At 42.2% G+C, this 55724-nt stretch carries 55 protein-coding genes and 2 pseudogenes; 24 read left to right on the forward strand and 33 right to left on the reverse strand.

Features of this window, described 5'->3' with window-relative positions:
• Both ACYTXL_RS08880 and ACYTXL_RS08885 read right to left on the reverse strand, forming a co-directional pair.
• Window positions 1–555 (reverse strand): TenA family protein (locus ACYTXL_RS08880; protein ID WP_461924400.1); only part of this gene is annotated, 555 nt, incomplete at its 3' end.
• 50 nt (window positions 556–605) lie between these two features.
• A complete protein-coding gene (locus ACYTXL_RS08885; RefSeq protein WP_461924401.1) occupies window positions 606–1376 on the reverse strand; it encodes a pentapeptide repeat-containing protein in 771 nt (256 codons plus the stop codon).
• A gap of 694 nt (window positions 1377–2070) precedes the next feature.
• Between ACYTXL_RS08885 and ACYTXL_RS08890 the strand changes: the two genes are divergently transcribed.
• The 5 genes from ACYTXL_RS08890 (at window position 2071) to ACYTXL_RS08910 (ending at window position 7241) form a co-directional block, all read left to right on the forward strand.
• Window positions 2071–2337, forward strand: coding sequence for a type II toxin-antitoxin system HicA family toxin (locus tag ACYTXL_RS08890; protein ID WP_334791720.1), 267 nt, complete (start codon window positions 2071–2073; stop codon window positions 2335–2337).
• On the forward strand, window positions 2321–2533 hold the full coding sequence (locus ACYTXL_RS08895; protein ID WP_461924402.1) for a type II toxin-antitoxin system HicB family antitoxin: 213 nt from the start codon (window positions 2321–2323) through the stop codon (window positions 2531–2533). Before ACYTXL_RS08890 ends, ACYTXL_RS08895 begins: the two co-directional genes overlap by 17 nt.
• Before the next feature lie 445 nt (window positions 2534–2978).
• Window positions 2979–4772 carry an ABC transporter ATP-binding protein gene (locus ACYTXL_RS08900; RefSeq protein WP_461924403.1) on the forward strand — a complete coding sequence of 598 codons (1794 nt, stop codon included), beginning with the start codon at window positions 2979–2981 and terminating at the stop codon, window positions 4770–4772.
• Window positions 4773–5012: 240 nt separating this feature from the next.
• Complete coding sequence (locus ACYTXL_RS08905) at window positions 5013–6803, forward strand: ABC transporter ATP-binding protein (RefSeq protein WP_461924404.1); 1791 nt, start codon at window positions 5013–5015, stop codon at window positions 6801–6803.
• A 102-nt stretch (window positions 6804–6905) separates the two neighbouring features.
• Complete coding sequence (locus tag ACYTXL_RS08910) at window positions 6906–7241, forward strand: hypothetical protein (protein ID WP_461924405.1); 336 nt, start codon at window positions 6906–6908, stop codon at window positions 7239–7241.
• 99 nt (window positions 7242–7340) lie between these two features.
• On the opposite strand, the gene ACYTXL_RS08915 is transcribed toward ACYTXL_RS08910, so the two are convergent.
• On the reverse strand, window positions 7341–7568 hold the full coding sequence (locus tag ACYTXL_RS08915; protein WP_461924406.1) for a hypothetical protein: 228 nt from the start codon (window positions 7566–7568) through the stop codon (window positions 7341–7343).
• An 80-nt stretch (window positions 7569–7648) separates the two neighbouring features.
• On the opposite strand from ACYTXL_RS08915, the gene ACYTXL_RS08920 reads away from it, so the two are divergent.
• Both ACYTXL_RS08920 and ACYTXL_RS08925 read left to right on the forward strand, forming a co-directional pair.
• On the forward strand, window positions 7649–7903 hold the full coding sequence (locus ACYTXL_RS08920; RefSeq protein WP_461924407.1) for a TIGR03643 family protein: 255 nt from the start codon (window positions 7649–7651) through the stop codon (window positions 7901–7903).
• A 252-nt stretch (window positions 7904–8155) separates the two neighbouring features.
• Window positions 8156–8689, forward strand: a complete 534-nt coding sequence (locus tag ACYTXL_RS08925) for a dihydrofolate reductase family protein (protein WP_461924408.1) — start codon at window positions 8156–8158, stop codon at window positions 8687–8689.
• A 306-nt stretch (window positions 8690–8995) separates the two neighbouring features.
• On the opposite strand, the gene trxA is transcribed toward ACYTXL_RS08925, so the two are convergent.
• Together trxA and ACYTXL_RS08935 are read right to left on the reverse strand one after the other, a co-directional pair.
• The gene (gene trxA, locus ACYTXL_RS08930) at window positions 8996–9334 is read right to left on the reverse strand and encodes a thioredoxin (RefSeq protein ID WP_461924409.1); all 339 of its coding nucleotides are present in this window, start codon (window positions 9332–9334) and stop codon (window positions 8996–8998) included.
• Window positions 9335–9593: 259 nt separating this feature from the next.
• A complete protein-coding gene (locus ACYTXL_RS08935; protein ID WP_461924410.1) occupies window positions 9594–9905 on the reverse strand; it encodes a hypothetical protein in 312 nt (103 codons plus the stop codon).
• 261 nt (window positions 9906–10166) lie between these two features.
• Between ACYTXL_RS08935 and ACYTXL_RS08940 the strand changes: the two genes are divergently transcribed.
• Entirely contained in the window at window positions 10167–10376 is a 210-nt protein-coding gene (locus tag ACYTXL_RS08940) for a hypothetical protein (RefSeq protein ID WP_461924411.1), read from the forward strand.
• A gap of 283 nt (window positions 10377–10659) precedes the next feature.
• Here the strand turns inward: ACYTXL_RS08940 and ACYTXL_RS08945 are convergent, their stop codons facing one another.
• Entirely contained in the window at window positions 10660–10968 is a 309-nt protein-coding gene (locus ACYTXL_RS08945) for a hypothetical protein (RefSeq protein ID WP_461924412.1), read from the reverse strand.
• A 483-nt stretch (window positions 10969–11451) separates the two neighbouring features.
• Between ACYTXL_RS08945 and ACYTXL_RS08950 the strand changes: the two genes are divergently transcribed.
• Entirely contained in the window at window positions 11452–13122 is a 1671-nt protein-coding gene (locus tag ACYTXL_RS08950) for a dipeptide ABC transporter ATP-binding protein (protein WP_461924413.1), read from the forward strand.
• 67 nt (window positions 13123–13189) lie between these two features.
• On the opposite strand, the gene ACYTXL_RS08955 is transcribed toward ACYTXL_RS08950, so the two are convergent.
• The gene (locus ACYTXL_RS08955; protein ID WP_461924414.1) at window positions 13190–14125 is read right to left on the reverse strand and encodes a hypothetical protein; all 936 of its coding nucleotides are present in this window, start codon (window positions 14123–14125) and stop codon (window positions 13190–13192) included.
• A gap of 604 nt (window positions 14126–14729) precedes the next feature.
• Between ACYTXL_RS08955 and ACYTXL_RS08960 the strand changes: the two genes are divergently transcribed.
• The 4 genes from ACYTXL_RS08960 to ACYTXL_RS08975 all read left to right on the forward strand — a co-directional run bounded on the left by ACYTXL_RS08960 (window position 14730) and on the right by ACYTXL_RS08975 (window position 17995).
• Window positions 14730–15308, forward strand: coding sequence for a hemerythrin HHE cation-binding protein (locus ACYTXL_RS08960; protein ID WP_461924415.1), 579 nt, complete (start codon window positions 14730–14732; stop codon window positions 15306–15308).
• A 190-nt stretch (window positions 15309–15498) separates the two neighbouring features.
• Window positions 15499–17313: an FAD-dependent oxidoreductase gene (locus tag ACYTXL_RS08965; protein WP_461924416.1), complete on the forward strand. Its 1815-nt coding sequence runs from the start codon at window positions 15499–15501 to the stop codon at window positions 17311–17313.
• Between the two features lie 113 nt (window positions 17314–17426).
• The gene (gene patX, locus ACYTXL_RS08970) at window positions 17427–17654 is read left to right on the forward strand and encodes a heterocyst-inhibiting protein PatX (protein WP_461924417.1); all 228 of its coding nucleotides are present in this window, start codon (window positions 17427–17429) and stop codon (window positions 17652–17654) included.
• A 59-nt stretch (window positions 17655–17713) separates the two neighbouring features.
• Window positions 17714–17995 carry a hypothetical protein gene (locus ACYTXL_RS08975; RefSeq protein WP_461924418.1) on the forward strand — a complete coding sequence of 94 codons (282 nt, stop codon included), beginning with the start codon at window positions 17714–17716 and terminating at the stop codon, window positions 17993–17995.
• A 350-nt stretch (window positions 17996–18345) separates the two neighbouring features.
• On the opposite strand, the gene ACYTXL_RS08980 is transcribed toward ACYTXL_RS08975, so the two are convergent.
• Window positions 18346–19242: a ferritin-like domain-containing protein gene (locus tag ACYTXL_RS08980; protein WP_461924419.1), complete on the reverse strand. Its 897-nt coding sequence runs from the start codon at window positions 19240–19242 to the stop codon at window positions 18346–18348.
• Between the two features lie 594 nt (window positions 19243–19836).
• Between ACYTXL_RS08980 and gifA the strand changes: the two genes are divergently transcribed.
• Window positions 19837–20037, forward strand: a complete 201-nt coding sequence (gene gifA / locus ACYTXL_RS08985; protein ID WP_461924420.1) for a glutamine synthetase inactivation factor IF7A — start codon at window positions 19837–19839, stop codon at window positions 20035–20037.
• A gap of 241 nt (window positions 20038–20278) precedes the next feature.
• Here gifA and glnA read toward each other — a convergent pair whose 3' ends face one another.
• Window positions 20279–21703, reverse strand: a complete 1425-nt coding sequence (gene glnA, locus ACYTXL_RS08990) for a type I glutamate--ammonia ligase (protein WP_461924421.1) — start codon at window positions 21701–21703, stop codon at window positions 20279–20281.
• 359 nt (window positions 21704–22062) lie between these two features.
• On the opposite strand from glnA, the gene apcB reads away from it, so the two are divergent.
• The 3 genes and pseudogenes from apcB (at window position 22063) to ACYTXL_RS09005 (ending at window position 24104) form a co-directional block, all read left to right on the forward strand.
• Window positions 22063–22572, forward strand: a complete 510-nt coding sequence (gene apcB / locus ACYTXL_RS08995) for an allophycocyanin subunit beta (RefSeq protein ID WP_461924422.1) — start codon at window positions 22063–22065, stop codon at window positions 22570–22572.
• Window positions 22573–22934: 362 nt separating this feature from the next.
• Window positions 22935–23285: pseudogene (locus tag ACYTXL_RS09000) on the forward strand (DUF29 family protein).
• Window positions 23286–24104: a TlyA family RNA methyltransferase gene (locus ACYTXL_RS09005; protein WP_461924423.1), complete on the forward strand. Its 819-nt coding sequence runs from the start codon at window positions 23286–23288 to the stop codon at window positions 24102–24104. It begins immediately after the preceding pseudogene.
• A gap of 18 nt (window positions 24105–24122) precedes the next feature.
• On the opposite strand, the gene ACYTXL_RS09010 is transcribed toward ACYTXL_RS09005, so the two are convergent.
• From ACYTXL_RS09010 to ACYTXL_RS09020, 3 genes are all read right to left on the reverse strand, one after another.
• Window positions 24123–24644 (reverse strand): hypothetical protein, encoded by a 522-nt coding sequence (locus tag ACYTXL_RS09010; RefSeq protein WP_461924424.1) that lies wholly within the window; start codon window positions 24642–24644, stop codon window positions 24123–24125.
• Window positions 24645–24652: 8 nt separating this feature from the next.
• A complete protein-coding gene (locus ACYTXL_RS09015) occupies window positions 24653–25885 on the reverse strand; it encodes an AAA family ATPase (RefSeq protein WP_461924425.1) in 1233 nt (410 codons plus the stop codon).
• A gap of 168 nt (window positions 25886–26053) precedes the next feature.
• Window positions 26054–27655: an alkaline phosphatase D family protein gene (locus ACYTXL_RS09020; protein WP_461924426.1), complete on the reverse strand. Its 1602-nt coding sequence runs from the start codon at window positions 27653–27655 to the stop codon at window positions 26054–26056.
• Window positions 27656–27935: 280 nt separating this feature from the next.
• Between ACYTXL_RS09020 and ACYTXL_RS09025 the strand changes: the two genes are divergently transcribed.
• A complete protein-coding gene (locus tag ACYTXL_RS09025; protein ID WP_461924450.1) occupies window positions 27936–29405 on the forward strand; it encodes an ATP-binding protein in 1470 nt (489 codons plus the stop codon).
• A gap of 52 nt (window positions 29406–29457) precedes the next feature.
• On the opposite strand, the gene ACYTXL_RS09030 is transcribed toward ACYTXL_RS09025, so the two are convergent.
• The 5 genes from ACYTXL_RS09030 to ACYTXL_RS09050 form a co-directional block, all read right to left on the reverse strand.
• A complete protein-coding gene (locus ACYTXL_RS09030) occupies window positions 29458–30561 on the reverse strand; it encodes an AI-2E family transporter (protein WP_461924427.1) in 1104 nt (367 codons plus the stop codon).
• A 28-nt stretch (window positions 30562–30589) separates the two neighbouring features.
• A complete protein-coding gene (locus ACYTXL_RS09035) occupies window positions 30590–30811 on the reverse strand; it encodes a hypothetical protein (RefSeq protein WP_461924428.1) in 222 nt (73 codons plus the stop codon).
• 5 nt (window positions 30812–30816) lie between these two features.
• Window positions 30817–30987 carry a hypothetical protein gene (locus ACYTXL_RS09040; protein WP_461924429.1) on the reverse strand — a complete coding sequence of 57 codons (171 nt, stop codon included), beginning with the start codon at window positions 30985–30987 and terminating at the stop codon, window positions 30817–30819.
• A gap of 94 nt (window positions 30988–31081) precedes the next feature.
• The gene (locus tag ACYTXL_RS09045) at window positions 31082–31519 is read right to left on the reverse strand and encodes an NUDIX hydrolase (RefSeq protein WP_461924430.1); all 438 of its coding nucleotides are present in this window, start codon (window positions 31517–31519) and stop codon (window positions 31082–31084) included.
• A 13-nt stretch (window positions 31520–31532) separates the two neighbouring features.
• On the reverse strand, window positions 31533–32150 hold the full coding sequence (locus tag ACYTXL_RS09050; RefSeq protein WP_461924431.1) for a hypothetical protein: 618 nt from the start codon (window positions 32148–32150) through the stop codon (window positions 31533–31535).
• 299 nt (window positions 32151–32449) lie between these two features.
• Here ACYTXL_RS09050 and folD point away from each other — a divergent pair, with 299 nt between their 5' ends.
• The 3 genes from folD (at window position 32450) to ACYTXL_RS09065 (ending at window position 35716) form a co-directional block, all read left to right on the forward strand.
• The gene (folD, locus tag ACYTXL_RS09055) at window positions 32450–33358 is read left to right on the forward strand and encodes a bifunctional methylenetetrahydrofolate dehydrogenase/methenyltetrahydrofolate cyclohydrolase FolD (RefSeq protein ID WP_461924432.1); all 909 of its coding nucleotides are present in this window, start codon (window positions 32450–32452) and stop codon (window positions 33356–33358) included.
• A 182-nt stretch (window positions 33359–33540) separates the two neighbouring features.
• Window positions 33541–34473, forward strand: coding sequence for a geranylgeranyl diphosphate synthase CrtE (gene crtE / locus ACYTXL_RS09060; RefSeq protein ID WP_292794076.1), 933 nt, complete (start codon window positions 33541–33543; stop codon window positions 34471–34473).
• 787 nt (window positions 34474–35260) lie between these two features.
• Complete coding sequence (locus tag ACYTXL_RS09065; RefSeq protein WP_461924433.1) at window positions 35261–35716, forward strand: divergent PAP2 family protein; 456 nt, start codon at window positions 35261–35263, stop codon at window positions 35714–35716.
• A 689-nt stretch (window positions 35717–36405) separates the two neighbouring features.
• Here the strand turns inward: ACYTXL_RS09065 and ACYTXL_RS09070 are convergent.
• The 4 genes from ACYTXL_RS09070 to ACYTXL_RS09085 all read right to left on the reverse strand — a co-directional run bounded on the left by ACYTXL_RS09070 (window position 36406) and on the right by ACYTXL_RS09085 (window position 39316).
• The gene (locus tag ACYTXL_RS09070; RefSeq protein WP_461924434.1) at window positions 36406–37035 is read right to left on the reverse strand and encodes a hypothetical protein; all 630 of its coding nucleotides are present in this window, start codon (window positions 37033–37035) and stop codon (window positions 36406–36408) included.
• A 213-nt stretch (window positions 37036–37248) separates the two neighbouring features.
• Entirely contained in the window at window positions 37249–37578 is a 330-nt protein-coding gene (locus tag ACYTXL_RS09075; protein ID WP_461924435.1) for an MgPME-cyclase complex family protein, read from the reverse strand.
• Window positions 37579–37641: 63 nt separating this feature from the next.
• Window positions 37642–38361 carry a SnoaL-like polyketide cyclase gene (locus tag ACYTXL_RS09080; protein WP_461924436.1) on the reverse strand — a complete coding sequence of 240 codons (720 nt, stop codon included), beginning with the start codon at window positions 38359–38361 and terminating at the stop codon, window positions 37642–37644.
• A 229-nt stretch (window positions 38362–38590) separates the two neighbouring features.
• Complete coding sequence (locus ACYTXL_RS09085) at window positions 38591–39316, reverse strand: pyridoxine 5'-phosphate synthase (RefSeq protein WP_461924437.1); 726 nt, start codon at window positions 39314–39316, stop codon at window positions 38591–38593.
• Between the two features lie 118 nt (window positions 39317–39434).
• Here ACYTXL_RS09085 and ACYTXL_RS09090 point away from each other — a divergent pair, with 118 nt between their 5' ends.
• Window positions 39435–39563, forward strand: a complete 129-nt coding sequence (locus tag ACYTXL_RS09090; protein ID WP_461924438.1) for a hypothetical protein — start codon at window positions 39435–39437, stop codon at window positions 39561–39563.
• Window positions 39564–39813: 250 nt separating this feature from the next.
• Here ACYTXL_RS09090 and ACYTXL_RS09095 read toward each other — a convergent pair whose 3' ends face one another.
• The 4 genes from ACYTXL_RS09095 to fraC form a co-directional block, all read right to left on the reverse strand.
• Window positions 39814–40470, reverse strand: a complete 657-nt coding sequence (locus tag ACYTXL_RS09095; protein WP_461924439.1) for a pentapeptide repeat-containing protein — start codon at window positions 40468–40470, stop codon at window positions 39814–39816.
• A gap of 264 nt (window positions 40471–40734) precedes the next feature.
• Window positions 40735–41514, reverse strand: coding sequence for an ABC transporter permease (locus ACYTXL_RS09100; RefSeq protein ID WP_461924440.1), 780 nt, complete (start codon window positions 41512–41514; stop codon window positions 40735–40737).
• 173 nt (window positions 41515–41687) lie between these two features.
• Window positions 41688–42695 carry a septal junction protein FraD gene (gene fraD, locus ACYTXL_RS09105; RefSeq protein ID WP_461924441.1) on the reverse strand — a complete coding sequence of 336 codons (1008 nt, stop codon included), beginning with the start codon at window positions 42693–42695 and terminating at the stop codon, window positions 41688–41690.
• Window positions 42696–42759: 64 nt separating this feature from the next.
• A complete protein-coding gene (fraC, locus tag ACYTXL_RS09110) occupies window positions 42760–43299 on the reverse strand; it encodes a filament integrity protein FraC (protein ID WP_461924442.1) in 540 nt (179 codons plus the stop codon).
• A 223-nt stretch (window positions 43300–43522) separates the two neighbouring features.
• Between fraC and ACYTXL_RS09115 the strand changes: the two genes are divergently transcribed.
• A complete protein-coding gene (locus ACYTXL_RS09115) occupies window positions 43523–44659 on the forward strand; it encodes a cob(I)yrinic acid a,c-diamide adenosyltransferase (protein WP_334788102.1) in 1137 nt (378 codons plus the stop codon).
• 216 nt (window positions 44660–44875) lie between these two features.
• Window positions 44876–44965: pseudogene (locus ACYTXL_RS09120) on the forward strand (ABC transporter ATP-binding protein); the annotation flags it as partial.
• 112 nt (window positions 44966–45077) lie between these two features.
• Here the strand turns inward: ACYTXL_RS09120 and ACYTXL_RS09125 are convergent.
• The 8 genes from ACYTXL_RS09125 to ACYTXL_RS09160 form a co-directional block, all read right to left on the reverse strand.
• Window positions 45078–46082 carry a transaldolase gene (locus tag ACYTXL_RS09125; protein WP_461924443.1) on the reverse strand — a complete coding sequence of 335 codons (1005 nt, stop codon included), beginning with the start codon at window positions 46080–46082 and terminating at the stop codon, window positions 45078–45080.
• A gap of 149 nt (window positions 46083–46231) precedes the next feature.
• Window positions 46232–47662: a pyruvate kinase gene (gene pyk, locus ACYTXL_RS09130; protein WP_461924444.1), complete on the reverse strand. Its 1431-nt coding sequence runs from the start codon at window positions 47660–47662 to the stop codon at window positions 46232–46234.
• Between the two features lie 761 nt (window positions 47663–48423).
• Entirely contained in the window at window positions 48424–49467 is a 1044-nt protein-coding gene (gene gap / locus ACYTXL_RS09135; protein WP_461924445.1) for a type I glyceraldehyde-3-phosphate dehydrogenase, read from the reverse strand.
• A 114-nt stretch (window positions 49468–49581) separates the two neighbouring features.
• Complete coding sequence (locus ACYTXL_RS09140) at window positions 49582–49743, reverse strand: hypothetical protein (RefSeq protein ID WP_461924446.1); 162 nt, start codon at window positions 49741–49743, stop codon at window positions 49582–49584.
• Between the two features lie 379 nt (window positions 49744–50122).
• Entirely contained in the window at window positions 50123–51166 is a 1044-nt protein-coding gene (locus ACYTXL_RS09145) for a DUF2891 domain-containing protein (protein WP_461924447.1), read from the reverse strand.
• Window positions 51167–51915: 749 nt separating this feature from the next.
• Window positions 51916–53514 (reverse strand): B12-binding domain-containing radical SAM protein, encoded by a 1599-nt coding sequence (locus tag ACYTXL_RS09150; RefSeq protein WP_461924448.1) that lies wholly within the window; start codon window positions 53512–53514, stop codon window positions 51916–51918.
• A gap of 463 nt (window positions 53515–53977) precedes the next feature.
• Window positions 53978–54961 carry a CHAD domain-containing protein gene (locus tag ACYTXL_RS09155; protein WP_461924449.1) on the reverse strand — a complete coding sequence of 328 codons (984 nt, stop codon included), beginning with the start codon at window positions 54959–54961 and terminating at the stop codon, window positions 53978–53980.
• A gap of 239 nt (window positions 54962–55200) precedes the next feature.
• The gene (locus ACYTXL_RS09160) at window positions 55201–55605 is read right to left on the reverse strand and encodes an NIL domain-containing protein (protein ID WP_461924451.1); all 405 of its coding nucleotides are present in this window, start codon (window positions 55603–55605) and stop codon (window positions 55201–55203) included.
• Between the last annotated feature and the right edge of the window lie 119 nt (window positions 55606–55724).

The following is a 55724-nucleotide window of genomic DNA, read 5'->3' on the forward strand; positions in this document are numbered from 1 at the left end:
TACAACAGCATTAGTAGTGGCATAATTGTCAACTAAACTTTCTAATTGTTTTGTTAATGGTTGAAAATCTGCGCTGCTGTAAGTACGAATCCAGTCTGCATATTGATGATTAGGAATACCGTTACGAGCCAACTGTTCTCCTAAAAAGGCATACAAACGCATACAGGGAGACATCGCCGCCGCAGTTAAACCCACATCTCCACCCCAAGCAGTTGCTAACAAAAAGTCAGTATAACGGCGGGTAGCTGTTCCTGGTTCTACAGAATGCAAATTGACTCCCCACTCAGAAGCATAGCCACTATGTAGCCGCAGTTCTTCTAAAACTCCACTAGCTAAGTTATGAAATGTGGTGAAACCTAACCAGTCTGGTGCTTTAGCTGCGGCGATACTATACGCACGGGCAAAAGCTTCTAAGAAAAAAGCATCTTGTCCTACGTAGTAAGCAAATTTCACCTTCTCAAGAGTACCATCGCCAATGCCTTTAACAAAAGGATGCTCTAGGCAAGCTTGGGCTAAGTCTTGATTAGTTGTCCATAATTTGTTAGATAAAGTCATCTGTTATTATCCGTCTGTTCTTTCAACTCTTCCCCTGAAAAAAGAAGCACTCAAAAAGGTAAGAACTGGAGCAAGACTGAGCCAAGACTTCCCAAAAAGTCAACGAAACTGGGGCTACCAGTGCTTACCTTATCATTTACGGGTGCTTGCAGTTCTTTAATAAAAGCTTGGGCTGTTTGCGTTCCCAGGCTGTTGCTTTGGGATGTAAACAACTTTTCAGCAACTTGGGCATCTTGGAATGCACCTGGCCTATCTAGTATTTGGTAACGGGCGACACCACGAGCTAAATAAGCACCAGCATATTCTGGTTTAATAGCGATCGCTTGATTAAAATAACTGATTGCTTGCTGTTCGTTGCCTTTTTGCCCTTCTGCTACACCCCAAGCATAAAATTCTTCTGGTGAAGCAATTTGTAATGGTATACCAACTGCACCCTGGAAGTCAGCGCCATTCAAGTTTGCACCAGTCAGTTCTGCATTTGCTAAATAAGTATTTCTCAAATCAGCACCCGTCAAATTTGCCCCACCAAATTTAGCTTGGCTCAGGTTAACACCAAATAAACTAGCGCCACTCAAGTTTGCACCCCGCAAATCTGCGCCGCTCAAGTTTGCACGGCTGAGGTTAGCACCTGTGAGATTAGCACCGCTCAAATTGGCTCCAGATAAGTCAGCCATCACTAAACCTGCACTAGTCAAATCACAATTTTGACATTGTTTGGTTGCCAATAACTGTTTGATATGTTCAGAATTTGCGGCTTGTACGCTTGTTGTCAAAATAATCGTTGTTAAAAATGTGGCTGCGCTGAAAATTTGGTTTTTCATATTTACGTAATATTTCTTACTCAATATTTAACATTAACTAAGAAGGATTTATACCTCAGCCTATGATATGAGCAATCTCAACATTTTGCCCTCTCTAGTTGCCTATATCACTTATAAATTTGAGTATAGCGGTTCTCGGTTGGGTTGAATACTCCCGTTGATTGGGGAGTCAAGAGAACTCTAGATTATAGTTCCTGGCTTTAATTGAAGTCAGGTGTTTTTATTCATCTAAGAATCGCTCTAAACACTTGCTGGTTGTGCAAATTTACTTCTTCAGTCTTCTGCCTTGGAGAAGATAAACTTAATTTTGTAAATAAGCTCAGGGTGAATGTTAAAATAACTGCTGTCAAACTGCTAATTATTTATACTGAGGTTAACCCTTGATCGGCGTACTTTTGCCTCTGGAGGCTAAGTACAACATTTCATGAAGTCGTAGTAAATTCTCTGCGTGCCTCTGCGCGACGGCAGTCGCTACAACGGGGAGCCACCCCCTTGCGGAGGTTTCCTCCGTTGGGGGGAGTGGCGTGGGAACCCCCCTTCGGGTTCGGCAGTTCCTCATGGGGGAAACCCCCAAGACCGGACTGCCTCACCGCAATGCGCTGCCTCCCCTATGGGTTTAAATTTCAACCCAGAATTCGCCACGATTTTACGGCTCCACGATAGTCAAAACAAACATTAAGATAGTCAAAAAAACGTGAGTCAGCAAGATAAACTCTTAGAAAAAATTCTCTCTGGGACTTCTGATACAGATATCCCTTTCGCCCAACTGTGGCAACTTTTATATAGACTAGGCTTTGATGAGCGGATTCGTGGCGATCATCGGATTTTTGTCAAAGCCGATGTTGAGGAGATATTGAACCTGCAACATAAGAAAGGAAAAGCCAAAAGCTATCAAATTAAACAAGTTCGTGCAGTAATTATCAAGTATAAGCTAGGAACGAAGAATGATGTTTCGCTATGAAATTATTCTCTACTGGAGTGAATTAGAGCAAGCCTTTATTGCTGAAGTGCCAGAGTTATTAGGTTGTGCTGCTGATGGCGATAATTATCAAGAAGCCCTGCATAATGTAGAATTAGTTATGCAGGAATGGATAGAAACAGCTAAGGATTTAGGGCGTCCAATTCCTGAACCTAGACCGCGTTTAATGTACATTTAATTCATACACAAACCAAGTCCAAACAAACCTTGGTATTTTAGGTCAAATTCAATTCCAGCAAAATTTCTCTCTCCAGTAGCATATCTTCTCAACAACTCTTCAGCATTCATACCTTAACTCCCAAATCAATAACTACTTGGAATGGCGATTTTAAGGCTATTTCGTTTTAGACAGAAACCGTCCAGAACTGAAGTTCAGAGGCTCATAGCTAAAGTCCGTTAAAACGGACTATAACCTTTTCTTAGGAACGTGGATTAAATAAAATGCAAAACTTCATCCTGTATCTAGCTTCCCTCTCCTTTATAAGGAGAGGGATTGAGGGTGAGGTAAGCCAGGGACATAAAATCCCGATCTGATTCACTTCCCCAGCTTCGCTAATTGGTTTTTTACAATTATTACAATCAAAGTAGGAGATAATTTTCCAAAGATACAGGGGTAAATACCATTGGTTCAGCAAGCAGAACTCCAGGAAACTTCGTCGATCCAGTCAACCGGGCGCGTGCTTAAAAGTTTGAGTACTTACCGATGGACTTCGCTGGGAGCCTTAGCCAGCCTGTTGCTGTTGACGATCGCCAACGCAATTACCCCGCAACTATTTCGCTGGGGAATTGATCAGGGCATTATCAAACAAAACATCCAAATTGTGCTATATAGCGCCGCCTGGATGGTAGTCGCCGCGATCGCTCGTGGTATATTTAACTTTGGACAAAGCTATTTAGCAGAAGCAGTGTCTCAGGGTGTAGCTTATGACCTGCGAAACAAAATTTTCAGCCAGATTCAAAATCTCAGTTTCAGCTATCATGACCAAGCGCAGACTTCCCAACTACTAACCCGTGTCACCAGCGATATTGAGCAGATCCGTACCTTTGTTGCCACCAGCTTAATTCAAGTCATTGGTGGAATTGTGACATTGGTAACTGTTTCGGTGATTTTGCTGCTGATGAACTGGAAACTGGCACTGATTACGCTAACGGTAATACCCCTAGCTGCATCGTTGATGGCGCGATTTATCAACGGAAATAACAAACTTTTTCGGCAAGTACAAGAACAACTGAGCGACCTAAATGCAGTATTACAAGAGAACTTATTAGGAATCCGAGTAGTGAAAGCCTTTGTGCGGGAGTCAACCGAAAGGTCGCGTTACACGACCATGAATGATGCCCTACTCAAGGCAAACATGAAGACCATTAGCGCGATTCGTGATACCTTGCCGTTGATATTTTTGCTGAGTAATTTGGTAACACTGGCAGTTTTCGCCTACGGGGGAGCGCAGGTGATTGGGCGGAGATTCTCCATTGGCGAACTCGTGGCGTTTAACTCCTACGTAGCGTTGATTCTCCAACCAATTTTGTTGATTGGATTTGCTGCACCGGCGATCGCTCAATCAGCTGCTTCCGCCGAACGAGTCTATGAAGTTGTAGATGCAGAGGTAGAAATTCGCGATCGCCCCGGTGCTGTCCCATTTGACACCTGCGGAGGTAGAATTACCTTTGAAAATGTTTCCTTTCGCTATCCCGGAGCGACAACCGAAACTCTCAAAGAAGTTTCCTTTGAAACGAAACCCAACGAACTGATCGCGGTTCTAGGGATGACTGGCTCAGGAAAAAGCACAATTATGAACTTAATTCCCCGCTTTTACGATGTTACAGGGGGAGCAGTTCGTATTGACGGACGAGATGTAACAAGTTTCACACTAAAAAGCCTGCGATCGCGTATTGGAATTGTATTTCAGGAAACTACCCTCTTCTCTGGCACAATCCGCGAAAACATTGCCTACGCAAAACCCGATGCAACGTTAAAGCAGGTGATTGAGGTTGCAAAAACCGCACAAATGCACGATTTTATTATCAGTCTACCCGATGGCTACGAGACGATTGTGGGAGAACGGGGCGTGGGCTTATCTGGTGGACAAAAACAAAGAATTGCGATCGCTCGTACCTTACTAACCGATTACAGTATTTTAATTTTGGACGATAGTACCTCGGCTGTGGATGCCAAAACTGCTGCCCAAATACAAGCCAAACTAGATGACTTAATGCGCCAAAAAGCTTGTACAACTTTTGTAGTAGCTCAACGCATCAGTACCGTCAAGAATGCCGATCGGATTTTTCTGATGGATAAAGGACGATTGGTGGCACAAGGCACCCACGAGGAATTAATGCAAAGCAGCCCACTCTACGGTGTAATTTTGGAATCTCAGGTAAAGCCGAAGCAAAAAAATGATCTCAAGTTAGGATAATTACTCTATAGCGCTTCTCGTTTGTATGCAATACACTTTGACCTCTCTCCTAAAAGGAGAAAGGCTTTGAATCTTACTCCCCAACGCTAGTAGGGAAGGGGCTGGAGGTTAGGTCTGTGCTATAGCTGGAAATTGTAATAAAGACTTTTAATCTCTTCGAGTTCAGCAGTCGCTCATGGGGGAAACCCCCTGTTCCCGCGTTGCTTCACCAAAATCCCAAATCTAAAATCCCAAATTTTTATGAGAGGCACAGTTCCCGTTGTTGTATCTGAGCAGGCGAGTCAGCAACTTTCTACCCTGCGGCGCTTTTTGCAATACCTGCAACTCTATCGCAAAGAAATTCCCATCGCCCTGACATTAGTATTTATTGGTGCCGTAACCCAAGCAATTGGCCCATTCTTTCTTGGCTGGTCGATTGATCACCTAATTGCACAAGGGAATTTGCAAGGACTACTGCTATTATTAGGGCTATTAGCGCTCAACTACGGACTTGGTATTTTAGCAATCCGGGGTCAAATTCTTCGAGTCGGCTGGATTATGCAGCGATTGCTAGGTCAACTGAGGCAAGACATTTTCACTAAAATTCAAAGTCTGCCACTCAGCTTTTTCGATCGCAGCGAAGCAGGCGATTTAATGAGCCGCTTGCTGAATGATGTCAATACAGTAAATCAGGCATTTGGACTGACGATCGCCCAAATGTTGGGCAACACTTTCAGTTTAGTCGGTATTGTCATTGCTATGCTCTCAATCAACCTGAAACTTGGCTTGTTGAGCAACTTAGTTGTGCCACTGATGATTTTTACCACAAGCTTATTTGCACGTTGGGCAAGAGTCAAGTTTCGCGTTACCCGACAGACGATTGGGGAGCTTTCTGCCAAGTTGGAAGAAGATATTGGCAGTGTGCGAGAAGCACAGGCATTTAATCGTGTACAGATGAACATCGCAAAATTTGACATTCTCAACGCTGCTAATCGTGATGCCAATGTGGAAGCTGTGGTAATTACTTCAGCCTTTTTACCCTCGATTGATTTTCTCAACACCCTAGCAACCGCAGGTGTGCTAGCCTATGGCGGCTATCTCGCGGTAACAGGAGCTGCAACAGTGGGTGTGGTGACAGCCTTTTTACTTTACGTCCAGCTATTCTTCCGCCCTATCCAGATTCTCAGCCAGTTTTACACCCAAGCTCAATCTGCATTCGCCGGATTAGAGCGAATCTTTCTATTACTAGATGAACCATCAGAACTCAAAGACGCACCCGATGCAATAGAAATGTTGCCCATTCAAGGCGAGGTGACATTCGAGAATGTCAAGTTTGGCTACAACCCAGATCAATTGGTTCTCAAAGGGGTGAATTTGCACGCTTATCCTGGGCAGATGGTTGCGTTAGTCGGGCCGACCGGTTCGGGGAAAAGTACAATCATTAACTTGATTTCGCGCTTCTATGATGTATCTGGCGGTGTAGTGAAAATTGATAATATTGATGTGCGTAGCGTTACTCAAGCAAGTCTGCGGCATCAAATTGGCATCGTTCTGCAAGACAATATTCTGTTTAGCGGCACCGTCGCCGAAAACATTGCCTTTGGCGCTCCCGATACTACCCAAGCTGATATCGAAACGGCTGCACAGATGGCAAATGTGCATGAGTTCATTACCTCGCTGCCACAGGGTTATACAACTCAATTGGGTGAACGGGGCGCACCCCTGAGCCAAGGACAGCGACAACTGATCAGTATTGCGCGTGCGGTGTTGATCAACCCCCGAATTCTGATTCTAGATGAAGCCACCAGCAGCATTGATACCCGCACAGAAGCGCTAGTACAAACTGCGATCGCCCGCTTGCTGCAAGGTCGTACCAGTTTCGTAATTGCCCACCGCCTCAGTACAGTTACTCAGGCAGATCAGGTATTAGTAATTCAGCAGGGACAAATTGTCGAGCAGGGTACTCACGCCGAACTGATTAATCAGCAAGGTGTCTATGCAAACCTCTATGCCTTGCAACTGGGTGCAGCAGACACAATGGAAGTAAGATAACTGGGGTTAAGTTAGCTGGTGTGATTAGCCAGACGGTAGCCAACAGCGTTAGTTGATGATAGTAACACAGAACAAGTTCACCTGAGTAAAACGACATAACCAATGAACACCCAAGGTAACAACACTGGTTCCGCCTACAATCCTCCTAATGTCGAACTTATGTTAGAAAGCGAACGTGTTTACAAAGCCTTTTGTCGAGCTATCCAAGTGAACACAGGGCTAAAAGGAACTGCTCTGAAACAAAGGCTTGTAGAATGCCACAATGCTACTTATAAACTCTTGTTTGGAACTGAGAGCGTTAATAAACAAGCGCTAAACACAATGGAACAAGTTTTTCTGAATAAGCAGCTTTGGTTAACTGTTGTGATTATTGCAGAGACTAAAGGCATGAGTATAAAAGAACTACTAGAAGGCTTGGAACTACCATTGTTTCCGTGAACTGACACTAACCTTTCTGGTCGTCTGTTGTGCCCCCTAGGGTGAGGATAACTAGAAGAGGGTACGTGTTTAGGTGCGCCCTCTTTATTTAGCTACAGATTACTTTTGTGTATGTTCTACAGTTTGAGGTAGTATCTTATCCCAATGCTGTATAGCTTTTGGCGCAAGCCTGACAAATGTAAAAGTTAGGAAAGACAAGATAAAAGCAACGACCTGAGCGTGGGTTGGGTTTATAATGGTTGCTAAGTTTTCTTTTGCGCGGTTAGATAATAGACCTTCTTTTGGCTTACCGTGTTTACTTTCGTAATAGCGTTGGTAGTTATTCATATATCAATTTATATAGAATATAATTTAGTATTTACCGTTGTTCACCTTGCGTCAGTGATTTGTATCACCACAGCAAAAGAATGAAGCTACCTAACCTCGATTCACAAACCATCGATCGCATCATTGAAATGGCATGGGAAGACAGAACATCTTTTGATGCCATTGAGGCTCAGTTTGGGCTGCTGGAAAAACAGGTAATTGCCCTAATGAGGCGCGAAATGAAAGAATCTAGTTTCAAAATGTGGCGAGAGCGAGTCACCAAACGCGATACAAAACATTTATCTAAGCGAGAATTTATTGCCGGTCGGTTTAAATCACACAATCAAAAAATCTAAGTAATCGGATGAGCGTAGGCGTAGCCCGCACTTCTCTACGAGACGCTGCGCGTAGCTTGCTTCCACGAAGTGGTACGGCAAGCTACCTCGGCTGCGCTGGGCACAAGTCAGTGACCATCGTAGACATCGCTATAATGTAATGTGTTTAATCAAAATATCGCATAACCATCAGAGGCTAAAATACTTGAGAAGAAATAAGCCTGCGATCGCGCTTCCCCTAATTGAGTGAAAACTACCAAATTCAGAAGCACAATGACAAAAGTTACCCTTTACATCGCAGCTAGTTTCGATGGGTACATTGCTCGCAGTGATGGTGAAATTGATTGGCTATCAATCCTTGATACAGAAGGGGAAGACTACGGTTACACTGCTTTCTACGAATCGATTGATGCTATTGTCTTGGGCAGCAAGACGTATGAAATTGGACTTAGTTTTGATGAATGGCCATATCCAGAAAAAAAATCCTTCGTTTTCACCCAACGTCATCTCAAAACTGACTGCGAAGACATTGTGTTTGTTTCTGACACAGTGAACCACGTCTTAGAAAATATACAGGCTCAAGGCTTGGAAAACATCTGGCTAGTTGGTGGCGGAGCATTAATCAATTCATTTCTTCAACACAGCTTGATTGATGAATATATTATTTCAACTATTCCAATTATCTTAGGTGGTGGTATACACCTTTTCCCACCGTCTAGCGCTGAAGAAAAATTGGAGATGATTAACTCAAAACAATATCCTAGTGGTTTACTGCAATCACATTACAGGCGAAAAGTAAATGTTTAAAAATTGATAATTCATAATTATACTTCAAGTGGTGAGAAGTCCGAGCCTCGCAAGCTGATCCTCGGACTTCCGGGAATTTAAACTCCACCTGAAACGTTACTGCCGTTATTAGGCAGGAGAATCAAACCCTTGTTAATTACGAATTACGTTAGCGCAGCGTTAGCGAGTCATCGAGCGTCATTACGAATTACGAATTACGAATTATAGCTGTAGACAGACAGCTTAGGACATTCTCAAACCCTAAGAGAGCGGCTGTCACAGCTATCCATAGCAGACTTGTCCTAACCATTATGGCAGCCGCTATAGCTAAAGAAGCTTCTGAACAGCGTTACTGAAGTCTTCGTAAGGAGAAACTCCCACAATAGTTTCAGCTAAAACACCATCTTTAAAAATTAAAACTGCTGGAATACTGCGAAGACCGAATTTTTTGAAAATCGGCTTGTTGCTGTCAACGTCTATCTTAACGACTTTAGCGCGACCTTTGTATTCCTGGGCGAGTTGCTCCATTAACGGACTGATCAAGCGACAGGGACCACACCAAGTAGCAGTAAAGTCAACAACAACGACTTTCTCTTCACTTTCAGTTAAAATAGCATCAAATTCACTTTCTTGAACGTAAGCAACGATGTGAGTATCAGTGGACATTTTTTAATTCCTTAGTGCTAAACTAAAATTTCAGTAAAAAGCTAACTATACAAACTATACTCCCTTCTGCCTGTCAGATTTACCTGTAACCGACATCGGGAAACCCCCGCAACTAACTTTTGATTAGCAGCCTGGATTTAGATCCCCGACTTCTTGAAGAAGTCGGGGATCTGGGCAGCAACTTTTGCTTAAGTAAGTACCATTCCACCGTAGCAACCTACCTAATCCCAACATTTCACACCTTCAAGACGGAGAAGCCTTAATGGTCATTCTCTTGAGAGAACAGTTCTAACAACCCAATTGTGCCTACAAAAAAAGTATAAATAGCATACTTTATTGGCATCTTTTTTCTTGAGGTTGCATAAAAAGCTGCTATAATGCTTTCGATGAAATGGCTCGTCATCGCCAAACGCTCAATCCCAAAAATTAGATTCAGGCTGCTTGGTAGATTACTATTAGTTATTACTGCATAAATATTCCACGATTCTAATCCAATTGCGCTTGTTATAAGTATTGTAGATAGAACTTTTACAAATGTAAAAATGTTTCTGGAATTAAACTTTAAGTTCATAACTGTTCACAAAAAAACGTTTAACATATCCACAAGATTCGGTGAAAATAGACCAAAATGCCATTGAGCGTCCGGTTCAATGCCTAAAAGACCCTAAAAAACAGAAACTAAACTACTCAGACAAGAAGAAGCGCCATAGCCGTAAACACAGCAAGTAATCAAGATTAAATCACCAGATATTTAAAAAATAATAAAACTGTGGAATAATACATAGATGGTAAATTTAATTGCACTCTAGAGATTGATACAAAATGTAAAGCTATGATTGCTCAACATTACAATTCAATTCATGTTGAAAACAACTTACTTAAACAAATCAAAATTAAAGAAAATCAGCTAAAAATTGCCCAAGAATCTAATATGCTCTATGTAGCAAAAGGATTACAGAATGAACTATTAAAGTTACAGGGGCAATTATCAGAGGTGCAAGATGTTGAAATTCAGGCGTTGATGAGTTTGCTAGACGATTAAAATTGTAAATTTATGTTGCAAAGTTTATTGAAAACACAAAAACTCTGCTATTAGGAAACACAGTATAGTGATTGTGATAGTAGCGATCGCTTAAGGGACTGACAACAAATAAATTACTACTATTTGTGGGGTGGGCAGCGTTCGACTGACTTGTAGTGAGCGTTAGCCTGGCCTGAGCTTTGCCGAAGGGTCGAACCCTCACGCCGAAGTCTTGCCCGCCTTGGTCCTAATTATAAGGTGTCATAGAAGGATGATGATTGTTAGTTAGATAAGATGTTAGATGTTAGGATTTTTGCTGGGTACGTGGTATTTTTATCTGCGGTACTGAATCAATCTTAAGAACAGGTTTAATTGAGCGCAGTTGCCTTTGCCTAAGAATTTGAATTTCTCTCTCAATCGAATCTTTTCCTTGGCTAAAAAAATCTTGAGAATTATATGGAATCAAGTCACGGGATAAATGTTGAGCTTGTGTTGGAGTCAAACTAGAGAAGGCTTGTTGAGCATTGGCAGAAGTCTGTAAAGTCAGGAAAAAAGCTGTTAAAACCACCAAGGGTTTTATTTTTATATATCCGGTGAATATCAGGTTTAGCATGATTGATACATTTATTACGTGAATGCTGCTTAAAACCATTTTGTGTTGGTCGGATTATAAACAAAGTACACTTATTCACTTGTTAATTACCTCCCACAAATGGGTGAATTAATCAGCTAAACACCTAGTACAGCACGGCGTAAATCCAGCTACCATCTCAATTAACTAGACATACAGCACTTTGCAGGTAAATTAAGTACACATCTTAATATGATAAATCTTGTGGGGTGGGCATCCTGCCTGCCCTTGTGTACCTCATTCAGATGAAATGTGCTGTAAAGGTAGCCAAACTTCCGCATCTCCTACATGAACGGATAAAACTTCAGACAAGCGGTATAAATTAGTATGATAGAACATTGGCGGATCTCGTTGCGATCGCTAAGACAATAAAGATGTTCACCCAACTAAGGTCTAATACGAATCTGATAGACTATCTTAAATTTAAAATTATAAAAGCTGGTAGCTCAGGGCTGATAACTAACTATGAGTGAAGCCTTATTCTGTATCGAAAATCTGCAAGTTGCCTATCCTCGACGGAGTGGAGAAGAAGCAAGCTGGGCGGTTGATGATGTATCTTTCATCTTGCAACCAGGTGAAAGAATGGGATTGGTGGGAGAATCGGGTTGTGGTAAGTCAACTATCGGACGGGCAGTAATGCGTTTACTACCAGCGTCTAGTCGTGTTGAGGGACGGGTGATATTTCAAGGACAATCGGTGTTTGACTTGATGCCTAACCAGTTGCGGAAGTTTCGCGGAGAAGCGATCGCATTAGTTTTTCAAGATCCGATGACACGCCTCGATCCGCTAATGACGATTGGTAAGCATTGTATCGAAACCCTTCAGGCGCACTCACCAGAATTATCAACGCGAGAAGCCAAAGAAAAAGCACTTGCTACCTTGGCAAAGGTGAATATTCCCGCTAGTCGTTGGAATCAGTATCCTCATGAGTTTAGCGGTGGAATGCGCCAACGGGTAGCGATCGCCTTAGCTTTACTCCTGAACCCCAAGTTGATTGTTGCTGATGAACCTACCACTAGTTTAGATGTCACCGTTTCCGCGCAGATATTGCAAGAATTAACTCGCCTGTGCGGTGAAGAAAACATGGGATTGCTGCTGATTTCTCACGATTTAGCAATGGTGGCTGAGTATTGCGATCGCATTGGCGTTATGTACAACGGCAAGATAGTCGAAATGGGTTCTACAGAAACCGTATTTAAAAACCCTCAACATGAATACACGCGATCGCTTTTAAAAGCAGCTTTACACATTCAAGCAGTAAAAGATAATGGAGAATTGATAATTGCCAATGACGCAGAAAAGCAATTACCGATTATTAATCAGCAATCCCCAATTTTGAGTGTTACAGAACTCAAGCAATACTACACCATAGAACCTAACTTTATCGAACGACTGTTTAACACACAAGCGCAGACAATTAAAGCAGTAGATGGTATTAACCTGGATCTTTATCCAGGAGAAATTCTCGGCTTAGTTGGGGAATCAGGTTGTGGTAAAAGTACGCTATCACGAACAATTTTGCAACTAATTCGTCCCACTAGTGGCAAAGTTGAGTTTTTAGGACAGGATTTAACTAAACTCTCGCGTCAAGAAATTCGCTCCTCACGGCGACAAATACAAATGGTTTTTCAAGACCCTCATGCTTGTCTTAATCCAGCGATGACAGTGGGAGAAAGTATCACTGACCCTTTATTTATCCACAATCTTGCCAATCCCATTAAGGCAAAAGAACAGGTTTTGTGGATGCTAGAAAAAGTTGGGTTAACACCGCCAGAAGTCTATTATGAGCGTTATCCATCAGATTTGTCTGGAGGACAACAGCAACGAGTTGCGATCGCTCGTGCTTTGATTACTCACCCTAAACTTCTCATTTGCGATGAACCCGTGAGTATGTTAGATGCCAGCGTGCAGTCGCAAGTGCTGGATTTGATGTTGCAATTAAAGGAAGAGTTTGAGTTAACTTATCTGTTCATCACTCATGATCTTTGGTTAGCGAGATTTTTGTGCGATCGTATTGCCGTGATGAATGGCGGTAAAATTGTCGAACTCGGTCTGACAAAAACTATTTTTGCTAATCCTCAGCACCCATATACCAAAACCTTACTAGCTGCTGCTCCATTACTAGCACGAGCCTAACTCAATAAAATCAAGAGTTATGAGTTTAAAATTCCCAACTCCTGTACAGACGCGATTAATCGCATCTCTACTCCCTTCCTTCAAGTAATTTAGTTGTTTCTCCACTCGAACCATATAACTCAACGAATCTTTTAAACAGCAACGCACTCTCATGATTTGAAGTCCTATTTAAGTTGAATAAACGCTCTATATTTTTCTCAGCCAAAGCACTTAGATAGGGCAAATCTTCAAAGAGTGTCAAACAAGAAGCAAAATGCAATATTATTTGTAATAATGGCTTTGGCCACTCTAGGTCACTATAAATATCTATAAATAGGTGATGCTCTGAGTCATTTAAGGGGAAAGCATAAAATATAACAAATATTCTTTTCTGATTGTAGACTGGAATACTCAGTTCAATAGTGTAGGGAGTATGTAAGATTAAATCCACTTCCACAGTCGGCTGTCGCCAAATTCTCAGAGGATTAGCTGGCGAATCTAATCTTGTTTGAAATTTGATTATCCCACCGTTGTTTGTGGTCTGAAAGTGGCTAATATTCAGAATTTTAAGATTAGTAAGGCTAAACCGATGAACTGTTTCTAAATGTTTTAAGTTCAATAGATGGTAAATTTGGCAAATATAAGGAAACGGTAAAATATACTCCTGACTAATCATGTGGAGCTTTTTTAATTGAAGCTTGTTAGCTTGAGTACGATCAAGATATTCTTGATATTGGCTGGGGACTAAATCATTGCTATTGAAGCTTTCCTCCGGCTTGAGATATAGCCAACTCACAAAAAGGAAAGAGGCTGTAAATAACTGAGATATTTCTATAGCAGATAGATGACCATCAGCAAATGCAGCTATGCTTCTATCGGTTATTCCAAAAAGCCAAGATAGAATACCAAATTGCCAGATATTACTTTTGATTTGATCTATAAACAGTGCTATCTCAACATTTGAGACATGGCTAGCCTTATTTAAACTTAATTTATAATTCTTTTTCAAACAATTAATCAACATAAGACTTTGATATTACTTAAATAGTAGTAATCCATAGAGTTTAGATTTATGTTAAGTTTAAATACAAATATTTAGTCAAAACCTCTATCTTTAGGTGTATATACAAGTTGGACTAATTAATATCCACTTAGAAAAAGTTCTGATCAGCCAGACTAAATAATACAAGTCATTCTTAGATTACATATAATCCTAAATCCTATGCCTATCCACCCAGAATAAAATTCTTTATAAGTTTTGCTATTAAAGGATTCGACATTATATTTTCTGATGTATAAATTCAAAGTAACAACTTTGCTAAAATATTTCTGCTAGCTGAGTACAAAAATTTAAATCATCTCAATTTGACAAAAGCGTTATATAGATATTTAGATAAAATTCCAATGAAGCAGGTTTCTGCAATTTTATTGAGTTTTCTGTTGATGGCTTGTGGGAGCTTAAACGCCATTGTTTTGGAACCAGAGGCATTGTAAAGATGGCGATCGCTTCTGGTATTGTTTAGTGCGACTTTAAGTATTAGATGAGAATATATCTCACGAAGGATGCGCCGAGTCAAACAATTGTGAGAGGTTAATCGTGTTCTAAATTATTTCAGGAAAGTCTAGAAATGGTTGTAGCTTTAGATGATACCAAGCGTAGCGCGATCGCTACAGAACTAGCAGATTTGAAAGCTATACAAGAGTTGTTAATTGCTAATGAACAAAAAGTACTACCTGCGGTAAGGAACGATCAAGAAATTAGCAAGCGACTAAACGACTTTCTCAAAGATGATCAAGAAAATCTCAGAGTAATCGAGGAAGTCATCTCTAAATTTGGTGGTGGCTCAGTTCAGCCTAGAGATACCATCGGGCAGTACGTTGAGCAAGTAAACCGTATAATAGATGGGGATGAGCTGACACTATATCAAAAGGTTTCTATTCACGAAAGGATTAAGCACCAAGCCGTAATGACTGGTTTAATTATCCATAAAGCTTCTCAGGTGGTTGGTGATGATGTCAAAGAAGCTATTGGGCCACTCAATCAAGTAAACTTTGAGAATCGCGCTCATCAAGAACAATTGAAAGGTGTGCTAGAAGTGTTGGGTACAAGAGAACTTACAGGTCAAGACCCAGATCAAGGTGTTTGGGCGCGGACTCAAGATGCTGTTGCAGCTTTGAGAGGTGTGTTTGATGGTCTAACAAAGTAGAAAAGTAGGCTGCTAATATAATGCAACACTCCCTTAACTTTTAGTTGAGTAAGTGTTAATTAATAAATAATCCTAATAATTCCTTGTGATTTAAGGAAACTAACAGCGATCGCACTCAGTTTGAGATAAAAACTGAAATGCGATCGCTTTTTTTAGGAGAATATGTCGGAAACTCCAGTGAGGTTAGCAGATGGTTCATCAGACATACACAGCTGATGTCTTAGTTGTCGGTGGGGGAACCGGAGGCACTGCGGCTGCTATCCAAGCGGCGCGACGAGGAGCCAAAACGATTCTGGTGAGTGAATTTCCTTGGTTGGGGGGGATGCTGACTTCGGCAGGAGTATCTGTACCCGATGGCAACGAATTAGAAGCCTTTCAAACGGGATTATGGGGTGCCTTTTTGCAGGAATTGCGACAACGACAACCGGGAGGATTAGATAACAGCTGGGTAAGCTTTTTTAGTTACGATCCTCGAATTGGGGCAGAGATTTTTGCAGATTGGGTGCAGGAATTGCCAAATCTCCACTGGATTTCTGGACAAGTGCCTTTAGAAGTATTCCGGGAGAGTGATTCTATTACTGGTGTCCGCTTTGCTGATTTTGCTGTCACAGCCAAAATTATTCTCGACGCTACAGAATTAGGAGATTTATTAGCTTTAGCTGAGATACCTTACCGATGGGGCTGGGAATTGCAATCTGAGTGGGGAGAACCTAGCGCACCAGTGACTTTTAACTCTTTAACCCAGAGATATCCTGTCCAAGCGCCCACTTCAGTAGTGATTATGCAAGACTTTGGTGAAGCCGTTGCTCCAGAAATTCCGCCCGTCCCTAATTATAATCCATCCCAGTTTACAGGTGCTTGGGATGGCTATGGAGCAGAAACATTTTTAAATTATGGACGCTTGCCTGGGGGTCTATTTATGATTAATTGGCCAATTTGTGGCAACGACTACGGCCAAGAAGTAGACCGACTGATAAAGTCAGAGCTATCCAGAGGTGAATTTATCCAAGAATCTCGCTGGCACAGCCAAAATTTTGCCCATTTTATCCAAAAACAGCTTGGTCGTCGCTATGGTTTAGCAAAAAAACTATTTCCTCATACTCCTACAGCTTTTGCACTGCATCCTTATTACCGCGAAAGCCGTCGCTTGGTGGGGCTAACTACTGTCCGAGAACAGGATATTTTGCCCGTTGCTGGAGGTAGAGTTGCATCTATATTTAATGATGCGAGTTTTTGCGTAGGCGTAGCCCGCCGCAGGCATCGCAAAGCGGCGACCACAGGAGAAGCGATCGCAGTTGGTAATTACGCCAATGACCATCATTATCCTGGTGTTCAATTCCCACTGCAACCTAAATCTATCCGTTGGGGAGGACGTTGGACTGGGACTCCCTTTACAATTCCCTACAGTTGTTTAATTCCAGCCACAACAGATGGTTTCTTGGTCTGTGAAAAGAATATTTCTGTCTCTCACATTGCCAATGGCGCCACCAGATTACAACCTGTGGTTATGGGTATTGGTCAAGCAGCAGGAATGGCAGCAGCGATATGTGTTGAGTTAAACTGCCAGCCGAGGGATTTATCTGTTAGGGCGCTGCAAACAGCTTTATTGTCAGATAATTGCTCAAAAGCGCTAATTATTCCTTTATTTAATCTTCCACCCAATCGTTCGGATTGGCGGCACTGGCAACTGTATTACTTAGATAATCCACAAGCCTATCCAGTTAGTGGCGATTGCCCTTGCCCATCGGCGAATGAGTACCCTGACTCCAAGACATTAATTCGGGAAAGTAACTGTTTCAAAGGCATTTTCTACCGCTTGTCACAGCAAGAATACAGATTTACTGTTACAACACCAGCCGCATATCAAGGTCAAAATTGGCAGCTTGTGACTTTGCGATCGCATATCGATGAGCAATTACGCACTTATCCCCACGAACAATTAGTTACATTGTGGGGTCATCAGAATCACTTTGCTAATTGGTTATTAGTCGAACATTTAAACTAAGGATAAGAAGAGTTTATTTTCAGTAAAACAGAATACTTTTTGATGATTTGTCCGGATATTAATCAAAAAGCTAAGTATCAGTGAAGTGGAGAGTTCCAAAATAGACATCTTCTATGCGTGCTGCCATTTCACTTTTAGTATCGAGTTTGGTGTTCGGCCCCTTAGCTTATAACTGCCAAACAATGGTCAATCACTTATCCTATGGGCTGCTTTCCACGCCTGCTTCGGAACAGTGGCTCTCGGCAGCATCTGAACAAGATCCAGATGATGCCCCACGTCATCGCGGTAGTGGGCGTAGAGAAGTAACGCAAAAATTCGGAAATATGTATGGTGTGGTTTAACTACCGTCGGGTAATGCCTCTTTTCCCAAAGTAACTAAAGTACCAGAAAACCGGCTGTTGTGCTAACATCTTTTACACAGCTTTTCTGGCAGAGATACAGATACATACAGTTGACACCCGAAAATCTTCAGCGATCGCTTAGTATTTCAACTGCAAGCTTTGTATATATAGTTGGCATCAATCCTGGCGATCAAAACGCAAATCTAATTAAGTGCCTTGATCAACAGCATCACCAACTCCTCAAAAGTTACACAACTCTTGCTCATATTGCTGGGAAGCTCTGCGTCTCAATCCTCAACGGCTCTAGAAATAGATCTTACTTAAGCTATCAGTTAATCTAAAGCACATCTAATTCAGACATTTTGCTTGTTGAGGAAACAGTCTTCAGGCAACTTCACTTTATTCCCCAATAGGTTTTCTTCTCAGACATTCAGCAGATGGCTGCCGACGAAATAAATATAGGACTTACGCAAAAGTACACGCTGTAGGGGCAATTCATATAGCTTTAGCTGACCGCAGGGTATTCCGCCTACGTGAAAATAAGGGTTTCGGCTATTGTTTGCGTAAGTCCTATAAATATTAAGAAGGATCTGCTAGATCATCTTAGTCATTTTAATTATTCTACACCCAAGGTCAGATGCAAAATTTTGCATCTGACCTTTTTAGATGAATTTTACTTAAAGCGTAAGTCCTATGTTGTTATCTTGCGGTTAATTTCTGTTCCCTGGATGCCGTTCAGGAACATTGGCACAAACTTCTCCATAAACGCCTGTGGATCGTGCTGCCAAGCCTTTTGTGCAACCTGAATCCTAGTAAATTGCAACTCGGGCGCTAGCAAAGTCTGGGGTAAGCGTTCCATCAGGTATTGGGGACGTTGCCAAACCGGCATGGTATTTGCCACTTCCACCAAGTTGGCAACTCGCCGCAGTTCTGCACCCAACGTGATATCCATTCCCGATTCAAACGCCGCTTGTTCAATTGCGGTATATTTTCGCTTGGCTTGCTCTACTTTTTGCCGATGTTCTGGACTCTTACGCGCGAGTTCTCCTAGCCAACGATTACCCCACCGGACGTGTCCCACTTCCTCTGGGAGAATTTTTTCAATCGTTTCCCGAATTTTGATGTTTTCTGTTGTCTGCGGCGCTTGTTTGAGGGCGTGAATGTGGGCAGAGAAATACTCGCAACCCCGCTTTTCAGTAATGTTAATTGCTGCTAAACCACCAATTATACTGTCGTCTCGGTTATTTTTTGGATCGTAGGTGTCTTTGTCGAGCAGCCGATCAAATTCATCAATATAGGAAATTCCAGGAGGAGTTCCCACATTACTTCCCAGATCAATCAACAAATCAGTTAGCCACATGGCATGACGAGCTTCATCCGAGATGTGATGAGACAAATCCCGCACCAGTTCCGGTGGCTGTCCATTCAGTTGTTCAATTACCTCAGTCAGATCTTTGCAACTGCGTTGTTCACTGTAACGATAGCGGTTGAGGGTAATTAGATGGATTTCGCGATCGCATACCACCCGTTTCAATATCTCTCTGGCACCTAAAACATTCTGAAATTTACGTGGGTAGCTAATTGTCATAAATTATGTAAATTTTTGTAAATCTGTATTTGATCCTAACTTAGTTTTGTGCAGCTGGTGTATCTGTGCCGCGTCACTGAAAAAAGAGTAAAAGTTACAAAAATTAATCACTTGAGATTAAATCAAGTGTAAATAAATATAACGAATAAATGTTCAGTCTTGGGAAAGATATGTTTTTAGGACTTACGCAGAAGAGATCCCCCAACCCCCTTAAAAAGGGGGCTTTTCAGATCCCCCCTTTTTAAGGAGAGCCACTGCGGTCTTCTCTCAAGGGGAGAGGCTAAAAGCGATAGCGCCACGGAGAGCGAGTCTGCGAGCGTCTGGGGTCTCCCCAAGTGGAGCAAGTGGCGTGGGTTAGGGGGGATCGAGGTTTCAGGTTTTCACTGCGTAAGTCCTAGTTTTTTAAGCTGAGACAAATCTGGCCTATCAAAGGTGGATTGGGAGGGATTTTTCCAGCTTTAGCAGGAAAATACCTGATATTGTCAGCAAAGGCAAATATAAATTTTCGTAAAAAGTATCTTATGTTACAGATTTTTTGCTACATTAGTTAAGTAAAAAAAATTATATATTCCCAAAATAGAGAGGACTATCGTTATGTCTATCGCAGATAAATCTCGTGCGTTAATCGTGCGTGAACATCAGCAAGTCAAGAATCGTCAACAATCAATGCTGATGCGTGCTGCACAAGAACTTGGTCTTCCTGAAGAAGCATCTTACTATTGGAACCCGATTCAAGGGAAGGTAGATGCTAGCGCTCGGATGATTTATGGGCCTAGTCATGCTTCCATGAGCTAAGTTTCAAGAGTTTTAAGGTTGATTTCTTGAGTGAATGTCTCAACTGACAACTCTGGAAAAAAAGCCACCCTCTACTTTAGGGTGGCAAAATTTGTTACTTTTATAGGACTTACGCAAACAATAGCCGAAACTCTGATTTTCTTCTTAGGGACAATACCCTGCGGTCAGCTAAAGCTACATGAATAGCCCCTACAGTGTGTAGTTTTGCGTAAGTCCTATTTTAGTTAGATAGGGTACTTAATTAAGCATCGTAGTAGAGGTAAAACTCGTAGGGATGAGGACGTAGCTGCAACTGCTTAACTTCGTTACTTAACTTGTAATCAATCCAATTTCCGATAAAGTCTTCCGTGAAGACGCCTGATTCTGTCAAGAAGGCGTGATCTTTTTCCAGTGCTTGCAACGCCAATTCTAAAGAACCTGGAGTTGAAGGAACCTTGGCCAGTTCTTCTGGAGAGAGTTCATAGATATTCTTATCTAAGGGTTCACCAGGATGGATTTTGTTCTTGATGCCATCGATACCAGCACAAAGCATTGCAGCAAATGCCAAGTAAGGGTTAGAAGTAGCATCTGGACAACGGAATTCTAAACGCTTGGCTTTGGGATTAGTGCCAGATAGAGGAATACGGATAGAAGCAGAACGGTTCCCTTGGGAGTAAGCCAAGTTCACAGGCGCTTCATAACCAGGGACTAGGCGCTTGTATGAGTTGGTACTAGGGTTGGTAATTGCCAACAGTGCTGGTGCGTGTTTGAGAAGACCACCAATGTAGTACAACGCCATTTCGCTCAAACCAGCATACTTATCACCTGCGAACAGAGGTTGGCCACCTTTCCAGATGGACTGGTGACAGTGCATTCCCGAACCATTGTCGCCAAAAATTGGTTTTGGCATGAAGGTGACGGTTTTGCCGTGTTTTTTGGCAACGTTCTTGATGACATATTTGTAAGTCATCAACCAGTCAGCCGCTTCGATCAACTTCCCAAACTTGAAACCTAGTTCGCACTGACCACCAGTAGCGACTTCGTGGTGATGCTTTTCAATAGGTACACCTAATTTTGCCATTGTCAACAGCATCTCTGTACGGATATCTTGAGAAGAATCCGTCGGTGAAACTGGGAAGTAACCTTCTTTGAAGCGTGGTTTGTAAGCCAAGTTGGGTTTTTCATCGGTACCGGCTTTACCGGAATTCCAAGCACCTTCTGCAGAGTCTAAGAAGTAGTAACCTTCGTTAGCAGTTTGGGCAAACCTAGCACTGTCAAAGATGAAGAACTCAGCTTCAGGTCCAAAGAAGACTGTATCACCAAGACCAGTGGAAACCAAGTAATCTACTGCTTTTTGAGCAATAACGCGTGGACAACGGTTGTACCATTCGCCTGTGCGGGGTTCTTTGATACTACAAATTATACTTAGCGTTGGCTCTTTCATGAATGGGTCGATCCAAGCAGTGTTGGGGTCGAGTACCATCGTCATGTCCGATTCGTTGATCGCTTTCCAACCTCGGATGCTGGAACCATCAAAAGGTACGCCATCAGTGAATGCAGTCTCATCGATTTGGTCTTGGAACAGTGTGAGGTGCTGCCAAGTTCCTACTGTATCGATGAATTTGAGATCAATCAGTTGAATTTTTTCATCTTGAATTCTCTTCAAGACTTCTTGCGGTGTTGTCATTGTTACTCCTTCTCTACCAATTTTCTAAAGTAATACCAGAATCTTCCAAAGCATCCTAACCCTGCTGATCTCAATCAAGCCGTGACACACCTGAAATATCTTAAATACTAGACATTAGCGGATTTTGTAGCTTATGTTACAGATATCTGGATTATCAGGTTATATTAACCTTTCGGCGATCATCTGTACAAAACTGGAAAGTTCCTGACATCAGGGGTCAACTTTGGCATAAAATCCTTAAATAGTGGATAAATTGTTTTTGTGCCAAATCTATTTTAAATAGCACAAAAATTTACTGCTGCATTAGTGCAGCCAAATAAATATCAAACCATAAATAGCAAGGATTGGGAGAAAAAGGAATGCGCGATGCAGTAACAAGTTTAATTAAGAATTATGACCTAGCTGGTCAGTATTTTGACCGGAATGCGATCGATAGCCTGAAGTCTTACTTTGACAGTGGTACAGCAAGAATACAAGCGGCGGCCGCGATAAATTCTAATGCGGCTGCACTTGTCAAGCAAGCTGGTTTAAAGTTATTTGAAGAACTGCCAGAATTGATTCGTCCTGGTGGAAATTCCTATACAACTCGTCGTTATGCGGCTTGTCTGCGGGATATGGACTACTACCTGCGCTACGCCACCTATGCGCTGGTTGCTGGGAACACAAATGTCTTAGATGAGCGTGTGCTGCAAGGGCTGCGAGAAACTTACAATTCTCTAGGAGTGCCGATTGGTCCGACGGTTCGCGGTATCCAGATTCTCAAGGATCTGATTAAGGAGCAAGTAACAGCCGCAGGTGTGGTTAATACTGCTTTTGTGGATGAGCCATTTGATCACATTACACGCGAGTTGAGCGAACAGGATATTTAGTCATTCAACAACAAGTATAAAATATAGCGATCGCACTTTGATTTTAGGGAGCGATCGCTTTTTTATGAACCCTACCAGGCGTTGACGGTTGTCGTAATGGCATAATAAATCTTCCGTAGTCTTAAACCACTGGTTAGGAAAGAAAAACTCCTCTAGCGTTTATTGTAAACTGGACAGTTGAATTAGACTGGCTAAGGAATGCGATCGCTCATAAATTAAACGCATTAGCTTATCTTATAGAGGCACAATAGAAGTTGCCGATGTTTGAGGCGCTGATTATGGAAGAATTATTAAGTTTGAAAGACTTGCTTGTTAAAGGCGATGTTGAAGGAGCATTGATTATAGTTGAAGAATAAACAGAAATGAGCCGAAATGACATAATCAAGACAATTCGTAGCTATGCAGTGATTTTGCTGTTGCATCTGATTAAACAACAAGCTGAAAATCGCACGACTCGCTCTTGGGAAGTCTCAATTCGGAATTCGGTTCTGGAAATTCAACGCGAAAATAAGCGATGTCAAAGAGTGGGCTATTATCTCACGCCGGAAGAATTGTTATAAATCTTAGCAGAAGCCTATTTAAATGCCATTGATCAGGCAACGCTTGAAGTAGAAGAAGGTCGTTATGAGCTAGAAGAATTAGAAAAGCTCGTTAACCGAGAAGAAATCATCAATCGTGCTTTGGCTTTAATCTTACCAGGAGAGTCTAGTTAATTGGCTAAACAGCGACTTGATACATTATTAGTAGAGTTAAATTTATGTTCTTCTCGCGCGTTAGCACAACGGCTAATTCAGGCGGGGGAAGTAACTGTTAATCAGCAATTAGTCGATAAAGCTGGTACAGAAGTTGATATTTCGGCTCAAATAAATATTAAGGTGCGATCGCCTTTTGTTTCTAGAGGCGGTGAAAAACTCTCCAAAGCTTTGTCAGTATTTGCCATTCCCGTAGCAGAGCGCATTTGTATAGATGGTGGGATTTCTACTGGTGGTTTTACTGATTGTCTCTTGCAAGCTGGAGCGAAACAAGTTTACGGTATTGATGTCGGTTATGGGCAAGTTGACTGGCGGTTACGAAATGATTCGCGGGTGATTTTGCGGGAACGCACCAATTTACGACAACTACGACCAGATGAGTTATATGGCGAGGATGAGGCGATTCCTGATTTGGCGGTGGTCGATGTATCATTTATTTCTTTAACGAAGATTCTGCCTGCTTTGTGGCAATTAACTCAAGCTAATCGGGAAGCTGTGTTGTTAGTCAAGCCACAGTTTGAAGTTGGTAGATCGCGTGTGGGTAAAAAAGGGGTTGTGCGTGATCCAAATGACCAAGCTGATGCTATTTTCCAAGTGTTACAAGCAGCTCAGGAATTAGGATGGAAATACAAAGGCTTAACTTGGTCGCCAATCACTGGCCCTGCTGGGAATATTGAATATCTTTTGTGGTTGGGAATGGAAAGTGAAACACCACTACTTGATTTAGAGGCGATTAAGCAAATAACTTTAGAAGCAACAACTGATTTACGCAAGAGTTAAACGTTGGTTAAGGATATTTTATTTGGTGCGATCGCTTCGGCGTTTAGGTGGAAGTGGCGGAGGTGGTTCGTGTGATTTTAGCTTGTCATCATCAGTCAGAAACTCTACATGGAAACCCTTTTGGTGATAATGCCAACCCAAGACTACAATACTAGCATCACCCATAGAAGTCTTTTCTACAGCTTGATTAGGGAATTTAGCCGCTAACTCTTTCAATTTTTCCTCTTCCCAAAGAACAATTTGCTCACGAAACTTAGCCCAAGGTGTTGTTTCATCGGCTGCATAAGTTATGATTTCGGCAAATTTTTGAGCGGTTATACGTTTACTTTCTGAATTTGCTGTTTTAGCTTGTGCAATGTGATTACCTGTTTCAATAACACTAGCTAAAGGAAGTACCAGCGTTGTTAATTTGGCGATTTCTGCTTGAATTTTCTGATTTACACGATCAAAATCCCATTCATTATTACCAGCAGTTTCTCTACCTGGAACTTGTAACCAAACGCATAAAAGTGATGTATCAATGAGTAGCACCTTTCTCATATTAGTAACTATTCATTATGAGAAAGGCTTCTTTCAATTGCACCCTTAGTTGTCATATCACCCAAAGAATATGATGCGAATAACTTAGAAAAATTATCAATATCTTCTAAAAGAGTAAGTTTGCTTTCTCCAGTTTCAGAATCGCGGTGTGCTACAACTACAAAAGGAACTATCTCTGGGCCTAAAGCATCAAGCAAAGCTGGGTTATGGGTAGTTAGTAAAATATCGATTTTTCTTTTGCTGCCAATCTCTCGTAATATTCTTACCAGCAATTCTGCACGCGAGGGATGCAGCCTGTTATCTATTTCTTCAATTACTAGTTGACTACCTTCAGGTTGAGTGAGTAATGCTGTGAGTATTGCTAGAAAGCTGAGAGTTCCATCTGACATAATTTTAGCATCTATCAGTCTTATCTCTCCAGGTTTCCATTCTTCTTCACAGTAAAGCATTGCATCAGTGTTAAGTCTACCAACTGGTTCTGCCCATACTTTTTGAATATCCCTTTCTGGTAAATATTTGATGTAGTGAGATAGAGTTAATTCTACTTCATTTTTTCGGTCTTCAGTTAATGCTGCTAAGACACCAGCAATGTTAGAGCCATCACTTTCCAACCTGTCAGATAGTGGTGAATAATCCTGTATCTTAGAGGGAATAGAGTCCAAGATAAATATATTTTCTAGACTTTGAGAAACAACATTAATTGCTTCAACCATTTTCATAGAAAGTCCTATCAACTGGCTCAGTATAGACCGATTGCGCCTAAACTCTTGTGATTTTATAATACTTGTATCATAGAAGTTTACAGTAATGCTGGGAGTATGAAAGGATGGGTTATCTGTTTGAAATAATTTTTCTTGATATGGTTCTTCATTATTCAAGCTATGTTTAATTAGGATTAAAGACTCATCTAAAAGCAGCGTATGCGGTTTAGTTTCCACAGTAATAGTGTAGAGGTAATCAGCTTTAGCATACTTTCCGTTTACTAACACGTTGAGTGTAAATTTAGTTTCTGGTTTAAGTGCTGCCCATTCTACACCACCTCGAATAGAAGTAAGCGTTTTATCTCCTGCTAGCGCCGTTTCAATATTCTCACCTCGTCCAATTCTTTGTAAAAATTCCAAAGCTTCAATCATATTAGACTTACCACTTGCATTTGTCCCAATCACAACAGTTAACGGGTCAAGTGGAAGCTCGGCGTAACGGAAACTTTTCCAGTTTTCTAAGATGAGTTGTTTAAGCACGATCAACTCCAAAACTCTACTTACTTAAATTTAGCTCCTAACAGTAGCGATCGCACAAGGTTTTTCATCCTTCAACATCTCAGCAAAAACAACAAAGCCAGCAGACAGAGTAAAAAATTGCGTAATTACTCTATCTAACTGGCTCAATTTCACTGCGCTTTGACAGATTTATGCTTCTGGCGGCAAATCTACACTGTAAAGAGTTTTACCTACCAAGTTACGCAGTGTTACCGTCATCACCTTTGTATTAGCATTAATCTTGACTCCTCCAAAGAATTGCAAACCTTCGCTTGGCGGTCGATTTGCTTTTGTACCTGGAGGAAGGCTTTGAAATATTAATTGTGGCCCAAAGGTATTATCCAATTCGTTTGGTCCAAATGTGCCAGAGTTAAGAGGCCCGGCGACAAACTCCCAAAAAGGCTTGAAGTCTCTAAACTGCGCTTTTGAGGGGTCGTAATAATGGGCTGCTGCGTAATGTACATCAGCAGTTAACCAAACAACATTCTTGATGTTCTTGTTTTTGATAAATCGTAGTAAATCGGCAAGTTCTAGTTCTCTTCCTAAAGTTGGGCCATTTCCGTTAGCCCAAGCTTCAAAGTCCGTGGTACCGTCTTTAACTATCAACCCCAAAGGCATATCACTAGCAATTACTTTCCATGTTGCTTTTGATGAGAGCAATTGCTTTTTCAACCATTGCACTTGTATTTTACTCAAAAAATCTGTTTTTTGACTTGGTACTGGCTGATTATTGGGGCTATTTGGCCCCCGATAGGTGCGCTCATCCAGCATTAAAATGTCTAGTAATGGCCCATGCTTAAAGGAGCGATAAATTCTCGTTTTGTCTGGATTATCGGTTGTATATCCAATAGGTAGATATTCTAAAAACGCTTGTCTTGACCTTTCGGCTAGCAAGTTAACATCCTTGACTGTATAACGATCATCGTTGAGGATAATTTGCCCAGGATACCAGTTGTTTCTTGTTTCGTGGTCGTCCCACTGTGCCAATATGGGAACTTCAGCGTTGAAACGCTTGATGTTTTCATCCAGCAAATTGTAAATATAGTTGCCACGAAATTCTGTGAGAGTCTCTGCTACTTTGGATTTTTCGGGTGTAGTGATGTTTTTCCAAATAGTGCCGTCGTCTAAAGTTACTTCTGATTGAATTGGCCCATCAGCATAAATATTATCGCCAGAATGGATGAAAAAGTCGGGATTAAGTTGACGCATACTTTCGTAAATTTTCATCCCACCGAACTCAGGATTAATCCCCCATCCCTGACCGGCAGTGTCTCCACCCCAAACAAAGAATACATCTCGCCCAGATTTGGAGGGAGTTCGGAAAGTGCCATAAACAGGAGCGCTGTAGGTGCCTTGATAATCTAAATCTTGGAAGATTACCCGATAAAATAATTTTTGGTCTGGTGGTAAATTCCTCAGATAAAGTCGGGCTGTAAAGTCGCTATTTTTTAAAGCATTCGGCCCCACAACTCGCTGCACATTTTTAAAAGATTCGCTGGTAGAATATTCTACAATCATTTTGGCAGCGCGATCGCTCCGACTCCAAATGACAATGCTATCGTTGCAGATATCTCCGCTAGCTACACCATAAGGTATACCAGGACGCATTTTATCAGAAGTGATAATTCCAGGTGCTTGAGCAAAAACTTGTGATTTCGATCCCAGATTTGTGGCAATAATCCCACCTGCGGTGATAGTTGAACGCAGCAAAAACTGGCGGCGGTTTAGCTTCAATGAGCGATTAGATTCCATGCTAAATAATGGCAAGCTTAAGAAGTAGTACAGGATAAGTATTTAGCACGTTCTGTTATTACAATAAGTAAAAGTTAGATTATCTAATGATTAAAAAACCGTTAAAATATTGGATTTGCTAAAATAGTTAAGATTCTCACATCTACACTGTGAATTTTGGGTAGCAATCTGGGAAACATAAGTTTGTAACTATTGATGAATTTTTAAATTATCGAGACGGATATTCAGGATGTTACCAGAAATATTACCTCAGGAGTCAAGGTTTGAGAGTATGCCGACTATGGGTGACATGACAAATGCTAATGAGTCGAACTTGCGATTAGAGTCAACTTTGGAAGAATTACCCTTTTGGCAGGTTCAGATTGAAATAGATCGCCCAGGCAATGATTTAGCTATGCTTTTTAACCAAGAGCCTTTATTGCCGGGAATTATACTGAATAATAATCAACAATATGCGGGGATGGTTTCGCGGCGGAAATTCTTTGAGTATATGAGCCATCCTTATAGTCTGGCACTATTTTCTATAAGACCGATTAGAATTCTCTACAAGTTTTTCCCTCTAGAGATGTTACCACTTTCTGAGGATATGCTCATTGTCAATGCGACTCAGGCAAGTTTGGAACGAGCACCTGAAATTGCTTATGAGCCAATTTTAGTTAAAACTACCTCTGGAAAATATAAGCTCGTCGATTTTCATGAATTACTCTTAGCCCACTCCCAAATTCATGTTTTAACACTTGTTGAACTACAGCAGGTCGAGGAACAATCCAGAGTCGCTAAAACAGGGTTTCGTGATCTTCAACAGAACTATATGCGATTAGTCCAGAGTGAAAAAATGGCTGCATTAGGACAACTAGTTGCTGGTATTGCCCACGAAATTAATAATCCCATCAACTTTATTGGTGGCAATATTGTCTACGCCATCCAATACAGTCAAAATTTACTCAATCTGATTAGATTGTACCAACAATATTATCCTAAACCAGAAGCGGAAATTGAAACTGCGATCGCACAAATTGAACTGGATTTTTTAACCACCGATCTCCCCCGTCTTCTCACCTCTATGGAAGTTGGTACTGAGCGAATCAAGCAAATCATTCTTTCCTTACGAAATTTTTCCCGTCTTGATGAACCTGATAAAAAATTAGTTGATATCCATGAAGGTATTGATAGTACTTTGGTAATTTTACAAAGTCGCCTTCAAAATCACCAAATCGGTGAAAGCATAAACATAATTAAGGAATACGGTGAACTTCCTCAAGTTGAGTGCTACGCTGGGTTACTCAATCAGGTATTTATGAATATTTTGGCGAATGCTATTGATGCCATACAAGAGTCATTAGTGAGCCAGCACGGTCTTCTCCCTTCGCGCAGCGTCTCCAAGAGTTGGGGAGACGCTAAAAGCGATGGGGGTTTCCCCCATGATGTGACTGGCGAACCCGTAAAGGTCATTAGTCATCCATCATGGCAAAAGGATAAAGCAAAAATTTGCATTCATACTGAACTCACTGATGAAAAGCAAGTAATTATTCGCATTTCCGATAATGGCCCAGGAATTCCAGAGAGTATCCAAAAGCAGTTGTTTAATCCATTTTTTACCACTAAACCCGTTGGTAAAGGAACTGGATTAGGTCTATCTATCAGCTATCAAATTGTTGTAGAAAAACACGGTGGTCAACTGCAATGCATATCAAGCGTTGGCAAAGGGACTGAGTTTATTATTAAAATTCCACTTCAACTTAATTCTTAACAAGTTCCGAAAAACCAGCAATAAGCGTTTTCCTTCACTTACATATTGAACTTTAACTATAAGTTCCTGCTTTCTCACTAATGACCCTAACAGGTTCTGACTCGATATCATCTATCTTCTTAAACTCTCCAGCCCGCCAGCTATCTGTTATGTCCTTGATAAAACTGGCAATAGGGATCGCAATTAACAAACCCAGCACTCCTCCCAACTTTGCTCCCAACAGCAAAGAAATCACTACCCACACGGGATTTAATCCAGTCAAATTACCAAGAATTCGAGGTGCAACAAAATTAGAATTAACTTGGTCGATTGCAACAGCTACACCTAAGACTTCAACTCCTAACCAAAAGTTTTGCAATGCTACCAACAAACTTACTATAGCTATACCTACCCCTGTACCAAAGGGAAAGAGAGAAAACAAACCAATACCGATGCCAAAAAGTAGAGCCAAGGGAACTTGCAGCGCCAAAAACGCTAGTGTAATTGTTACCCCTAACACAGCTCCCAATGTTGCTTGACCGATAAAATAATTGTGGAAATCCTCTCGCAGTAATTCCCGTACTTTTGACCCAATGTTAAGGGGAAACCACTGAAAAATTCCGTCCCAAAGACGTTCACCGTTCAATATTAAATAGATAGTTAGTACTACCGCCAGCAGGACGTTAAGGACAATACCAATGGTATCAACGGCAAAACCAAGAATTCTACCAGTAAAGGACTGAAGTTGGTTAGATAATCGTTCCAGAACTTGGGTAAATAAACCACTTAAATTAATCGGAAGCTGTTGTTGACTTAATGCCCAATCTTGGAAAGCTTGCAGCTGCACAGTACCAGAATCAATCCAACTGGGCAAAATATTAGCTAGCTCTACGAGCTGTTGGATAATCAGGGGAACCAAGGTGATGCCTAAAGCTCCTAAAACCACCACAGTCAAAAGTAACACTCCTCCGATAGCTAGGTTGTGTTTTACTCCTTGTTCCTGGAGAAACTGGATTGGATAGTTCAAGACAAAAGCCAGTAAGATGGCGGCGGCAATAATACTCACCAAGGGTTGAAAATACTGTACAACTTGGAGCAATAGCCAGCCATTGAGAATGGCAATAGGAAACGCCAATCCTATAGTTAACCATCGCGGTAGTTTGTTTGCTGATTGCATTAGTGATGACTCCACAAGAGTTATAACTTTATTTTGGCTTCTGGGGACTGGGGAATAATCGTAGTGGTTGCAGTAAGTAATGCAACGGTATCAGGCAAAGTTGCTTAACTATTATCCCAGCATTAACACCTTGGATGGTAGATCCACTACTAAGCGTCGATTTTTTAACCGTTGGCGACCAAGCAAAACTTTCTGTTAATCCTTGTCCCACATGCACAGGAATATCAAAATTTTCTCCATCAATTCGCACTTTTCCTAAATATGAGTTTTAATTAATGACTGTTGTACCTGATAAAAAATTGGTTGGCAGCACTCTTTAAATGCTTCGCGTTCAGGTTTCCATTGGGCTTTCTGTTGTTGAGTCCACTGAATTTGTGGGAAGATTCTCCCCCGGCATACTATACGATTAGATTTTGCTTCAGTCATAGTTGGTTCTCATATCTATTGCCATATCTATATTTTCCACACTACTTCAAACTGGGCAACTAATACCCGTTTAGCAACCAGTGATTTTCTTTGATTAGGCTTGTTGATTTGTCTCGATAAAATCCAATATAATTCGCTGATGCACACTTCCCAAAGGTCGCACTTCGCCAGCTTTTTGGGAATAACAGTTACCTTGGTGAATATCTTCTGGCGTCAATAACCCCATATCCCAGCCTTCATTCAAAACCAGTTGATTTAATTCCACCAAGAGTGGTGCATGAAAGACATGGCGGACAACTCTTTCGCCGGGATAATAGCCAAATTCAACAAATGGTGGTAGATTATAGCCGATTTCTTCTAAAATTTCTCGCTTCACTGCTACCTCTGGTGTTTCACCCGGTTCGATATGACCGCCAAATAGTGCCCAGTAACCAGGATAGAGAATACCGGGGATGTTGTCGCGCAGTTGCATGAGAAACTTGTTTTTTTGGTAGAGAATTGCGATCGCTACATGCACCGGTTGATTGTTCATTTTTAATTATTGATTACTCTTCTTCTAGATAAACTTCCCCCAATTCTTTACCAGCTAAGGGGATACTTCGGTAGCGAACTTTACCCTTAATCACTACTTGCGCTCCCTCGGCCAGATTCTTTTGATTCGTGACAACCCAAATTTTGCCAGTCGAGTCATTAATTTGATAAGCCCACTGCTTCATCAGAGGAGCTTGCTTTTCTACCTGACCTTGGATGTAAACTATAGCCTGATTGTCTAGTTTGGGTTTAATTTCTCGAATTGGGGTGACATTGGTGCCAATTTTTAAGTTAACCCCATTCAAGCCAGACGGAGGCAAACTACCACAACTACAAAGTCCCACCACCAAGAAAAAAATTAACCCCAGGCGGTAAGCAAGAATTTTGTGTCCGTAGAAGAACGAAAGGAACAAATTTCTCCCTTGTTCGGTAAACTGACTTTTCACCGGATCTGGAAAACCTCTCTTCTTGCAGGAAGGAGGCTTTGAATTTTCCCGATTCCCTACAAGGGTTGGGGACTCTTGGGTTAGATTTCGCCTCTTCTTTTCCCCATGATCTGAAAAGTCAGGTTTGATAAAAGCCACCGATTGAGCCAATTTTTGTGTGATTGTTTGCTTTGTCGCCAGTTTCATTAAGTCAGTTCCCATTTATAATGTTTTCTTCGGTTGCAGAAACACGCTCTCAACTGAGCAAAAAATGTTCCGATTTCATCGTTTATCTTTATATTCTTCAGATAACGTCGTTGATCTGAGAAAATAAACATTATGGATTTACCGTGAGAAAAACGCTACAACCTCAAACAGATACACAATAATAGTTAAAAGTCAAGATTCAAGAATCAATATTTTCACTCTAGATTTTGGACTGTAGACTCCGCCTAGACCAGAAGCGGCTGAGTTTTGATAAAAGGCGAATATAGCTGGGAATTCTCATGGAAACAAAAACTGCCAAACTCATTGATGGTAAAGCAATAGCTGCAAAAATTCAGCAAGAACTTTCTGTTGCCATTACACAATTACAACCAAAAATTGGACGACCCCCTGGTTTAGCAGTGCTGATGGTTGGCGATAATCCAGCATCAGCGGCTTATGTACGTAATAAAGAAAAAGCCTGCGCTAAAGTTGGTATTGCCTCTTTTGGAAAGCATTTTCCCACCCAAACTACCCTTGGGGAGTTAGAAGAGGCGATCGCAGTACTAAACCACGATGAACGTGTGGATGGCATTCTTGTGCAGCTGCCTTTACCTAACCACTTGGATGCTGTGACTCTGCTAAATCAAATTGATCCCAATAAAGATGCTGATGGATTGCACCCAGTCAACTTGGGGCGACTAGTCCGGGGAGAAATCGGTTTACGCAGCTGCACCCCGGCTGGTGTGATGCGACTCTTACAAGAATATGAGATTACCTTGCAGGGAAAACAGGCAGTAGTGGTGGGACGCAGTATTTTGGTGGGTAAACCTATGGCGCTGATGCTATTAGAAGCTGATGCCACAGTTACGATCGCTCACTCGCGATCGCATGACCTCAAAACCATCACCCAAAATGCTGATATTCTAATTGCAGCAGTAGGTCGTCCCGGACTGATCACTGCTGACATGGTGAAACCGGGCGCTGTTGTGGTAGATGTAGGGATGAATCGCGTCACCGATGCTAGTGGCAAGAGTCGCTTAATTGGCGATGTCCACTTTGAATCAACCGCCGATGTAGCAGGATTTATCACCCCCGTTCCTGGTGGTGTTGGCCCGATGACTGTCGCCATATTGTTGCAGAATACATTTGCCAGCTATTCCAGGGCGGCGAGAGAAGAAAAAGAGTTAGGAGTGAGGAGTGATGAGTGATGAGTTAAAAATTAAGAGTTATTAACTCCTAACTCCAAACTCCTGTACAGACGCGATTAATCGCGTCTCTCCAAACTCCAAACTCCTAATTCCTAATTCCTAACTATTCATTTTTTCAGCCCCACAGCACCTTAAAATTGTCACGTATAAGACAAAAATCCCAAAATGTCAGGAATTTAAGAATGGTAGCAACTGATAACGTTCAAAAGACACCACCAGAGGAAGCCACGCTTAACTTAGCAGTCTATCTGAAAGAGCGACAAAAGCTTTGTGATACTGCTTTGGATCAGGCTATCCCGATCATTTATCCAGAAAAGATTTATGAGGCGATGCGCTACTCGTTATTAGCTGGAGGCAAGCGTGTACGTCCCATTCTTTGCCTTGCTACCTGTGAAATGATGGGTGGAACCATCGAAATGGCCATGCCAACGGCTTGTGCTGTGGAGATGATCCACACAATGTCGTTGATTCATGACGACCTCCCAGCGATGGATAATGACGATTACCGTCGTGGAAAGCTGACGAATCATAAAGTCTATGGCGAAGATGTGGCGATTTTGGCTGGGGATGGCTTATTGGCTCTTGCTTTTGAGTTTGTTGCCATTCAAACCCCCCAAAGCGTCAACAGAGAGCTAGTCTTGCAGGTAATTGCCCGTCTTGGTCGGGCACTGGGGGCAGCTGGTTTAGTCGGCGGTCAAGTTGTCGATTTAGAGTCGGAAGGGAAATCAGATATTTCCCTAGAAACACTAAATTTCATTCATAAGCACAAAACAGCCGCTCTTTTGGAAGCTTGCGTAGTTTGTGGGGGGATCATAACTGGGGCATCACCTGAAGATGTGCAGCGACTGACTCGTTATGCTCAAAATATTGGGCTAGCATTCCAAATCATCGATGATATTCTGGATATCACTGCTACTCAAGAGCAATTAGGCAAAACAGCCGGTAAAGACCAAAAAGCCAAGAAAGTTACCTATCCCAGCCTTTGGGGGCTTGAGGAATCGCGCTCAAAAGCCCAAGAGCTAGTTAAAGCAGCTTGTGTGGAATTAGAACCATTTGGAGAGAGAAGCAAACCACTCCAAGCGATCGCTCATTTTATTACCAGCCGCAATAACTAGTGCTGCTTTGCGAAATTGGGAATTCGCAATTATTAGACCGCAAGGGTTTCATTGATTTGGAATGGGTGGTTTATTTACACTTTGCTGTAGTACTACCGCCCAACGGAATTCAAAATTTAAAATTCAAAAAGCTTATCAAATAAGCTTTTTGGCTATTTTGAATAATTGGTCTGTTTCCAACGTGATATATTAGGTTAATTTGGGATTTTGGGTTGAATCTAAATGTTTCCTCAACCAACAACTGCTGCTAATATTTACAGGCTAGCCGATAAGCTTAGAGCTTCAGTGACCAAGCGTGCCCAAATTAAGCGACTCGTGCAGTTCGACAAGCTTACTGACCACGGCTTTAACCGCATTGAGAATTGATTTTTGGTACGAACATTCGAGGTTATAATAGGATAATGCCACAGGTAGAATAACCGCTAGCACACATGGGTAAGGACTCCCAAACGATGCCCTAGTAAACAATAATGGATAGTGGGTGGCGAACACCACGAATAAACATAGCCTTAGTAGCCAACGCGCACCCATACCAGAAAACAACACTATTATATTTATTCATTGCACAAAGTACCGTAGGGCATACGGGAACTAGAGAAACGATTCTCTAACGCTTAGGGAGATAGAGCCACCTGGGGTTGTTTAAATTAGACTCGGCACTTTGTTCTATTGAACGGGTATCAGGTTTAAATATTGCCGCAAGGATGGACAATTTTAAGGTATGTCGTTGAACTAAGAATCTCAGCTTCTTTAGAGCTGAGAGTGTCAATAACTTAACCAAAATACCATGCAGGACATAGGCAACATTTTAGACAACCGGGTGCTGTTGGTTGCTTTGGTAGCTTGTTTAATTGCTCAAGCACTAAAGCTCGTAATCGAGATCATCAAAAATCGTAAACTGAATGTGCGTGTTTTGGTGACAACAGGAGGTATGCCCAGTGCCCATTCAGCTCTGGTTACAGCTCTAGCGGCTGGTGTAGGGCAAAAACTGGGTTGGGCATCTCCTGATTTTGCCGTTGCAATAATTTTTGCGATCATCGTCATGTATGATGCAGCCGGAGTTCGCCAAGCAGCCGGTAAGCAAGCTCGTATCCTCAATCAAATGATTGACGAATTATTTGATGAAAAACCAGACTTTAGTCAAGACCGTCTAAAGGAATTACTCGGACATACACCAGTTCAGGTAATCGCCGGGTCAGCTCTGGGTATAACTATCTATTGGTTAGCTAGGTCTGCTTATTAAGCTAGGACAATGAATCTTTATTTTAGTGGCTATTGATATTAGTAATATCAAGTTCAGGTGATTACTTATAATAAAATCTATCCATGTAGGTTGGGGAGCCACTTGTGTGGGCGGGTTTCCCGACTTGAGCAAAGTGGCGTTTAAACGGCAGTGAAACCCAACATAAACAAGGATCAAATGTTGGGTTTTGTTCCTCAAACGCCACTTGCTACCCCGCGGGTTCTCCGAAGGAGTACAAGTCGGCAGAACCGCCCAACGCAGTGGCTCCCCAACCTACAGATATTATAAGTGTTTAACCGAACCTGATATAACTGGTAATTTGTCAACAAATTTTGGATTTTGGACTTGTCGTGAGCCTTCAGTCGAACGATTTTAGATTTACCCCGTGAAAAAATTCTTTTTCTTGAGGATGAAAAGATTTGTTCCAGATAACTTGCTTCTCGCAGAGCGATTATATAGGTTCACTTGAAACCTTTTTAAATTTTGGATTCAAAATTTAAAATCTAAAATTCGGTCAATTGACAAATTAAGGTAATCGTCATTCATTTTTCCAGAATGATTCGCTTGTAGTAAGGGCTACCCTACGGGAACGCTTCGCGAACAGCCCTGTTATTATGCAACTTAAATGCCTATTAGCTTATCACCCTGATAGATCGCATCGCATCAGTATTCCAGCAAACTTAATATCACTAGAACCGCACAGTTGACCGCAGCATAATTACCTTCCGACTATCTACTATACTGGCAATAAAACCACCATTGTTCAGCTTCTGCAATGTGTTGTATGCTTCAGTTTGGTTGGTGGTATAAACTGCTAACAAGTAAGGGCGTTGTCCATAAGAAACAAAACCTACATTACCTCCCACTAGTTGTTGCACACTATTTACTAGTTCGGGACGGTTGTAATAATCTACCAGGACTGCATAACCCTCTCCTAAGGCTTGAGGATTATAGCTAACTGTCTGCTGAGGTGGCTGTGGCTGTGAGTGTGCCTGAACATCTGGGGTTGTTGGTCGAGTGGTAATTATAGCAGACAAGCCAACAATATTGCTGACATATCTCGCCCAACGATTGGCATCATCAATTTTGTTAAAGTCTCCTACACGCGTCACAGTTTCGTTGAGATATTTGCAGGTGATGGTCTTAAGTTCAGACGGTAAGGCACTACGCAACTGCTTCTGATTATTTGCTGTGGGACTGACTACTAATAAAAGATACTCACCTACATTTGGTGGTTGACAAACGGGAATGGCTTGTTGGGCAAAGACAGAACTCATGCCACCAATTAACCCTGCGTAAGCGAAGCTCGTTGTAGACATCGCTAATCTTAAAACACTTGGTAAAGTATGAAATCTATGCACAAAAGTTAGATTATGTAAATCAAGGTGTCCTAGAAGATTTTATAAGAAAAAAGCTGAAACCTAGCTACTTCAGTATGGGGATTAAAGGAGTGTCAAAAAATATATTTTGTTCCTCAAAAATAAAATTGGGGAGTGGGGACAAGGGGAATAACCCAATGCCCAATGCCCAGATTAGGAAACAGTAGCAAGCGATGCCAAAGCGTCCGGTATTGTCTCAGAAGGAGCCTGAAATTCACCAGTGATGACGTACTCTAAACGCAGTTTTAACCAAGTAATAAATTGGGGATTAGTGGAAATAATCGCTACTGCTGGTTGGGGACACTTCACCTTTAGTTCTGTAAACTGCGGTGTTTCCAAGAAAGCTGGTTGCTCAACTAACCAAAAATCTATTTGTTTTTCTTGTTCGTGGTAGTGACGGGTACGTTCTTTGAGAACTTCCTGTATCGGTTCTTCTTGAATCAGAAAACGTTGACTAGCCAAAACGTAATAGTATGTTTGCATTTTCATCCTTGAGTTGCTATGTGAATAATTTCAGGGCACAGTACTGCACTGTACCCTTACAAACTAACTTTTGTGGGATTTCTTGAACCAAGAGCTGAACGGACAACCACTTTTCTGGTTTTCAGCAATTGTCTGTTTGCCACCAGATGTGAGCTTTTCCAAGAACAGACTATTGTCAAAATAGTGTTCTAAGGAAATGATTTTCAAGTCATCGCTAACTTTTGCAATGCTCATGCCGATAATTTCTATTGTCTCTCCAGTTGGTGCATAATCTTTGTATTCTCCGTTAAAATGTCCCCAATGCCGCCACTTGAATGTCACATTTGGTGGCCCTGAGAAAACTTCTACCACTTCCCAAGGAAATCCTTGGGGAAATGTTGTGTGGAAGACTTTTGCAGATGATTCAAAGCTTTCTTCTGAAGCCTTGTAGTGTTCTGAATCAGCCATAAATAAATTGTAAGTACCTTGCGCTGATAAATCTGCTGCGGTGTACTCTAGTCCGCCGTTGGTACTCACGCGAAACTTATCATTCACAATAGATAACCACTCTTGCGGGTTAGCTTTGAAGGATACCTCCATCTCTAAGGTTCGCACCAAGTTTTGCGCGATCGCTTCCAGTGTACCTTCAAGGTGATTGTGGATACTTTCTTGGGCGAGATTCTCTTTTGAACGGGAATAATCAGGCGGTGTCTGATAGCGCCACTCGACATCAGTGCTTTCTGCTATCACCTTATCCCGATCCTGTACCCAAAGCGGCAGGTTGTTAGATTGTGTTGCGCTCATAGAAGTTTTTGCTGAAGATTTTAATCCCAATTTCTAGATTTCGCAGTGACAACCCCTCTTAAGTTTAAGGGAGTGGGGAGATCAGGGGGATGAGGGGGACAAGGGAAATGACCCATGCCCAATACTTCGACTTCGCTACTTCGACTTCGCTACTTCGACTTCGCTCAGTACAAGTCAGTACAAGTTAGTACAAGTGCCCAATACTTCGACTTCGCTCAGTACAAGTGCCCTATGCCCCATTCCCTCTTATAACTTGTTTCATCTCGCGGACTGCCCTTTCCATACCTACTAATGCAGCCCGACTGATGATAGTATGACCAATGTTGAGTTCTTCCATGCCTGGAAGCGCAGCCACCGGATAGACGTTCCAGTAGGTGAGTCCATGACCGGCGTTGACTCGCAATCCAGCTTGAATCGCTTGTTTACACCCTTTAGCTAATATCGCTAATTCTCGCTGGCGATTTGTTTCATCCTTAGCCTCTGCATATTGTCCGGTGTGCAATTCAATAAACCGCGCCTTCACCTTGACAGATGCTTCGATTTGTGATCGGTCTGCGTCAATAAATAAACTAACTGGAATGCTAGCACTTTGCAATTTATCGACTATCTCACCTATTCTAGCAATTTGCCCGCTAATATCTAGTCCGCCTTCTGTTGTGACTTCTTCGCGCTTTTCGGGGACTAAAGTCACATAATCTGGTTTGATATCGAGAGCGATCGCTAGCATTTCATCTGTAGCGGCCATTTCTAAATTAAGATGCGATCGCACTGTTTGCCGCAAGAGTAGCACATCCCTGTCTTGAATATGCCGCCGATCTTCGCGCAGATGCACCGTAATCCCATCTGCACCCCCTAATTCTGCCAGCACCGCCGCCGCCACGGGGTCTGGTTCCACCGTCCGCCGTGCTTGCCGGATGGTGGCGATGTGATCAATGTTAACCCCAAGTGTAGGCACCCTAAATTTCTCCCGAATCCACAGTCCTCAGAACTTAATTTTACCGGAAATATTTTACCGGAAATGTATACGCCAATTTTTTGGCACTTCTTTGCTAGTTTGAATCTTTACTCCCGCAGTGATTATACCCCCTACCGATCCTGAAGAGGCGATCGCAGATAAAATTACCCGGAATTATATTTTTCCATTATCTGGTTGCAGCGATCGCCTGATAATATTGCCCGCCAAAGTGCGAATGCCCAATTGATATTTAACGTACAGTCATCGAATTACACAAAACAAAAACCTCACCCTATCCTGACAGACATCCCTCTCCTTAGTAAGGAGAGGGACAGGTTTTGCGTAGCAAAACCAGGGTGAGGTTTCTTTAGGCTATTTGATAAACTGTAAATTACTTCAAGAGAGACTTGTGTATACACGGTAGCCCCTTTTAGGAGAGGAATGAAAGTGAGATTTTCCCAATAAAAGTGAAAAGTAAGACCAAAACTGACTCCTGACTAATAAATCACTATCTGAGGTTGCTTAATTGTGCCATCAGGCATGATAGTATCCCGAAACTTCGCATAAATCAGCTTTGTCTCCCAAAGGTTTGCCTTATTCAAGTTTGCCTTGGTTAAATTTGCCCATGTCAGGTCTGCACCAGTTAAGTTGGCCTGAGTCAAATTAGCTTCTAGTAATTTTGCTCCACATAGCTTTGCTCCGGCGAGATTTGCAAAACTTAAGTTAGCTTCAATCAGGGATGCTTCAATTAATTTAGCTTTACTTAGGTCTGCTTCTCTCAAATCCACATCACACAAAGAAGCGCCCCAAAGATTACTACCTGTGAATTTCACCCGCCATAAAAAACTTCCACACAAATTTGCTCGTGTTAAATCAGCATTAATCAAATTGGCTTCACACAAAGAGGCTTCATACAAATTAGCTTCACATAAGCTAGCTTCCATTAAATTTGCGCCACTTAAATTTGCACGAGTCAGGACACAGCCAAACAGATTTGCACCACGTAAATCCGCTCCTATGAAGTTAACACCACTTAAATCAATTCCTTTTAGGTCAATTCCACTCAAGTCACATCCACTAAAATCTCGGCGCTGAAAATATTTATTTGTGATTTGACTTAATACAAATTCTTGCTTATCAGCATAATTTTTCATGGTATTCACCTCTGGGTGTAATTTATCTCAAAGTAATGTGTGGTAGTTACCGTATATTGAGAGTACACCCCAAATGGAGATCAACTCAGTAAATAATCAAAAATAAATTCCCAACAAATCGCCAATCACCTGCAAATAGGCTTTTGAAGTGGTTTTTAAAACAAAAAATGCTGACATAGGTCAGGAAATATTCATACAACAGAAGTTAGGAGGCAAAAACTTTCTGTTTGCTCCTCTCCTCTTTTAATGCCCAATGTTCAATCGTTAAAATTCGCGTTGTGAAAAGATCAAAATAGCGATCGCTAACAACATCACACTATAAAGTAAGCCATAGCCAGCATTTGTAATTAGTGCAGTTGTGTCAGGTAATGCTTGCAGACCATAAACTGCATCATTTTTCAAATCTAATCGGGATAAATCTGGCAAGATGAGAAACAAACCTTGAGTTAGACGTTCCATACCAGGGTTGTGGCTAATCCGCCCAAGTTGTACTAAATCTTGAGTAATATTTCCGATTAAATATATCGCAAAGGTTAAAACAGTCGCTAACAAGGAAGCAGTAAAAACACTGAAGGTTATAGCTACAGAGGTGATTAATGATAATTGAATAAATAAGAAAATTGCCGCAATTAGAATGCTCGTCGTTGGATGAGGAATGTTACCAAATTGCAGAAATACTAGATAAAGTGCTGTCATCATGGCGACAAGTACAGCTAGGATTGCGGATAAACCCAAGTATTTGCCGACGATAATTTCGCTGCGGCTGACAGGTTTAGCAATTAACATCAAGATAGTGCGTTTTTCAATTTCTTTATTAACCAGTCCCGTACCAACAAATATCGTCACAATTAAGCCGATGGCATTCATCGCCGCCATCCCAAAGTCTAAAAACATTTTGTCTTCAGTCGTAGCTGCAAATTCAGGAAGAACGCGGAAGGCAATGGCGAGTATTAGCGCATAAAAACCGATAATATATAGGATGCGCTCGCGTACCACTTCCTGAAACACATTCTTTGCCAATACAAAAATTCTGTTAATATTCATTTTTCATTTTTCATTTTAGGACTTATGCAAAACTAAACACGATCAGGGGCAATTCAGAAATTGCGCCTAAGAAGAAAATCAGGGTTTCAGCTATTATTTGCGTAAGTGCTGATTTATGATTTTCCTTGTCCTCCTTGTCTCCCATTCGGCTACGCTCACGGCAAGCCCACTCCTCACTGCTGCGGAGGCGGTGAGCCAGCAATAAATTTAGTGGCGCGATCGCATTCAATTTCTGCAACTGTAATCTTATTCCCGGAATTATTGGTTGCTGCAACTGGTTCAATGCGACAAGATTTTTTCAAGTAATAGCCCCGTGGATTAGAACTTGGACCTATCCAAATACTTAATAAATCTAATATATATCCAGACTTAGTATTAGCTACACGCGGTTCAATGCGCCATAGATCCTTCTCTTCATATTTATCGAGGTTGATTTTAATTATTTCCCTACCCAGAGTTCCTACATGCTGTTTCGCATCTAGCAACCATTTCTCTACTTCTGACCAAGGTCTTTGGGTTATTTGCTCTACTACTATTGGTTGAAGTTTCTCTATAATTATAACGCCGTTTTGGGGAATTTTTACTGCTTGTTCTCTTCTGACAACAAAGGTACTACGTTGAAAAGTATCTGCTTGCAAACTGGGATATTGTCCTAACCAATTATCCATTACAAAATAAAACTGAATCCAGCAACTTAGCAGCATACTACTAGCAACTAAAATTATGATTCTTTGGCGGTCGTGTGGCTTAGGAATGCGAGCTTTAGCATCGGTATCATTTCCTTCAATAAATTCTGGTATTGCCGTAATTAGTGCTGAAATTGTCGGCCAAAAAACGATTGTTCTTGGCGTAATTACATCCTCTTGATTTCCGAATGCAAAAACACTCACTAAAAATCCAGTAATTACTGCCCCGACTGGCATAAAAGTACCAGGAACCCTCAAAGGATCTTCAGTTGTATACCAAGCTGTACCGGCAATTAAAAATAACCAGCCGAAAAAGGCAATTACGTCTTTGATATAGCTTGTAGCAAAATATGAAAGTACCCAAGAAAAAACACTCAGATAAATAAATGTTTGCCAAGAATAAGCTTTGGGTGGAACTAATACCTTTCTAATTCCTGCATAAAGCCCTTCAGCAAATTTAAAAACTCCAAATACATCTTTAAATAGCGTATTCATATTCCTCCCTACACCTAATTAATCAATCACTATTTTTTCTGGGAATTAAACAAGTCAATTCTGGCTATTTTGAGCGAAACAATAAAAGAATTGTGATCACACTATAACTCAGAGAATTTGCTATTAATGTAGTAGTAAGTAAATTGGTACTTTGTAATTTAATATTGCTAAAACCACGGGGTCGCCGCCGTTGATATATTTCCGGCTCCTCTTCCTTTTTAGCAACTGATTCATTTAATAATAGTAATAATATTCTTAAAGCGAAAAATTTAGTTAAAAAAGTAGCAAAGAAAATTATGAAGGCAGTTAATATCACTAAAGTTTGTGTCGTTGGTGATTTAAAATTATTAAAAAACATATAATTAATTAATTCTGATTTCATCTGTATCGGCAACAGTGGTTCTGATACAAAAAATATCAACCAACCAATTACACTAGAAAACAGATTGATAGAAATGGCATAAAAAGTACTGGATTTCTTGTCAAATTTTAGCCGAGAGTGCAAAACAGATGCTTCGACGGGAATAGCAATCAGTACAAATAAAAAGTCAAATAGAATTCCACCAATGGGAAAAATCCTGGGAAGCATCCAATTTTCAGGCATAAATGGTCAAGGGTAAGGGTTAACTGTAGTGAGTATAACTGGGATAGTGAGGGTGATGGGGGAAATTATCCTATTGTTCTTATCCTTTACTATGGTGCTGTGCCAGTATTCATCTATTGATATTGTTAATATTTGTACGGATGCGGTAAAGAGGCAATTTTTCCGATGAGAGTACAAGACGTTAGGTAAGATTAAAGACTGCCACGTTATAGCTTTTCGAGAGATGACAAGGAACGGTATCGGTATTCGCACGGCGCAAGTGCGCCCAGAACGGATCATTGGTCAAATTCACGTCTACGATGGCGTGGGTAAAGGTAAGTCACAAGCGGCTTTGGGGGTGGTTTTGCGTTCCATTGGCTTGGGTATAAATATGCCTAGCAATTCTAACCGCGTTTTACTGCTGCGGTTTTTAAAGGGTCCGGAACGTGATTATGACGAAGATGGCGCGATCGCAGCTTTGCAGCGCGGTTTTCCCCATTTAATTGACCAGGTTCGCACTGGGAGAGCGGAATTTTTTGGGCATGAGGAAATTACCACCTTTGACCGAGAGGAAGCCGCGCGGGGTTGGGATGTAGCTAAAGGTGCGATCGCTAGTGGTTTATATTCGGTTGTCGTCTTAGATGAAATTAACCCTGTTCTGGATTTAGGTTTGCTACCAGTGGATGAAGTGGTTAAGGCATTAAAATCTAAACCCCAAGAGTTAGAAATCATTGCCACCGGACGCGCTGCGCCGCAAAAGTTGCTCGATATTGCAGATTTGCACTCAGAAATGAAACCTCATCACCACCCAATAGCTAAAGCCCTCTTACTTGAAGGGATTGAAATTTATACTGGTGCTGGGAAAGGCAAGTCTACTAGTGCTTTAGGCAAAGCCTTGCAGGCGATTGGTAGGGGAATCAATCATCCCGGATCTACCCGTGTGTTGATTATGCAGTGGCTTAAAGGTGGTAGTGGTTACACAGAAGACGCAGCGATCGCCGCCTTGCAGCAGTCATATCCAGAAGTGGTGGATCATCAGCGCTGTGGTGGAGATGCGATCGTCTGGCGCAATTCCCGGCAAGAATTAGACTACGTAGAAGCGGAACGGGGTTGGGAAATCGCTAAAGTTGCGATCGCCTCTGGACTATATAAAACTATTATTCTCGATGAACTCAATCCCACTGTTGATTTAGAACTACTCCCCGTTGAACCCATTGTTCAAGCTTTGCTCCGCAAACCCCGCGACACCGAAATCATTATCACTGGCCGCTGCCAAAATCCACCCGCATACTTTGACTTGGCGAGCGTCCACTCAGAAGTTTATTGCCACAAACACTATGCTAATCAAGGTGTAGAACTAAAACGAGGGGTAGATTTTTAAATCGGGCATTGGGCATAAGGGAAATAAGAAAGAACTCATAACTGATGCTGGCGCAGTAGCGGGAATTTTTACTTTTGGGTAGTAGAATATTTTGCTATCCAATAGCCAAAGCTTTGCCAGGGCAACACAGGCACTCATACTGCTTTGCACCTCATAGCACAAACCCTCAGAGGATGTTTTAAAAGTCCTATTGTAGGTATTAAAACGTTCTAACGTTGTGAAATTTTAATAGTAACTCATGATAACCGCATTTTCGATATTGCCGACCGGATTCTCTGTTTAGAAGATGGTCGATTGTTTGAGTGACGATATTTATCAAAAAAATAATTGATGACTGCTGATGCAACTAAGCTAATTGTTAATGGTTAGTGGTTATTTTAGTAACCACTAACCATTAAATAATCACTATCCTTACATTCTAATGGGTTGCTACTACCTCTGCTTCCAGGCGAACTAGTCGGTCTGCCAAAAGTTTCTCAAGGTCTTCTAACGCCTTGGTGAAACCTTTGATGCCCTCGTCTAGTTTGTCAGTTGCCATGCGGTCAGCAGCGTGTAATTTGTCATAGGTAGCTTTGTCAACGGATATCTTTTCAATTTCCAAGTTTGCTACCTTGGCAGGGTCGAGTTTGCGTGGCAGTTCTCCAATCGTTGCGTGCAATTCACCCAAAAGTGCCGGGGAAATTGTCAACAGATCACTACCTGCAAGTTCAGTAATTTCACCAATGTTGCGGAAACTAGCTCCCATAATTTCGGTTTTATAGCCGAACTTCTTGTAGTAGTTGTAGATTTTGGTGACAGACAAAACTCCTGGGTCTTCGGCTGCTGGGTAGCTATCGCGTCCAGTATCTTTTTTGTGCCAGTCGAGAATCCGACCAACGAAGGGAGAAATTAGAGTGACACCAGCATCAGCACAGGCGATCGCTTGATGCAGACCAAACAACAAGGTTAGGTTACAGTGAATACCTTCTTTCTCCAGAATTTCCGCAGCGCGAATCCCTTCCCAGGTGGAGGCAATTTTAATTAACACGCGATCGCAGCCAATTCCGGCGGCCTTATACTGAGCAATTAATTCCCGTGCTTTAGTCAGGGTAGCTTCAGTATCGTAGGACAAGCGAGCGTCTACTTCCGTAGACACGCGACCGGGAATGATTTGTAAAATCTTTAATCCAAAGGCAACTGCCAGACTGTCAAAAGCTAAAGAAACTATCTGTGCTTGGGTAGCTCCGGCTCCAGCATCTTTCTTTGCCTGGAGTAAAGTTTGATCGACAATTCCCTGATATTCCGGCATCTGCGCCGCAGCAGTAATTAGAGAAGGATTGGTGGTGGCGTCTTGGGGTTTGAACTTTTCAATTGCCTGAATATCCCCTGTATCTGAGACCACAACAGTCATTTTCCGCAATTGTTCCAGTAAATTCTTAGACATAAAATACTCCGTGATGTTTGTTTAGGATTTACTTAATTCCCCAGTTCTTTACACTCTTTACTATTCCTTCAATTCTGATTCTGACAATTTTTCGGAATCATTGCCCAAGTTTGCTTATTATCCATAGCCACAGCCTTATTCTAAGAGCCTTATGCTGAAATTGGCTGTCCAATGGAATGCACTTTGATTAAACTAGTTGTTCCCGATTTACCAATTGGAACACCAGAGGTAATTACCACCTTATCGCCCTTATTCGCTAGACCCATCTCTAAAACTGTGTTTACCACATTGCTAAACATCTCTTCGGCATTGTGGACTGGTGGGATCAGCAAAGGTTCCACACCCCAAGAAAGTGCTAGCTGCCGATAAGCGGTGATGTCAGGGGTGAGGGCAATAATGGCAGAAGTTGGCCGATATTTAGACACCATTCTCGCCGTATTTCCTGAGGTCGTGTTACAGAGAATTGCCCGTGAGCCTGTTTCATAAGCGATGCGACACACCGATTCTGCTACGGATTCGGTAACGCTGAGACTGCCTGCCTCATGGCACCAAGAATGTCTGCTACCCTCATCTAAAGCTTGTTCTGTCCGCACGGCGATATTGTGCATCATCTGGACGGCGGCGACGGGATATTGTCCGACAGCTGTTTCACCAGAAAGCATTACCGCATCCGTACCATCTAAGATGGAGTTGGCAACATCAGTTGCTTCGGCGCGGGTGGGATCGGGCGAGCTAATCATCGACTCTAGCATTTGCGTGGCTGTAATCACCGGCTTGCCAGCACGATTGCAACGGCGAGTTATATCTTTTTGAATCAGAGGGACTTCATGAATTGGCATTTCTACGCCCAAATCGCCACGGGCAATCATGATCCCGTCGGCAACCTTCAAAATGGAGTCAAACTGCTCTACTGCCTCTGCCCTTTCGATTTTGGCAATTAAGCGGATGGAAGCGCCAGCTGCTTCAATCATCCTGCGGGCGGGTTCTAAGTCTTGTGGCGATCGCACGAAGGACACTGCCACCCAGTCTACACCCAACTGAATCCCAAAGCGCAAATCCAGCAAGTCTTTTTCGGTGATTGAACTCACAGGTAAAGGAGTTTGTGGCAGGTTCACTCCCTTGTGTGTGGAAATTAACCCGCCAATTTTCACTTCTGCCCGAATGCGATCGGCATCGCGATCGGTGACAATCAACTTAACACGACCATCATTAATCAAAATCGGTTCGCCTGGTCGCACCATTGCAAATAAAGTCGGCAATGGTAGAGGTAGTTCGTCGATACTCTCACCCTTTTGTTGCAAAACAAAGGTAACTTCACTACCAGCTTCCAGATTTAACCCTTCCGGTGGTAAAATTCCCAAACGAATCTTGGGGCCACAGAGGTCTTGCATAATTGCGATCGGCTTTTGCTGCTCAGTACTAATCTGCCTGAGATACTGAGCCGTTTGGGCGTGAAATTCATAGGCTCCGTGGGAAAAATTCAGCCGCGCCACATTCATTCCAGCTTCTACTAAGGCTTGCAGCTTTTCAGGTGCAGATGTAGCAGGTCCAACAGTACAAATGATTTTAGTTCGACGCATAGGGATTAGGGGTTGAGGAGTAACCTGCAAATTTGGATGTTTTATACCAATTCGTAATTTGTAATCACGCTCAAGGAGCGTCCCTTGCGCGTCTGGTAGAGAAGGGTTAGCGACTGTGCGTAGCGTCTGACTCGCTAACGTAATTAGCCGTTAGATAAAATAGGGATCATTCTTGTGGGGCGGGCATCCTGGTCGCCCGGAAATACAAAGGACAAGCAAGACTTCGGCGTGAGCGCTCAGTCGAACGCTGTCCATCCCACAAAACCAGCAAAATCATCCCGCAAATATGCAACGCCCATAATTAATAGACTTCAGATTTTTTTTGGGTTTCCCGGTTTAAATCTTTAGCCTTCTGGAGAATTGGTATTATACGCGTGCGTAGGCGTAGAGCGTCGTAGCGATCGCACAAAGCATCTAAATTCAGATGTGTTTCATATCACTGGTTTGCTAAAAAAGATACTTTGTTTATAGCGGTTCTCAACTGCATGGAATATAAACCTAACAAGAAGAGAAGGACGCGTTCGCGTAGCGTCTCGTAGAGAAGGACGCATTCGCGCAGCGTCTCGCAGAGAAGGAAGAGAAGAAAGAGAAGGAAGAAATCCTTAACTGAACTGTATTACCATTTAACCCACATTCCAAAAGTCAAGGGCAGCCAGTTGCATATCCGGGTATCGCTACTTGTGCGAACTGGCGTTCAAAAGTCAAGAGTTAATCACAAATGACAAATGACCAATGACAAATGACCAATGACAAATGACAAATCAAACCACAGCTGCTGTCGGTGCGAGTTTTTCCTTCTGTGACATAGATAACATCAGGTCAATGACGCGATTTGAGTAGCCCCACTCGTTGTCATACCAAGCAATTACCTTGAAGAAGTGAGAGTTCAACTCAATACCAGCACCTGCGTCAAAGATACTGGAATGGGTATCCCCTTGAAAATCTGTAGAAACTACTTCTTCATCTGTGTAGCCCAAAATACCTGCTAGTGAACCGGCGGCAGCCTCCTTCATCGCAGCACAGATTTCTTGATAACTAGTGGCTTTGGCAGTTTTGAAAGTTAAATCAACTACAGAGACATCGGGAGTCGGAACTCTAAATGCCATACCAGTCAACCTGCCCTTCAATTCTGGTAAAACCAGTGCTACAGCTTTAGCTGCGCCTGTGGAGGAGGGAATAATATTTTGGGCTGCACCTCGACCACCTCGCCAGTCCTTCTTGCTGGGTCCATCTACTGTTGGCTGGGTGGCAGTCATGGCGTGGACTGTGGTCATCAACCCTTCGGTCAACCCAAAGTTGTCATTAATAACCTTAGCGATGGGAGCTAGACAGTTTGTAGTGCAGCTAGCATTGGAGACAATGAGATCCTTCCTGGGGTCAAAAAGGTGATGATTTACACCCATCAGTAGGGTAGGAACTGTATCTGGATCTTTAGTGGGAGCGGAAATTATCACTCGCTTTGCACCTGCCTTCAGGTGGTTTGCCGCCCCTTCATAGCCAGTGAAGAGTCCCGTAGATTCTACCACATAATCTGTACCTAATTGTCCCCAAGGCAACTCGGCTGGATTCCTCACCGACACACAAGGGATAAAGTGCCCGTCAATGAGGATGCCATCTTCCTTGGCTTCAACCTTAAGCTTAAGTTTACCGTGGGTTGAGTCGTACTTTAATAGATAAGCGAGGTTATCTGGTGGTACTAAGTCGTTAATCCCCACAAACTCAATGTTAGGGTTATCGATGCCAGCGCGAAGCACAAGTCGCCCGATTCGACCGAAGCCATTGATACCAACTTTTAATTTAGTCAAGATTAAACCTCCCGTTGTGGAAAGTTGAACAAAAGGAGAAAGTTAAAAGTCAAAATAGATTGCCTTTTACTCTTTACTATCTGATCCTGACAGTTTCAATCGGTTAAGCCATGTTTACTTGGCATCTTTTAAGGATTGGGGCATTGGGCATTGGGGATTGGGCACTTGTACTGAGCGAAGCCGTTGGCGCAGCCTCTCGTAGAGAAGTATTGGGCATTGGGCACTTGTACTGAGCGAAGCCGTTGGCGCAGCCTCTCGTAGAGAAGTATTGGGCATTGGGAAAACCCCGATTTAAACAGTTTTGATACATTGTTATAGCAATCCTGAATCATTCGTGAGAAACAAGATCCCCGACTTCTCAAAGAAGTCGGGGATCTATGGCTTGCAATTTTCACAAATCAAATAGGATTGCTATATAGGACTAGTATTTGATTTTTGAAATGCACGTAGTGGACCCTCTAGGCTAATAATAGTGCATTAGACATAGGTTGGGTCGAGCGGAGCGCAACCCAACTGATTATCAGGATGTTGGCTTTGGCAAAGCCTTCACCCAACCTACAATTTTTTTGCAACATTCTAGCCAAGAGTGGCTACTACAAGACTACCGAGATTTTTTCAGAAATCAAATAGGATTGCTATAGATCGCCCAGACTATTTAAATAATTTGCCCTTGCAACCCACGATTTGTTAAAAGGTAAACAGCAAAAGTTCCTAGCCAGTGACTAGCTGCATAATGTTCACTTACAACATTTGCTAGTCCATTGTGACGATGGTCAACGGCAGCCGAGCGAAGTGTTTCTATGCGGCGATCGCTATTTGCTAATCTAGAGATGATCCCCTCAAGCATCCAAGCACGACTGAGATTAAGACCGTAGAAGTGGGATTGCATATAATCTTGAGGATTATCTACTATGTTCGGTTCTAACCAATTTGCTGAATTCTGAATCGGTATTTGGGGAAGAAAATTGGTCAGCCAGTCAGTGAAAGCTGTTGTTGGGAGGACTCGCCGCATCAAGTCTGCTTCCGCAAGTCCAGGAGAGAGAAAATCGTAGCCAAGCGGCTCAAATTGTAAGGAGTAATTGCGATCGCTAAGATAGAATTGCCGTGCTTTATTCTCCACTAACTGAATGAAGTCAGCATTTTCGGTAATTCGTGCCCAATCTAGTATCAAACCAAGTGCAAAAGCTGTTTGGCTATGCATCCCCGTGCGATTTGGAAGTTTTAGTGCATCAATCCAACGCTGTAAATTACCTGCAATCAACTTTTCTAGCGGTTCCAATACAAGCTGCCATTCTTTCCCTTGAGGATGATTCCACTCGTGAAGTTCCGCAGCCAGTTGCAGAAGCCATGCCACACCATAAGGAAATTCATAAAAGGGTAGCCGTTGAAAATGGGCAATCTCTCCTTGAATTTTCTCCGGTGTTAGACTCTGCCCAAGTGCTTGCTTTGACACTGCATAGAAGGAGGCTTCAGGAAAGTGACGCATCAGACGTAGCAACAACCAGTGACCATGTACGGCTGAATGCCAATCTAAGCAGCCATAAAAAGCAGGAGTCAATTTACGCGGTGGTTTTATATCCTCGTCGCTATCAGCCCAATACAGATTACTGTTAGGATACTCCCGCCCGATACAATCCAGCACTAATTGAGCAAATTGTGCCGCAGTCGTTTCATTAATCTCTAAATTATCGGCTGGCATGGTCACTTAGGAACGTGGATTAAATAAAATGCAAAACTTCATCCTGTATCTAGCTTCCCTCTCCTTTATTAGGAGAGGGATTGAGGGTGAGGTAAGCCTGGGACATAAATTGTATGTTATTAATTCTTATTTCTTAGTACAGTTTTGCATAAAAGTGTAGCGTTTTTAATGCAGAGGAACGGATTGGCATTGCAAGGGGACGCATTGGCATTGTAAGGGGACGCATTAAGATTGCATCTTAATCTGATGCAATCTTAATGCGATCGCTAGTACCGTTTCACTTTAATAGGACTTACGCAAAACTATACGCGGTAGGGGCAATTCATGTAGACGAAGGCTTCCCGCAGGGTATTGCCCCTACCTATAAATCAGGGTTTCAGCTATTGTTTGCGTAAGTCCTGTTTAATAATGATACAAATACTTTGGTAGGGGCACAGCAATGCTCATTGGTGTCAACTTAACGTAGGAGTTAAGCAAGGCATGCTTTCGAGGTTTGACCCTCACAAGAACAGCCCCTCTCCCAAAATTGGGAGAGGGGAGCAAATTCTCTAGTTCCCCTTCTCCCAAGTTGGGAGAAGGGGTTAGGGGATAAGGGCAAAACGCCTTCTCAAAGCAGATTTTTTCTGAAGTTGACACCAATGAGCTTTTTCTGTGCCCCTACGAGAAATCTATATGTATCAGGGTTTGTGTGAAATGGCATAACACACCCGACAATTTGTCTTAACCCAAGCCTATTGTGATCTGAGTTATTATTTGAAGCTTCCTAACACTTCCATCACTTCTGCTTCCGGTTTTACCCTAGCTTCTGCTTCCAGAAATTCAGCTACTTGAGCCTCAATTTCATCCCGGACAATTTGGCGATACTCCAAGAAATGCTCAATTTGGGCACAAACAGCTAAGTAGCTACTCACCCCACCCGGATTATGCTGATACATGCTCCACAAGTTGCGCCAGAATTGCCAGCGCGTCTGACGACGTATACCTTGGCGCCAGCAAATCACCAGCAACGCCCGGAGTACTTTCCAGTTCAATGGTTTATTAGGAGCTTTGCCCTTTTTCGGATAGGTTGCTTCCCCCAAAAGACGGAAGTGTTTGTATGTACGCTCCAAAAACCGCTCTGGCTCATACAAATCCCAGAACGCCTGCACATATTCGTGAGCGATGTCTTCTAACGGTCGAGTTGGCACAAAATTCATCAACGTGGTTTGGTTGATATTGGCTGATTTGTTGCGGAGTCGTCCTTCCTTTTCTAATCTATGCCAGAGGGCTGTATCTGGAAGTGCTTGCAGCATACTAAATAAGGCTGTGGGAATTGCTGTTTGCTCGACAAACTTGACAATTCGTGCGCCTGCTCCTGTCTTCTCGCCATCAAAACCAATGATAAAGCCTGCCATGACTCGCAGCCCTGAGCGGGTAATCTTATGCACCGCTTCACTGAGCGAGTCTCTGGTATTCTGGTATTTTTGAGTGAAAGTGAGACTTTCTTCGTCGGGGGTTTCAATTCCCAGAAAAACGGCTCCAAAATTACACACTACCATCAAATCCATCAGTTCTTGATCTTGGGCTAAATCAACTGAAGCCTCTGTAGCAAAAGAAAAGGGATAGTTATGTTCCACCATCCAGGGCAGAAGAGACTTCAAAAATAATTTGACATTCCGCTTATTACCGATGAAGTTGTCATCCACCATAAAAATACTGCGCCGCCAACCCAGTTTGTAGAGATAATCAAGTTCTGCTAATAATTGATCTGGGTCTTTAGTGCGGGGTTTGCGACCGTAGAGTACAATAATGTCACAAAACTCACACTGAAAGGGACATCCACGGGAAAATTGCACCGACATCTCCGCATAAGCATCAAACTCTAGTAAGTCAAAGCGAGGAATCGGAGTATTGGTGACATCTGGTTTTTCACCATCAGAGCGAAAAATGCCTGTGCGATCGCCGCGTGCGATCGCTGCTACAAATAAAGGTAGGGTGATTTCCCCTTCATCTAATATCAAATAGTCTGCCCCAACGGATGTCATTTCATTGGGTAACGCTGTCGGAAATGGCCCACCTACAGCAACTCGCTTACCTCTCTGCTTTGCTTCTAATATCTGAGAAAGCAAATCCTCTTTTTGCACAATCATCGCCGACATAATAACCAAATCTGCCCAAGCCCATTCTGCTTCTGTACAGACGCGAACATTTCGATCTACTAGCTTAAACTCCCATTCTTGCGGTAAAATTGCGGCTACAGTTACCAAGCCTAAAGGCGGTAGCATTGCTTTGCGGTCTAATAAAGCCAGTGTCTTTTCAAAAGACCAAAAACTTTTTGGAAAACGGGGATATAAAAGTAAAATGTTCATATTCGATGCTTATAACCTTTGATGTTTGCTGCTAGTTGAGTTTATTTAAAGCTGAATCAGTCTGACAACAGATTAGAAAAGCTTCTCTATACAGTAGTTGTAATCTCTATAGTGGTTCTCGACCCTTGTGAAGTACAAGAACCCCACCCCCAACCTCCTAAGAGCAAGCGAGGAGGGGGCTATGATCTACCTCATCTGATTAATGAACGTTATACTATGACTGATTTAGAGAAAGCAATATCTTGTTAGGGAGATTATTACTATTTGATTGAGTATTGGGGTATGACAGCCCATTTTCTCGGCTCTAAAAATCTGGAATCAGCAAAACATCCAAATCCTGCACCCACACCGTAATTCGTGCATTTATTTGGAACTTTCTAACGGGATATGGCACAAGGTAATGCTTTCTCTAGCATTACGCCTGTACTGGTTAGTCCAATCCTTGCCCAACAAAGAGTAACTTTTAATTTATTACCCCTGAAAGCGGGTGCAGTATTGTTAAATGAAAACTATGCCTGGTTTCAGCTTTCAGATACCGTTCTTGTAAGGGTTGCCACTGCTTCCACGACTGATAACGATTTTCAGTTAATAATTTAGCAAGGGTGGGTAACTGAGTCTGAATTTCTGACTTGAGGACATCTGAAAGCCAGTCAGTTAAGACAGCACTATCTTGCATAGTACCCAAAATTTCTTGGATATTTTTCACTTCTGTAAGATAAGCTGCGTAAGACTCACCATATAAGTCACTAAATAACTCCATCTGGTAGCGTACACGTTTAGCTTCTTTTCGCAAACTGTGAAGAATTCCACCTTCTATTGTTAATTGTTTTTCTATCTTTTCTGGTTCCCAGTTTTTCTGAATTTTCACTTCTGAATCCACAAATTCCGTGCCAACTAGCCAACCCGGATGCAGTAACAAGTTACTCACTTCTGGTAAAAGTAAGTCTGGTAGCACTTGCTGAATGCTAAAAGATGCCAAAGGTTGATAACTGGGTTTCTCTAACCACTTGTCTAAGGAATCTTTGAGAGACTTGTAAGATTCATCCTTTAACGTTTTCTGCACATTCGATAGTACATCTTCACGTTGTTTAGCCAAAGCTGTGAAAGCTGTTTGCAGAGATTCCTGTTCTTTGCGGGGTAAGTTTGGTTTATAATTGTTTTCCAAACTTTCTTTGAGTACGTCTAAATCTCGGAGATTACCAAGACGACGGGCTATTTTACCGATATTTTTATCGCTGACTGGTTTCAACACATCCACTGCTAGCCCAAACCTAGTTACAGCCGTCCGTAGGCGACGCATTCCCACTCGCATTTGGTGCAGTGCTTCTGGATCTTCATCTTTCTTCACTGATTTTTCCCACTTTAAGGTTTTCTTAAAGTGTTTTTCAATCGCTTGGTAGGCGTAGTCCCCTAGAGTTTTTACCGTGGTTTCTGTGGCTAATTTCATAATTGATCTTAATGACAATACCTCATGAGGTTATTGCATAATAACATTAGTTAAAAAGCTGCATCTACTTTTGATATGTTTTTATGTAATCAGGATTGTAGACTATACTTATGTCTATTGATAGTTCCATACTCTTCTATAGTAATAGCGGATGTGTTTAAGTTGGGCTAAAATCAATTTGGGATTTTAGATTTCTGAGAAAGTTAGATGGGGAATCATCCCTGGTGTATGGGGTAATCTTAAAGGTTAGTAGAGATTGCCTGTACGGGACAGCTGGGAATACACTGTTCGCAGACGATACAGCGCGATCGCGTGAATGTCAACTTGAATGTCTCTGGGTGGAGGGTGAGGGCTTCGGTAGGACAAACCCCAGTACACAAGCCACAGTGGACACAGACATCTGGATTGATCGCAATTTCCCCTAATGTATGAGAAACGTTAACATGGCGCGATCGCATCCACTCGATCGCCGCATCTAATTGATCGATATCTCCCGATAGTTCTACTACCAGTTTACCAATTTGATTTGGGGCAACTTGAGCGCGGATAATATTGGCGGCGACGTTGAACTCTTTGGCCAGTACGTAAGTCACTGGCATTTGCACGGCGCGTTTTGGGAAGGTGAGTGTTACTCGTTTTTTCATCGGATTAGCAGAGGTTTTTTCTGTTATAGGACTAGTATTTGATTTTTGAAATGCACGTAGTGGACCCTCTAGGCTAAAATAGTGCATTAGACCTAGACGTAGGTTGGGTGGAGCGGAGC

It is taken from the genome of Nostoc sp. (assembly GCF_054880495.1).

Excerpts from the sequence above, each read along its gene's own strand:
- ACYTXL_RS09155 (WP_461924449.1), bottom strand. The coding sequence starts at position 54,961 with ATGAAATTAGCCACAGAAACCACGGTAAAAACTCTAGGGGACTACGCC.
- ACYTXL_RS08945 (WP_461924412.1), bottom strand. The coding sequence starts at position 10,968 with ATGCTAAACCTGATATTCACCGGATATATAAAAATAAAACCCTTGGTG.
- ACYTXL_RS09125 (WP_461924443.1), bottom strand. The coding sequence starts at position 46,082 with ATGTCTAAGAATTTACTGGAACAATTGCGGAAAATGACTGTTGTGGTC.
- ACYTXL_RS09030 (WP_461924427.1), bottom strand. The coding sequence starts at position 30,561 with ATGCAATCAGCAAACAAACTACCGCGATGGTTAACTATAGGATTGGCG.
- fraD (WP_461924441.1), bottom strand. The coding sequence starts at position 42,695 with ATGAATACGCTATTTAAAGATGTATTTGGAGTTTTTAAATTTGCTGAA.
- pyk (WP_461924444.1), bottom strand. The coding sequence starts at position 47,662 with ATGCGTCGAACTAAAATCATTTGTACTGTTGGACCTGCTACATCTGCA.
- patX (WP_461924417.1), top strand. The coding sequence starts at position 17,427 with ATGCGTGCTGCCATTTCACTTTTAGTATCGAGTTTGGTGTTCGGCCCC.
- ACYTXL_RS09065 (WP_461924433.1), top strand. The coding sequence starts at position 35,261 with ATGCAGGACATAGGCAACATTTTAGACAACCGGGTGCTGTTGGTTGCT.
- trxA (WP_461924409.1), bottom strand. The coding sequence starts at position 9,334 with ATGTCCACTGATACTCACATCGTTGCTTACGTTCAAGAAAGTGAATTT.
- gifA (WP_461924420.1), top strand. The coding sequence starts at position 19,837 with ATGTCTATCGCAGATAAATCTCGTGCGTTAATCGTGCGTGAACATCAG.
- ACYTXL_RS09100 (WP_461924440.1), bottom strand. The coding sequence starts at position 41,514 with ATGAATATTAACAGAATTTTTGTATTGGCAAAGAATGTGTTTCAGGAA.
- ACYTXL_RS09025 (WP_461924450.1), top strand. The coding sequence starts at position 27,936 with ATGGGTGACATGACAAATGCTAATGAGTCGAACTTGCGATTAGAGTCA.
- ACYTXL_RS09145 (WP_461924447.1), bottom strand. The coding sequence starts at position 51,166 with ATGCCAGCCGATAATTTAGAGATTAATGAAACGACTGCGGCACAATTT.
- folD (WP_461924432.1), top strand. The coding sequence starts at position 32,450 with ATGGAAACAAAAACTGCCAAACTCATTGATGGTAAAGCAATAGCTGCA.
- ACYTXL_RS09115 (WP_334788102.1), top strand. The coding sequence starts at position 43,523 with ATGACAAGGAACGGTATCGGTATTCGCACGGCGCAAGTGCGCCCAGAA.
- ACYTXL_RS09150 (WP_461924448.1), bottom strand. The coding sequence starts at position 53,514 with ATGAACATTTTACTTTTATATCCCCGTTTTCCAAAAAGTTTTTGGTCT.
- ACYTXL_RS08950 (WP_461924413.1), top strand. The coding sequence starts at position 11,452 with ATGAGTGAAGCCTTATTCTGTATCGAAAATCTGCAAGTTGCCTATCCT.
- ACYTXL_RS08885 (WP_461924401.1), bottom strand. The coding sequence starts at position 1,376 with ATGAAAAACCAAATTTTCAGCGCAGCCACATTTTTAACAACGATTATT.
- ACYTXL_RS09045 (WP_461924430.1), bottom strand. The coding sequence starts at position 31,519 with ATGAACAATCAACCGGTGCATGTAGCGATCGCAATTCTCTACCAAAAA.
- apcB (WP_461924422.1), top strand. The coding sequence starts at position 22,063 with ATGCGCGATGCAGTAACAAGTTTAATTAAGAATTATGACCTAGCTGGT.
- ACYTXL_RS09095 (WP_461924439.1), bottom strand. The coding sequence starts at position 40,470 with ATGAAAAATTATGCTGATAAGCAAGAATTTGTATTAAGTCAAATCACA.
- ACYTXL_RS08925 (WP_461924408.1), top strand. The coding sequence starts at position 8,156 with ATGACAAAAGTTACCCTTTACATCGCAGCTAGTTTCGATGGGTACATT.
- ACYTXL_RS08905 (WP_461924404.1), top strand. The coding sequence starts at position 5,013 with ATGAGAGGCACAGTTCCCGTTGTTGTATCTGAGCAGGCGAGTCAGCAA.
- ACYTXL_RS09040 (WP_461924429.1), bottom strand. The coding sequence starts at position 30,987 with ATGACTGAAGCAAAATCTAATCGTATAGTATGCCGGGGGAGAATCTTC.
- ACYTXL_RS08960 (WP_461924415.1), top strand. The coding sequence starts at position 14,730 with ATGGTTGTAGCTTTAGATGATACCAAGCGTAGCGCGATCGCTACAGAA.
- ACYTXL_RS09050 (WP_461924431.1), bottom strand. The coding sequence starts at position 32,150 with ATGAAACTGGCGACAAAGCAAACAATCACACAAAAATTGGCTCAATCG.
- ACYTXL_RS08920 (WP_461924407.1), top strand. The coding sequence starts at position 7,649 with ATGAAGCTACCTAACCTCGATTCACAAACCATCGATCGCATCATTGAA.
- ACYTXL_RS09075 (WP_461924435.1), bottom strand. The coding sequence starts at position 37,578 with ATGCAAACATACTATTACGTTTTGGCTAGTCAACGTTTTCTGATTCAA.
- glnA (WP_461924421.1), bottom strand. The coding sequence starts at position 21,703 with ATGACAACACCGCAAGAAGTCTTGAAGAGAATTCAAGATGAAAAAATT.
- ACYTXL_RS08965 (WP_461924416.1), top strand. The coding sequence starts at position 15,499 with ATGGTTCATCAGACATACACAGCTGATGTCTTAGTTGTCGGTGGGGGA.
- ACYTXL_RS09160 (WP_461924451.1), bottom strand. The coding sequence starts at position 55,605 with ATGAAAAAACGAGTAACACTCACCTTCCCAAAACGCGCCGTGCAAATG.
- ACYTXL_RS08915 (WP_461924406.1), bottom strand. The coding sequence starts at position 7,568 with ATGAATAACTACCAACGCTATTACGAAAGTAAACACGGTAAGCCAAAA.
- ACYTXL_RS09140 (WP_461924446.1), bottom strand. The coding sequence starts at position 49,743 with ATGCCCAATACTTCTCTACGAGAGGCTGCGCCAACGGCTTCGCTCAGT.
- ACYTXL_RS09080 (WP_461924436.1), bottom strand. The coding sequence starts at position 38,361 with ATGAGCGCAACACAATCTAACAACCTGCCGCTTTGGGTACAGGATCGG.
- ACYTXL_RS08980 (WP_461924419.1), bottom strand. The coding sequence starts at position 19,242 with ATGACAATTAGCTACCCACGTAAATTTCAGAATGTTTTAGGTGCCAGA.
- ACYTXL_RS09020 (WP_461924426.1), bottom strand. The coding sequence starts at position 27,655 with ATGGAATCTAATCGCTCATTGAAGCTAAACCGCCGCCAGTTTTTGCTG.
- crtE (WP_292794076.1), top strand. The coding sequence starts at position 33,541 with ATGGTAGCAACTGATAACGTTCAAAAGACACCACCAGAGGAAGCCACG.
- fraC (WP_461924442.1), bottom strand. The coding sequence starts at position 43,299 with ATGCCTGAAAATTGGATGCTTCCCAGGATTTTTCCCATTGGTGGAATT.
- ACYTXL_RS08895 (WP_461924402.1), top strand. The coding sequence starts at position 2,321 with ATGATGTTTCGCTATGAAATTATTCTCTACTGGAGTGAATTAGAGCAA.
- ACYTXL_RS08935 (WP_461924410.1), bottom strand. The coding sequence starts at position 9,905 with ATGAACTTAAAGTTTAATTCCAGAAACATTTTTACATTTGTAAAAGTT.
- ACYTXL_RS08940 (WP_461924411.1), top strand. The coding sequence starts at position 10,167 with ATGATTGCTCAACATTACAATTCAATTCATGTTGAAAACAACTTACTT.
- ACYTXL_RS09070 (WP_461924434.1), bottom strand. The coding sequence starts at position 37,035 with ATGTCTACAACGAGCTTCGCTTACGCAGGGTTAATTGGTGGCATGAGT.
- ACYTXL_RS08910 (WP_461924405.1), top strand. The coding sequence starts at position 6,906 with ATGAACACCCAAGGTAACAACACTGGTTCCGCCTACAATCCTCCTAAT.
- ACYTXL_RS09010 (WP_461924424.1), bottom strand. The coding sequence starts at position 24,644 with ATGAGAAAGGTGCTACTCATTGATACATCACTTTTATGCGTTTGGTTA.
- ACYTXL_RS08955 (WP_461924414.1), bottom strand. The coding sequence starts at position 14,125 with ATGTTGATTAATTGTTTGAAAAAGAATTATAAATTAAGTTTAAATAAG.